Annotated in this window: 51 protein-coding genes (1 of these 51 running past the window's edge); 19 read left to right on the top strand and 32 right to left on the bottom strand. The window is 55.7% G+C overall.

The window, feature by feature from the left end; genetic code table 11:
- Positions 1-218, top strand: a 218-nt coding sequence (locus ACFO1S_RS16800) for a hypothetical protein (RefSeq protein WP_378127171.1), incomplete at its 5' end; no start/stop codon positions are given.
- Positions 219-287: 69 nt separating this feature from the next.
- On the opposite strand, the gene ACFO1S_RS16795 is transcribed toward ACFO1S_RS16800, so the two are convergent.
- Positions 288-3,218, bottom strand: coding sequence for a KAP family P-loop NTPase fold protein (locus ACFO1S_RS16795; protein ID WP_204603451.1), 2,931 nt, complete (start codon positions 3,216-3,218; stop codon positions 288-290).
- 167 nt (positions 3,219-3,385) lie between these two features.
- Between ACFO1S_RS16795 and ACFO1S_RS16790 the strand changes: the two genes are divergently transcribed.
- A complete protein-coding gene (locus ACFO1S_RS16790) occupies positions 3,386-3,790 on the top strand; it encodes a hypothetical protein (RefSeq protein ID WP_204603452.1) in 405 nt (134 codons plus the stop codon).
- 334 nt (positions 3,791-4,124) lie between these two features.
- A complete protein-coding gene (locus tag ACFO1S_RS16785) occupies positions 4,125-5,582 on the top strand; it encodes an alpha-L-fucosidase (protein WP_204603453.1) in 1,458 nt (485 codons plus the stop codon).
- Between the two features lie 83 nt (positions 5,583-5,665).
- Here the strand turns inward: ACFO1S_RS16785 and ACFO1S_RS16780 are convergent, their stop codons facing one another.
- From ACFO1S_RS16780 to ACFO1S_RS16745, 8 genes are all read right to left on the bottom strand, one after another.
- The gene (locus ACFO1S_RS16780) at positions 5,666-8,683 is read right to left on the bottom strand and encodes a glycosyl hydrolase (protein ID WP_204603454.1); all 3,018 of its coding nucleotides are present in this window, start codon (positions 8,681-8,683) and stop codon (positions 5,666-5,668) included.
- Between the two features lie 280 nt (positions 8,684-8,963).
- Entirely contained in the window at positions 8,964-10,505 is a 1,542-nt protein-coding gene (gntK, locus tag ACFO1S_RS16775; protein WP_204603455.1) for a gluconokinase, read from the bottom strand.
- A gap of 79 nt (positions 10,506-10,584) precedes the next feature.
- Complete coding sequence (locus tag ACFO1S_RS16770) at positions 10,585-11,268, bottom strand: GntR family transcriptional regulator (protein WP_204603456.1); 684 nt, start codon at positions 11,266-11,268, stop codon at positions 10,585-10,587.
- A gap of 264 nt (positions 11,269-11,532) precedes the next feature.
- Positions 11,533-11,772 (bottom strand): hypothetical protein, encoded by a 240-nt coding sequence (locus ACFO1S_RS16765; RefSeq protein WP_204603457.1) that lies wholly within the window; start codon positions 11,770-11,772, stop codon positions 11,533-11,535.
- Between the two features lie 63 nt (positions 11,773-11,835).
- Positions 11,836-12,327, bottom strand: a complete 492-nt coding sequence (locus ACFO1S_RS16760; protein ID WP_204603458.1) for a hypothetical protein — start codon at positions 12,325-12,327, stop codon at positions 11,836-11,838.
- Between the two features lie 69 nt (positions 12,328-12,396).
- Complete coding sequence (locus tag ACFO1S_RS16755; protein WP_204603459.1) at positions 12,397-12,939, bottom strand: hypothetical protein; 543 nt, start codon at positions 12,937-12,939, stop codon at positions 12,397-12,399.
- A gap of 267 nt (positions 12,940-13,206) precedes the next feature.
- The gene (locus ACFO1S_RS16750) at positions 13,207-14,589 is read right to left on the bottom strand and encodes a (Fe-S)-binding protein (RefSeq protein WP_378127167.1); all 1,383 of its coding nucleotides are present in this window, start codon (positions 14,587-14,589) and stop codon (positions 13,207-13,209) included.
- Entirely contained in the window at positions 14,582-15,997 is a 1,416-nt protein-coding gene (locus ACFO1S_RS16745) for an FAD-binding oxidoreductase (RefSeq protein WP_204603460.1), read from the bottom strand. The genes ACFO1S_RS16750 and ACFO1S_RS16745 overlap by 8 nt, the downstream gene beginning before the upstream one ends.
- 120 nt (positions 15,998-16,117) lie before the next feature.
- Here ACFO1S_RS16745 and ACFO1S_RS16740 point away from each other — a divergent pair, with 120 nt between their 5' ends.
- The gene (locus ACFO1S_RS16740; protein WP_204603461.1) at positions 16,118-16,858 is read left to right on the top strand and encodes a FadR/GntR family transcriptional regulator; all 741 of its coding nucleotides are present in this window, start codon (positions 16,118-16,120) and stop codon (positions 16,856-16,858) included.
- A 349-nt stretch (positions 16,859-17,207) separates the two neighbouring features.
- Positions 17,208-17,756 carry a sugar O-acetyltransferase gene (locus tag ACFO1S_RS16735; RefSeq protein ID WP_204603462.1) on the top strand — a complete coding sequence of 183 codons (549 nt, stop codon included), beginning with the start codon at positions 17,208-17,210 and terminating at the stop codon, positions 17,754-17,756.
- Positions 17,757-17,959: 203 nt separating this feature from the next.
- Here ACFO1S_RS16735 and map read toward each other — a convergent pair whose 3' ends face one another.
- From map to ACFO1S_RS16720, 3 genes are all read right to left on the bottom strand, one after another.
- Positions 17,960-18,706: a type I methionyl aminopeptidase gene (gene map, locus ACFO1S_RS16730; protein WP_204603463.1), complete on the bottom strand. Its 747-nt coding sequence runs from the start codon at positions 18,704-18,706 to the stop codon at positions 17,960-17,962.
- Between the two features lie 7 nt (positions 18,707-18,713).
- Complete coding sequence (locus ACFO1S_RS16725; protein WP_204603464.1) at positions 18,714-19,298, bottom strand: TetR/AcrR family transcriptional regulator; 585 nt, start codon at positions 19,296-19,298, stop codon at positions 18,714-18,716.
- Positions 19,299-19,409: 111 nt separating this feature from the next.
- Positions 19,410-20,897: a vWA domain-containing protein gene (locus ACFO1S_RS16720; protein WP_204603465.1), complete on the bottom strand. Its 1,488-nt coding sequence runs from the start codon at positions 20,895-20,897 to the stop codon at positions 19,410-19,412.
- Between the two features lie 190 nt (positions 20,898-21,087).
- On the opposite strand from ACFO1S_RS16720, the gene ACFO1S_RS16715 reads away from it, so the two are divergent.
- Together ACFO1S_RS16715 and ACFO1S_RS16710 are read left to right on the top strand one after the other, a co-directional pair.
- Positions 21,088-22,110: a stalk domain-containing protein gene (locus ACFO1S_RS16715; protein ID WP_204603466.1), complete on the top strand. Its 1,023-nt coding sequence runs from the start codon at positions 21,088-21,090 to the stop codon at positions 22,108-22,110.
- A gap of 113 nt (positions 22,111-22,223) precedes the next feature.
- Positions 22,224-22,688 (top strand): hypothetical protein, encoded by a 465-nt coding sequence (locus tag ACFO1S_RS16710; RefSeq protein ID WP_204603467.1) that lies wholly within the window; start codon positions 22,224-22,226, stop codon positions 22,686-22,688.
- A gap of 94 nt (positions 22,689-22,782) precedes the next feature.
- Here ACFO1S_RS16710 and ACFO1S_RS16705 read toward each other — a convergent pair whose 3' ends face one another.
- A complete protein-coding gene (locus ACFO1S_RS16705; protein ID WP_378127164.1) occupies positions 22,783-23,274 on the bottom strand; it encodes a tellurite resistance TerB family protein in 492 nt (163 codons plus the stop codon).
- Between the two features lie 165 nt (positions 23,275-23,439).
- Here ACFO1S_RS16705 and yyaC point away from each other — a divergent pair, with 165 nt between their 5' ends.
- From yyaC to ACFO1S_RS16680, 5 genes are all read left to right on the top strand, one after another.
- A complete protein-coding gene (gene yyaC / locus ACFO1S_RS16700; RefSeq protein ID WP_378127163.1) occupies positions 23,440-24,078 on the top strand; it encodes a spore protease YyaC in 639 nt (212 codons plus the stop codon).
- A 139-nt stretch (positions 24,079-24,217) separates the two neighbouring features.
- The gene (locus ACFO1S_RS16695) at positions 24,218-24,736 is read left to right on the top strand and encodes a phage tail protein (protein WP_204603468.1); all 519 of its coding nucleotides are present in this window, start codon (positions 24,218-24,220) and stop codon (positions 24,734-24,736) included.
- 20 nt (positions 24,737-24,756) lie between these two features.
- Positions 24,757-25,263 carry a phage tail protein gene (locus ACFO1S_RS16690; protein ID WP_204603469.1) on the top strand — a complete coding sequence of 169 codons (507 nt, stop codon included), beginning with the start codon at positions 24,757-24,759 and terminating at the stop codon, positions 25,261-25,263.
- 13 nt (positions 25,264-25,276) lie between these two features.
- Complete coding sequence (locus ACFO1S_RS16685) at positions 25,277-25,795, top strand: phage tail protein (protein ID WP_204603470.1); 519 nt, start codon at positions 25,277-25,279, stop codon at positions 25,793-25,795.
- Positions 25,796-25,869: 74 nt separating this feature from the next.
- The gene (locus ACFO1S_RS16680; RefSeq protein ID WP_204603471.1) at positions 25,870-31,812 is read left to right on the top strand and encodes an S-layer homology domain-containing protein; all 5,943 of its coding nucleotides are present in this window, start codon (positions 25,870-25,872) and stop codon (positions 31,810-31,812) included.
- A 635-nt stretch (positions 31,813-32,447) separates the two neighbouring features.
- Here ACFO1S_RS16680 and ACFO1S_RS16675 read toward each other — a convergent pair.
- From ACFO1S_RS16675 to ACFO1S_RS16625, 11 genes are all read right to left on the bottom strand, one after another.
- Positions 32,448-33,392, bottom strand: a complete 945-nt coding sequence (locus tag ACFO1S_RS16675; protein WP_204603472.1) for a DMT family transporter — start codon at positions 33,390-33,392, stop codon at positions 32,448-32,450.
- Between the two features lie 161 nt (positions 33,393-33,553).
- A complete protein-coding gene (locus tag ACFO1S_RS16670; RefSeq protein ID WP_204603473.1) occupies positions 33,554-34,882 on the bottom strand; it encodes an LLM class flavin-dependent oxidoreductase in 1,329 nt (442 codons plus the stop codon).
- A gap of 38 nt (positions 34,883-34,920) precedes the next feature.
- Entirely contained in the window at positions 34,921-35,454 is a 534-nt protein-coding gene (locus ACFO1S_RS16665; protein ID WP_204603474.1) for a GNAT family N-acetyltransferase, read from the bottom strand.
- 42 nt (positions 35,455-35,496) lie between these two features.
- Positions 35,497-35,994 carry a DinB family protein gene (locus ACFO1S_RS16660; protein WP_204603475.1) on the bottom strand — a complete coding sequence of 166 codons (498 nt, stop codon included), beginning with the start codon at positions 35,992-35,994 and terminating at the stop codon, positions 35,497-35,499.
- Between the two features lie 24 nt (positions 35,995-36,018).
- The gene (gene solA, locus ACFO1S_RS16655) at positions 36,019-37,164 is read right to left on the bottom strand and encodes an N-methyl-L-tryptophan oxidase (protein ID WP_465251300.1); all 1,146 of its coding nucleotides are present in this window, start codon (positions 37,162-37,164) and stop codon (positions 36,019-36,021) included.
- A gap of 13 nt (positions 37,165-37,177) precedes the next feature.
- Positions 37,178-38,341 carry an amidohydrolase gene (locus ACFO1S_RS16650; protein ID WP_204603476.1) on the bottom strand — a complete coding sequence of 388 codons (1,164 nt, stop codon included), beginning with the start codon at positions 38,339-38,341 and terminating at the stop codon, positions 37,178-37,180.
- Positions 38,342-38,380: 39 nt separating this feature from the next.
- Complete coding sequence (locus tag ACFO1S_RS16645; RefSeq protein WP_204603477.1) at positions 38,381-39,391, bottom strand: LLM class flavin-dependent oxidoreductase; 1,011 nt, start codon at positions 39,389-39,391, stop codon at positions 38,381-38,383.
- A gap of 24 nt (positions 39,392-39,415) precedes the next feature.
- A complete protein-coding gene (locus ACFO1S_RS16640) occupies positions 39,416-40,168 on the bottom strand; it encodes an amino acid ABC transporter ATP-binding protein (protein WP_204603478.1) in 753 nt (250 codons plus the stop codon).
- The gene (locus tag ACFO1S_RS16635) at positions 40,165-40,875 is read right to left on the bottom strand and encodes an amino acid ABC transporter permease (protein WP_204603479.1); all 711 of its coding nucleotides are present in this window, start codon (positions 40,873-40,875) and stop codon (positions 40,165-40,167) included. The genes ACFO1S_RS16640 and ACFO1S_RS16635 overlap by 4 nt, the downstream gene beginning before the upstream one ends.
- Complete coding sequence (locus ACFO1S_RS16630) at positions 40,872-41,654, bottom strand: amino acid ABC transporter permease (RefSeq protein ID WP_204603480.1); 783 nt, start codon at positions 41,652-41,654, stop codon at positions 40,872-40,874. Before ACFO1S_RS16630 ends, ACFO1S_RS16635 begins: the two co-directional genes overlap by 4 nt.
- A 51-nt stretch (positions 41,655-41,705) precedes the next feature.
- Positions 41,706-42,557, bottom strand: coding sequence for a transporter substrate-binding domain-containing protein (locus tag ACFO1S_RS16625; RefSeq protein ID WP_204603481.1), 852 nt, complete (start codon positions 42,555-42,557; stop codon positions 41,706-41,708).
- A 134-nt stretch (positions 42,558-42,691) separates the two neighbouring features.
- Here ACFO1S_RS16625 and ACFO1S_RS16620 point away from each other — a divergent pair, with 134 nt between their 5' ends.
- Entirely contained in the window at positions 42,692-42,823 is a 132-nt protein-coding gene (locus ACFO1S_RS16620) for a hypothetical protein (protein ID WP_378127161.1), read from the top strand.
- A gap of 143 nt (positions 42,824-42,966) precedes the next feature.
- Here the strand turns inward: ACFO1S_RS16620 and ssuE are convergent, their stop codons facing one another.
- The 3 genes from ssuE to ACFO1S_RS16605 form a co-directional block, all read right to left on the bottom strand.
- Positions 42,967-43,533, bottom strand: a complete 567-nt coding sequence (gene ssuE, locus ACFO1S_RS16615) for an NADPH-dependent FMN reductase (RefSeq protein ID WP_204603482.1) — start codon at positions 43,531-43,533, stop codon at positions 42,967-42,969.
- Complete coding sequence (locus ACFO1S_RS16610; protein ID WP_204603483.1) at positions 43,530-44,438, bottom strand: LysR family transcriptional regulator; 909 nt, start codon at positions 44,436-44,438, stop codon at positions 43,530-43,532. The genes ssuE and ACFO1S_RS16610 overlap by 4 nt, the downstream gene beginning before the upstream one ends.
- Positions 44,439-44,579: 141 nt before the next feature.
- Positions 44,580-45,389 (bottom strand): lipase family protein, encoded by an 810-nt coding sequence (locus tag ACFO1S_RS16605; RefSeq protein WP_204603484.1) that lies wholly within the window; start codon positions 45,387-45,389, stop codon positions 44,580-44,582.
- Positions 45,390-45,569: 180 nt separating this feature from the next.
- On the opposite strand from ACFO1S_RS16605, the gene ACFO1S_RS16600 reads away from it, so the two are divergent.
- On the top strand, positions 45,570-46,625 hold the full coding sequence (locus ACFO1S_RS16600; RefSeq protein WP_204603485.1) for a class I SAM-dependent methyltransferase: 1,056 nt from the start codon (positions 45,570-45,572) through the stop codon (positions 46,623-46,625).
- A 67-nt stretch (positions 46,626-46,692) separates the two neighbouring features.
- Here ACFO1S_RS16600 and ACFO1S_RS16595 read toward each other — a convergent pair whose 3' ends face one another.
- The gene (locus ACFO1S_RS16595; protein WP_204603486.1) at positions 46,693-48,012 is read right to left on the bottom strand and encodes an alpha-L-fucosidase; all 1,320 of its coding nucleotides are present in this window, start codon (positions 48,010-48,012) and stop codon (positions 46,693-46,695) included.
- Between the two features lie 119 nt (positions 48,013-48,131).
- Between ACFO1S_RS16595 and ACFO1S_RS16590 the strand changes: the two genes are divergently transcribed.
- The gene (locus tag ACFO1S_RS16590) at positions 48,132-48,965 is read left to right on the top strand and encodes an AraC family transcriptional regulator (protein ID WP_204603487.1); all 834 of its coding nucleotides are present in this window, start codon (positions 48,132-48,134) and stop codon (positions 48,963-48,965) included.
- 134 nt (positions 48,966-49,099) lie between these two features.
- Here ACFO1S_RS16590 and ACFO1S_RS16585 read toward each other — a convergent pair whose 3' ends face one another.
- Positions 49,100-49,741, bottom strand: coding sequence for a hypothetical protein (locus tag ACFO1S_RS16585; RefSeq protein WP_204603488.1), 642 nt, complete (start codon positions 49,739-49,741; stop codon positions 49,100-49,102).
- Positions 49,742-49,923: 182 nt separating this feature from the next.
- Here ACFO1S_RS16585 and uraA point away from each other — a divergent pair, with 182 nt between their 5' ends.
- The 3 genes from uraA (at position 49,924) to ACFO1S_RS16570 (ending at position 53,262) form a co-directional block, all read left to right on the top strand.
- Entirely contained in the window at positions 49,924-51,228 is a 1,305-nt protein-coding gene (gene uraA / locus ACFO1S_RS16580; RefSeq protein WP_204603489.1) for a uracil permease, read from the top strand.
- A 151-nt stretch (positions 51,229-51,379) separates the two neighbouring features.
- On the top strand, positions 51,380-52,477 hold the full coding sequence (locus ACFO1S_RS16575; protein WP_204603490.1) for a PRK06851 family protein: 1,098 nt from the start codon (positions 51,380-51,382) through the stop codon (positions 52,475-52,477).
- Between the two features lie 176 nt (positions 52,478-52,653).
- The gene (locus tag ACFO1S_RS16570; RefSeq protein ID WP_204603491.1) at positions 52,654-53,262 is read left to right on the top strand and encodes a 3'-5' exonuclease; all 609 of its coding nucleotides are present in this window, start codon (positions 52,654-52,656) and stop codon (positions 53,260-53,262) included.
- A gap of 28 nt (positions 53,263-53,290) precedes the next feature.
- Here ACFO1S_RS16570 and ACFO1S_RS16565 read toward each other — a convergent pair whose 3' ends face one another.
- The gene (locus ACFO1S_RS16565) at positions 53,291-53,431 is read right to left on the bottom strand and encodes a hypothetical protein (protein WP_378127158.1); all 141 of its coding nucleotides are present in this window, start codon (positions 53,429-53,431) and stop codon (positions 53,291-53,293) included.
- Positions 53,432-53,678: 247 nt separating this feature from the next.
- On the opposite strand from ACFO1S_RS16565, the gene ACFO1S_RS16560 reads away from it, so the two are divergent.
- Positions 53,679-54,929: an RICIN domain-containing protein gene (locus ACFO1S_RS16560; protein ID WP_204603628.1), complete on the top strand. Its 1,251-nt coding sequence runs from the start codon at positions 53,679-53,681 to the stop codon at positions 54,927-54,929.
- Between the two features lie 118 nt (positions 54,930-55,047).
- Here the strand turns inward: ACFO1S_RS16560 and recQ are convergent, their stop codons facing one another.
- Positions 55,048-56,850, bottom strand: coding sequence for a DNA helicase RecQ (recQ, locus tag ACFO1S_RS16555; RefSeq protein ID WP_204603492.1), 1,803 nt, complete (start codon positions 56,848-56,850; stop codon positions 55,048-55,050).
- A protein-coding gene (gene helD / locus ACFO1S_RS16550) for an RNA polymerase recycling motor HelD (protein ID WP_204603493.1) crosses the window boundary here: on the bottom strand, positions 56,847-57,087 show its 3' portion. 2,117 nt of this gene lie beyond the right edge of the window; the window shows 241 of its 2,358 coding nt (coding positions 2,118-2,358); its start codon lies beyond the right edge, outside the window; the stop codon is at positions 56,847-56,849. Before helD ends, recQ begins: the two co-directional genes overlap by 4 nt.

Here is a 57,087-nt window from a genome sequence, read left to right as displayed (position 1 = left end):
GGGGGGGGGGGGGCAAGCCTGCGGGTCAGATCATCTTGAGGAAAAGTCACGAGCCCAATCTTCAGTTGCGCTCGTTATTTAATGCTTGGCGCCATATAACGGATGATAGTCGTATTAACGCTCCTACCTCTTCAGCCAACCTGGCCATCCACTTTTCAATCATCTTTAGCGCTATTTTCCGCTCCTTTTCATCATCAAACAAATTAAAAACCTCCTGACAACGAATTATCAGAAGGTATTACCGTTACTGGCTCTTTAATTATTTGTATCCCTAAAGGTATATGGCGTTATTCCGAATGATATCGCTCAATTTCACTAATTAATTCCAACGATTTATTCCAACCTGCTTCGAAGCCTTTTCGCTTGACGAGATCGACGTAATTAATTATTGCGTCCGTTTTAAATACGTTGGTGTTATTTACTTTTGCTTCCTCGTATAATTTTTGGAAATACCGGTGCAAATGAGTATCCAGATTGGAATAAACCTCGATGAATCTATTTATGTAATTTGACGACAGAGATTTGTCATGACTTCCGATAATGCGTTTCACGGAGCCCAAGGGCAGATGTTTCAAGGTCGGATATAGCGGATAAAGTATGGATTTTTCGTCCTGTTTCTCTATCGGGGTTGTTAAGTCATAATTAAATTCATACGTAAGATCGATCATCTGCTCAAGTTGATCTATATTTCCAAGCCATTTGTCCAAGATACGATCTTTACTAACAGGGTCGATTTGTGTCCATACTTCAAAGATCAGAAGCGAATCGTCGATAAAAATATTATCGATGAAATGCTCCAGGGTTTTGCAACCCTCGATACGATCTAAAAACATCTTTGCTAAATCCGGCATATCCTCTACTTCGTGATAGCGGTCATAAAGATTCGCAATGACTCCTAACGTCCCGTTTGCTGTTGTATCATAAAAGAGTAATGTTTCCGGGATTCTCTTTTTAACATATAGCGCAATATCCATAATCGCCTTAAGCGTAAAATATTTTTCGAGACTCGTTTCTTTTTCATTCCGTTTGTCGAACAGTGCGCTGTATCGGGAAATCAAAACATCCATATAGTTGATCTTTATTCTTACGCTATCGTCAGAGGCCACTCGCTCGAAGATCATTTGATTTAATTCAAATGCCGATGCCCTTTCCAGAAGACGTGAATAAGCCGAGATATGCGCTTTTTTATCGACGGAGCCAGAAAGGCTCGATACGTATTTCTCGATATCCTGCTTGGTGACAGAATCGTTAATCGCATAGGTGTAATATTCAGCGAAATGCTTATCGGAGCAAATTCTTCGTTGCTTTTCCCAATGCTCCTTATTTTGATCCGTACGCTTGCGATCGCTAAACATAGAAGTAGTTTGCGGAAATAATTCGACGAGGATGTTAGAGTAAGCTGCAATATCGGGAATCGCGTTAATCAAGCTATTGTACGCGTTTTGATCGCTATTCGGTTCCTTAAACTCATTAAAGAACAGGATCTTGTGATAATAAATATGTTCGTACAGGGAAGGTGAGGTAACTTTAATTAACAATAAATATAGCAAATCTCGGGCATTCACTTTGTCTTCCATCATCGGGACGAATACTTCGACCAAGTTCAAGTAACGTTTGACGTTCCGCGGAGTCAATTTCAGGAATGTGGCTTGGTAAACAAACTCCTCGGCCTTTGGAGCTCCCGTATCGTCTAAAATTTTAGAATTTACCTCCTCCAATGTCCGTTGCAATCCGTTCCAGCATAACTTCGCGACAGCTTGGTAGTCGGCTTTGGGCAAAAACAATGGAACTTGAATAAACTTCTCCAAATATTTCTGTCCCAATTTTCTCGACTCTTCTTTTCCAATGCTCAATTCTTTATAGAAAGAAGCACCAAGCGCATCGACGATAACTTGCTCGTCCATGGCTAATATATAGATGGTATTCGGAAAGTCCGCAACGAGGCGCACTACTTTAAACACCATTTGGATTTCCTGAGAATCCAATCTATCGATATCGTCTATAAACACGACGATTTTCTTATCCAGCTTTTTTAAGCATGCATCGATTTCTTTTTTTAACGAATTGACGCTTAACGAATCGACGTCCGCGAAGCTTTTATCCAAAAAATCTTTAACGGAAATTACAGCTCCCGGCGGCCTTAAGCTAACAGATGCCAAGGCATGGATATATTTGCGCAACAGCTTATTCAACTGAACGTTACGTTGCTTGTCGGCTTGAACCTCTTCCAGAAATTGAAGCAAAAATTTGTGGATGATATCGTGCGTATTTACTCCGAAATACCATGGCTTAAATTCGAAAGCGATCGTATTCTTCTCTGGAATTAACCCCTTCGTCATATTAAAAATGGAGCTTTTCCCTGACCCCCACTCCCCAAAAAGCCCTACCGTAAGACTGTCTTCTCCTCGTCTGCAAATAAAACGGGCGATATGCTCGGCAAACTCTCTTCTCGATAATAAATCTTCCGTCCAATCGCTGATCGGCCGATCGGAATTGATCGCCGCAGGTACAGGATCTTTTCCTTCATTGCCCCTAACGAAAGCAATCGCGATTGCGACAAATAAATAAACTAGCGCAAATACGGAAGCGTAAAATGAAAAAAGCGCCATCCATGAACCGATATGCGGGTTTTCTGAAATCGTCCATAAGTCAACCAACCTTCGATCCAATCCATGGCTTCCGATAATCGAGATCGATACGATAAGAACCAGACGATCGCTGGATAGCTCAAATAAAGGCGGATTATTCCCCTTTTTTCTTACTCCTAGTGCACAGTAGAACAAAATAACGATAATTGCCAATAACAAATAACCTATCCATGCCACATAGGTAAATGCTTTATATGCAGTCAACCAATCGGCTACTGGACTTGTGTAAAACCTAAGCGCCAGCAACCCGGTCGTTAGCGACACAACAAAAACAAGCACGAATAATATCTCTTTCATGTAATAGAAAAAAGGCTTTCGATCGGCACTGCCGTCTTTCCCAAGTTGATCGATTGCCATTTTAAGAGGTCCGTTTTCTTCCTCGTCCAGCTTACTGGCCTGCTGCTCTAAGAAAAACGATTTGCTTTCTTTTTCCTCTTTTAATTTCTGTTGCTTGACGTTCTCCCATGCCTGAAGCTCTTCGTCCAGCAAAAATCGCTTTTCATTGTATTCCTTTTGCCTTTCAAGCGATCTCGCATATTTTTCCTCTAATTTCCCGTCCGCGGCTCTCATTGCTTCATCTCCGTGCATAGGTAAGATTTGGTTTTTCTATCGTATCACATTATCAAACAACAAATCCCGTTATGATTGCATGATATTTGCAGGTTGCAACATTCGTGAGGATTTCCTCGTCTTAATTTCAATTGATGAATTTGAAAAAGGGGGGGGGGGGGCAATTTGTGAGAGAGATGATTATTTATGTTGTAATATGTAGTTTTGCTTTGTTGATTGGTTGCAGTAAAGGACCCACAAGGCAGATTTCAGAACAGCAGAGTGAGACTAATACAATTGGAAATCCAACTGCACAAGAAGTTTTAAGAATGGATTCGAATGCTAATATTTTCATGTATAAAGATACCATTTATAATGCAGGAGTTCCTTGGGTAGACGAGTTAAAATTAACCAAAGACATACAAGTAACTGAAATCAGTCACCAAAGTAATGATGATAAAGATTTTAAAAACGGAACGGCAAATAAACTGGAAGGGGGAACAAAGATATTCCGTGTCAAAGAGCGAAATGACATACTGATAGCTGAAACAGAAAAAGGTGACATTAGATTTTATAAATTAGTTGAAGGATAACTAATTGATTAAGCTAACGGCGAACGATAGCTCAATTAACCGCCTTTTCACAAAGGCGGTTTTCCTATGGTCACAAATCAACATTAGAATTTAACATAGCCTTTAGAAAAAGAGAAGCCATCGGCTAACCGCGCCGTTGCGCCCCAAGGACCGTTGGCACGATAATAAGCCCGCCATTTTCGGATAACGGGATAGGCGGGCTGCTTTCCCCTGCGGACGAGGGCGCCTCTACTCAGGTTAGTTATATCCATATAGAAGTTAATGTCCTACGGTTCATTCCATTCGAACTATCGCTACAATAAATGTAGATGGAATGAAAGGAGCGACGCCGGCCATGGACAAGCAGCAATACTTAGCCCGCATCGACAGTACGATCGCCAACGGGCGCTTTAAGGAGGACTGGAGCTCGCTGAGCGAGTATCGGGTTCCGGATTGGTATCGCCAAGCGAAATTCGGCATTTTCATTCATTGGGGCGTTTACTCCGTTCCGGCTTTCGGCAATGAGTGGTATCCGCGAAACATGTACATGCAGGGCAGCAAAGAGTATGAGCATCACCTCGCGGTCTACGGTCCCCATAAAGAGTTCGGCTACAAGGATTTCATACCGCTGTTCAAAGCGGAAAGCTTCAACGCGGAGGAATGGGCCGAGCTGTTCACGCAATCGGGCGCCAAATATGTCATGCCGGTCGCAGAGCATCATGACGGATTCCAGATGTATCGCAGCGATATCTCCCGGTATAACGCCTTCGAGATGGGGCCGAAGCGGGATCTCCTCGCCGAGATGCAAGCCGCGTTTGAGAAACGGAACCTGGTCTTCAGCGTATCCTCCCACCGGGCGGAGCACTGGTTCTTCATGTCTCACGGCAAGGCATTCGATTCCGACATTCAGGAGCCGCTTGCTTGCGGGGACCTCTACTGGCCGGCCATGCCGGAGCCCGAGCACCAGAGCCTTCACGAATCGCCTCCAAGCCGGGAGTACCTGGAGGATTGGCTGATCAGATGCTGCGAGCTGGTAGACCGGTATCAGCCGAAAATCTTTTATTTCGACTGGTGGATTCAGAACGCCGCCTTCAAGCCGTATCTCCAGAAGTTCGCAGCCTACTACTATAATAAAGCGGAAGAATGGGGCTGCTCCGTCGCGATTAACTACAAGCACGACGCCTTCGTATTCGGCAGCGCCGTGCTTGATATTGAACGGGGACAGTTTGCCGGTCTGATGCCCTTCTTCTGGCAGACCGATACGGCCGTCGCCAGAAATTCGTGGTGCTACACTGACAACAACGATTACAAAACAGCCGCCGAGCTGATCAGAGACCTCGTCGATATCGTAAGCAAGAACGGAAATCTGCTGCTTAACATCGGTCCTAAAGCCGATGGAACGATACCGGAAGAGGACAAGCGAATATTGCTCCAGATCGGAGACTGGCTAAAGATCAACGGGGAAGCCATCTATGACGCCACCTTCTGGCGAACGTTCGGAGAAGGGCCCACGGAAGTGGCCGAAGGCCAATTCACGGACGGCCAGAAGAAGAGCTTCACCAGCGAGGACATCCGGTTCACTTTTAAGGGGAGCACCCTCTACGCAACCGTGCTGCAGTATCCCGATAACGGGATCGTTCGCATCCGATCGCTGAGAGAGAAGTCTCCGTATTTTCACGGCCTCATCCGCGAGATCAGCGTTCTCGGTTTCGACGAGCAGCCGACCTGGACACGAACGGAAGAGGGGCTGGTCGTCTCCACGACCAATGTTGCCAGCTCCGAGCCGGTCGTCCTGAAAATCGAGATCGAGTAGCCGAGCGCAACAAAACAAGAAGAGACCGTCCGGGCAGATTCGGCTATGCGCCTCCTGCGGACAGTCTCTTCTTGGCTTAAGTCTTATTGCGTATGCGTGTAATGCGGGGAATCGTATTGCGGCCCCGCCTTCTCATAGGTGAACCAGTATTCGATCGAGGCTCCCGAGGAGAGAGCTCCGACCGTTTGCTCCCACGTTCCGGCGTTATTCGTCATCCGGTAATTCAACTGAGCCCCTCCGTTCACTTTGTAGTGAACGTCCACGTACAGCGAGGAATACCCGTTGGGCGTAAAATAAACTTTCGCTTCGCTGGAGGAGGGCTTCGTCGAGCCTGCCGTATAATCGGCCGTCACAAACGGTCCCGAGCCGGTCGAACCTCCGCCTCCCCCGCCCGTACTCACCTCGACAAATTGCCACTTCTGAGCGGCTGATCCGTTATCCGTCCAAATCTGAACGTTCGTGCCGTCCGCCGTACCCGAGTTGCTTATATCCAGAGCTTTGCCGCTGTTCGGATTAATGAGCTTATAGGTGCCGTCCGTGTTTTGCGTGATTTGCCATTTCTGCGCGCCGGAGCCGTTATCCGTCCAGATTTGCACGTTGGTGCCGTTCGCAGTGCCTGATCCGTTCACGTCCAGCGCCTTGCCGCTGTTCGGATTAACGAGTTTAAAGGTGCCGTCCCCGTTCTGGGTGGCCGTCCACTTCTGAGCCCCCGACGCATTATCCGTCCAGATTTGCACGTTGGTGCCGTCGGCGGTGCCCGAGTTGCTCACGTCCAGCGCCTTGCCGCTGTTCGGATTGATCAGCTTGTAGGTTTTGCCGGACACAATGCCGGAAGGCGGATTGCCGCCTCCGCCGCCGGAGCCGTTGCCCGTATTGAAGCTGTTGGCGGCGACCGTAACGACCTGCCCATCGGAGAACGTGACGGTCTTGCTAGCATTCGTCATGTTGTAGACGATATACGTTTTGACGTTGCCTTTCTTGAATACCGCAGCAATCGGATAGTCCGCCGTTACCGTCGGGTCCGCGTTGCCCATGCCATCCAGATTGTAGATCCAATGATAAGCCATCGCCTTGGAGTTGCCGGCCTCAGGCGTCAACGCAGCGCCGCGCGAGCTCCAGAAGCTTTTGGCCTCTCCGATGTTCGAGATGGCGCGATATTGATAGATCAGGTCCTCCCAGGGACTAAAGCTCGTGCCTCCGTTCTCCGCCACTAGCGCATTGTAGTTCTCAGCCGTGTATGCCGGATGATGCGTCAAGTAGAGGGACGCGCCCGTTATCGGCAGCCAGTTGATGCCGTGCACCTCCTCCGGATTGGCCGTCCACCAGGTGCCGTCGCCTACCGTCTTGCCGCCCCAGACCATGCTGGCCGTCGAGCGGGTGAAGCCCGAAGGAAAGTTGCTGCCGGAGACGTCAAACCAGTATTCGTTAATCGCGTTCATCTCCGTCGTATACAGGAAAATGCCGGCGTCGCGAATAGCCGTATTGCCCATCGCCTCGCCCCACAGAACCATAGCGGCCCACGCGTTCATTCCCTCTGACGAGGATTCGTTGTTGTTGCCGTCCCCGAACCGCGCATGACCGGAAGCCCAGGAGTGCCCGGCGTAAGGATCATAGTTCCGCAAGTACGGGAACATGGAATCGTTGCGGTCCCAATTCGCCATATCCCGAATGAGCAGATTCACCATCGGCCCCCATTGATTGGCCCAGGCTTTGTCCACTCGCGCCACTTCGGCCGCTGCCTTGATGAAATAACCGTAATGAAAATGATGATCGTTCAGCTCGGTCGACGAGCCGTAGCTGTCCGGATAGCCGATGACCGTACCCCAGTTGTTGTTGTAGTAAAAGACGCTGGTGGATTTCAAATTGCCGGAAGCATCGCTGGCCTTGAACCAATTGGACAAGATGCTCCGAATCTCGTTGCGGAATTTCACCGCTGCGGTCGAGTCCCCGAGCTGGTCGGCGATCGGAGCCAGAGAAGCCAGCTTGCCCAGCTGCTTGCCCACCCAGTACGTGTCAGAGGGGCCGCTATACGATTCCGCCTCCGCTTCGTCGACGTACTGCTGGAGCGTCGCCCGGTTATACGTGCCCTTGTCGGGCAGGCTCGGCAGCACTCCGGTGAATTTCATCGCCGTCTGGAACGAAGCTCCTTCTCCCACCTTCATCGTTCCGTTGATCGTGTTGTAGGTATAAGAAAGCAGCGCGTTCGAGGTGTTTTTCCATTGGTGCGGGTACAGGGCGAACAGCGTCCCCGTCTGGGAGCCTTGCTTGGCCTGGGTCGTGTAGGCAAAGGTTGTCGTCACGTTGCCGTTCGCGGCGTTGTAGTTATAGGAGATTTGCGTATCCGTCACGTGGGAATAAGCATATTGGGCAAATTTGTTCAAGGTGGATGCAGAATTGTCTGGAAGCGCAGCAACCGAGAAGTATGCGCTTCCATTATTGGTCAGCGTTTTGGTTCCGATACCCGACCAGGTGCTTCCGCTTGCGCCGAACAAGCCGTAGTGCGCGCCGGCGATCGTTACGCCCAGCACCGGCGTGGATGAATTGCCTGACCACACCGTCGGAATTTCCGCGAATGCAAGCTTTGGACTGCCGCCCGCATACGTAAAATAAACGTAAGGGGAGCCATGTCCATACGATACGCTCATCGTATTTCCGCCATTTTGATAAAGCGCTTTCACAAACCAATCGCTGAAGCCGTCTACCTTGGCGTCCGGGAAAGTCGCGCTCCCCGTATGGCCGACGACAAAATCGTGGATGTCGTTCATCCAGCCGCAAATACAGGCCGAGTTGGAGGTAATCCGATTGCCCGGGTAATAAATGCGAATGCCGCCGCTTTGATTTTTGACAGCCAGAGGATGAGGGTATTGGGCTTCCGAGAAGGTATCCCAGGCCAGATTGCTCCACCAGTCGTTGGTCGGCATCTTCCCGGTCACATTTGCCGTCTTGTAGATTTGGCTTTGCACATTGGCCGCCCCTGGCGGAAGAACGGTTGAATACGACCCGGAGCCAAGACTGACCTCCCCGGCAAATGCCGAGACCGAGGAAGGAAGCAGCAGCAAGGCAAGTCCGAGCAGCAGGAATGTTCTGAACGCTTTACGCATAAATAGGCCTCCTTGTTAATGTAATGAATGAATCCTTCGTTTCCTCCCGTTGCGTCTGGATTAGGTCTCATCCTCCTCTCCGTTTCGACAGATGATAAAATGGAAAATTCCTATTTATCTGACTAATTTTATTATTTGTATCCGCCCGGACAATCGTCAATTCTCATTTTTCAGGATGACTTCCCGTATTTTCAGGTAGGATAGCGAAAGCATAGCAAAAAGACGCGGGAATCCTCCCGCGCCTTCTTATCGTCAGCTTTCCTCTTATCGAGTTATTGAGTTATCGAGGCCGACTCTGGAAATCGGCAATCGCATCGTATTCCGATTCCAGCTTGAGTGAAATCCGATGAAAGATCGGCAGCAGCTCGCGATAGATATCGGCATTTGCCCGGATCGGCTCGTGTCTGTGCGTCGCTCCGACTTTCTCCGATACCGACTCCAGTCGATCGATTCTCCCCGTCGCGTACAATCCGAGCACAGCCGCTCCCAGGCAGGAGCTTTCATGGCTTTCGGGCACGATGACGTCCAGGTCGAAAATGTCGCTCATCATCTGCCGCCAGAGAGCAGAGCGCGCGAAGCCGCCCGTCGCGTGAATCTTAGCCGGTCGGCCGATCTGCTCCTCCATGGCCAGCAGCACCATACTCAGATTAAACAGGACGCCTTCCAGCACCGCACGCAGCATATGCTCCTTCTTATGGTGCAGGGTTAAGCCGAAAAAGGAGCCTCTTGCCTTCGGATTCCAGAGCGGAGCCCGCTCCCCCGTCAGGTACGGATGAAACAGCAGGCCCTCGGAGCCCGGCCGCACCCGTTCGACGATCCGCATCAGCAGGTCATAGGCTTCCACGCCCAGCCGCTTGGCCGTTTCGACCTCCGATGCAGCGAATTCGTCCCTCGCCCATCTGAGCAGCACGCCTCCATTGTTGACCGCACCGCCGATCACCCAATGCTTTTCCGTTAGCGCATAGCAGAATATTCTCCCCTGGGGATCGGTAATCGGCCGATCCACGACCGTCCGGACCGCACCGCTCGTGCCGATCGTCGCCGCGACGATGCCGGGCGCGATCGCATCCACGCCAAGGTTGGACAGCACGCCGTCGCTTGCTCCGACGACAAACGGAGTCTCAACCGCCAGCCCCATCTCCGATGCAAGCGAAGCATCTAAGCCTTGCAGCTTATGCGTCGTAGGCACGAGCGTCGATAAGTGGCCGCTTGTTATGCCGGCAAGCGCCAAGGCTTCGTCATCCCAGCTTAGCTTCTCCAGATTGAACAGCCCGGTGGCGGAGGCGACAGAGTAATCTACGACATACTCGCCGAACAGCTTGACGAAGACATACTCCTTGATCGAGATGAACTTGGCCGACTTCCGAAAAATCTCCCCGCAGTCGTGCCTGAGCCACATCAGCTTGGGCAGCGGGGACATCGGGTGAATCGGAGTTCCCGTCCTCCGGTAAATGTCCAAGCCGCCCAGCTCGCGTTTAAGACGCTCGGCCCATTCGGCGCTGCGGTTATCCGCCCATGTCAAACATCTCGTCAGCGGCTTTCCCTCGCCGTCCACGGCGATGACGCTATGCATAGCGGAGCTGAAGGAGACGAACATGATCTCGTCAGCGGCCGCTCGGCTTGCGCGCATCACGCTGCGAATCGTATGCACGACCGCCTGAAAAATGTGCTCCGGGTCCTGTTCGGCAACGGATGGAGCCGGCGTGTACAACGGATATTCTTCATTAGCCGTGGCGACGATTGCGCCGTTCTCTTCGAATAATACGGCTTTCGTGCTGGTTGTCCCGATATCAAGGCCGATCATATATTTCGCTTGGCTCATTAAGGCAGCTTCCTTTCAACAGGGAAATTTCATATTGGAACGGAGGGACAATCGCCGCGAATAGATCAGCCGCGATGCTTCAATCCTCGCGAAGGCTGCTGCGCAGCGTGCGAATCGAATCCGCAAAATAAGCTTCGACAGCCTTCCCGATGCGGTCGGCGTCTCCGGATTCGAGCCCTTCGATAAGGGTACGGTGCTTGTCGATGACAAGCCGCAGCCTCTCCTCCCCTTGCGAGAACACCTCTGCGGTCGTGATCAGCATCACCGTCAGCACAATCTGCCGAATACTGCTCCACAGATGCCATATGCGGGTATGATCGGTTGCGGCAATGATCGTTTCGTGGAAGGTAAAATCCAGCAAGGAAAATTCCGCCGCATCGCCGTATTTGGCCGCCACCTCCATCTTGTCGATGAACGGCCATAGCCGGGCATGCAATGAGGCGTGGCGCTGGCCGGCTAACCTTCTCTGTGCGAAGCTTTCGATCAGATAGCGGACGTCATACAGCTCTTCGATGGCTTGAGGGCTCAGCCCTAGAACAACCGCGCCCATTCGCTCCAGACGCAGAAGCCCTTCATTGGACAGCATTCTCAGCGCCTCGCGAACAGGGGATCGGCTCGCGCCGAAGTCGGCGGCAACCTTGTTCTCCGAGATCACCGCGCCGATCTCGACGGTGCCGTCAATGATGCGGAGTCTCAGCACCGAGGCGATCGCTTCCCCCCGAGATAGGCCCTGCAGCCACGCTGCAGGATATTCAAGCTTCATCGTCCGGCACGCTCCTGACTTGCTTATTTTTAGCGGTACAATTTTGTGATTGCGCGCGCGTGTACTTTACGTGCATTAGATTGCGGATGGCGGCTTGTCGCGATCGTTCGTTCGCGCCGCCCCCGTCCGCTCTCCCGTTCTCGCGCCTATTTGTACACTTGTATACAAGTTACTTTGTTATCTTACACTTTGTTCTCCTGCCCGTAAAGTCAAAGCTGTCTCGATCCGTTCCCCTACGTCTGTGGGTACGATCGCTGCCTACGCTCACCCGCCATCGTCGCATTCTGCTACCATGAGCACGGTCGCTTCCTTCACTCGACCGCTATCGTCGCATTCTGCTACCATGAGCGCAGTCGCTTCCTCCTCTCGCTCGCCTTCGTCGCATTCTGCGTCCATAAGCGCAGTCGCTTCCTCCTCTCGCCCACTATCGTCGCATTCTGCGTACATAGCCACGGTCGCCGCTTCCACTCGCCCGCTATCGTCGCATTCTACGTCCATGGTCACGGTCGCTCCCTCCTACCGCCCGCTATCGTCGCATTCTGCGTCCATGGGCACGGTCGCTCCCTCCTACCGCCCGCTATCCTCGCATTCTGCTACCATGAGCGCAGTCGCTTCCTCCTCTCGACCACTATCGTCGCATTCTGCGTCCATGGGCACGATCGCTCCCTCTGCTCGCCCGCTATCGTCGCATTCTGCATCCATGAGCGCAGTCGCTTCCTCCTCTCGACCGCTATCGTCGCATTCTGCTACCATAAGCGCAGTCGCTTCCTCCAACCGCCCGCTATCGTCGCATTCTGCTACCATGAGCGCAGTCGCTTCCTCCTCTCGACCACTATCGTCGCATTCTACGTCCATGAGCGCAGTCGCTTCCTCCAACCGCCCGCTATCGTCGCATTCTGCTACCATGAGCGCAGTCGCTTCCTTCACTCGCCCACCATCGTCGCATTCTGCGTCCATGAGCGCAGTCTCTTCCTCCTCTCGCCCACTATCGTCGCATTCTGCGTCCATGATCGCAGTCGCTTCCTCCTCTCGACCGCCTTCGTCGCATTCTGCTACCATGAGCGCAGTCGCTTCCTCCTACCGCCCGCCTTCGTCGCATTCTGCTACCATAAGCGCAGTCGCTCCCTCCTACCGCCCGCCTTCGTCGCATTCTGCGTCCATGGGCACGGTCGCCGCTTCCACTCGACCGCCATCGTCGCATTCTGCATCTATGAGCACGGTCGCTGCCTGCACCCACCCGCCTTCGTCGCATTCTGCTACCATGAGCGCAGTCGCTTCCTCCTCTCGACCACTATCGTCGCATTCTGCGTCCATGATCGCAGTCTCTTCCTCCTCTCGACCGCCTTCGTCGCATTCTGCGTCCATGGGCACGGTCGCCGCTTCCACTCGCCCGCCATCTTCGCATTCTGCGTCCATGAGCGCAGTCGCTTCCTCCTCTCGACCGCTATCGTCGCATTCTGCTACCATAAGCGCAGTCGCTTCCTCCTCTCGACCGCTATCGTCGCATTCTGCGTCCATGAGCGCAGTCTCTTCCTCCTCTCGACCGCTATCGTCGCATTCTGCTACCATGAGCGCAGTCGCTTCCTCCTCTCGACCACCATCGTCGCATTCTGCTACCATAAGCGCAGTCGCTTCCTCCTCTCGACCGCTATCGTCGCATTCTGCTACCATGAGCGCAGTCGCTTCCTCCTACCGCCCGCCTTCGTCGCATTCTGCGTCCATAAGCGCAGTCGCTCCCTCCTACCGCCCGCCTTCGTCGCATTCTGCTACCATAAGCGCAGTCGCTTCCTCCTCTCGCCCACTATCGTCGCATTCTGCTACCATGAACGCTCTGCTTCGCCCGCAGGCCGCACAGCAGCGCAAAGCAAAAGAGGCGATCGCGCTTACCGACCGCCTCTTCATGATTCCTGCTTTAATCCCCGCGAGCCCCCAGCCAACTCAAGCCTCCGGAGGCTTGGCGATCCTCTCGTAGAGGAAGTCGACGACGTGCTTCGCTTCCATTCTCCCCTGCGCGCCGTGCTTTTCCACCCCGAGCTTCATCTGCAGGAGACAGCCCGGATTGCTGGTCAGAATGTATCGGGCATTCGTCTCGTTGGCATGCTCCATTTTGTGCTCAAGGATCTGACCGGCCATCTCCGGCTGCGTAACATTGTAGATGCCCGCCGAGCCGCAGCAGCGGTCCGCATCCTTCATCTCGCAATATTTCGCGCCGGACACCTGATTCATCAGCGTTCTCGGAGCGTTGGAGCTTTTCATCACATTGCGAAGGTGGCACGAATCCTGATAAGTAATCGTCACCGGCTCCCCTTCGACCGCTTCCGGCTCAGCGAATGCAGGCACCCGGCCGCGCTCCACCAGCAGCTTGCTGACGTCAATGACGCGGGAGGCAAACCATTCGGCATGCTCGCGATATTGCTCGTCCTCGTGCAGCAGGTGGTCGTATTCCACGAGCAGCGCTCCGCATCCGCCCGCATTGGACACAATATACTCGACTCCGGCCTCGCGGAACGCGGCCAGATTCACGCGCGCCAGCTCTCTCGCCTGATCCATCTCCCCGCTGTGCGCATGCAGCGCCCCGCAGCATACTTGGCTTTCCGGAATAACCACCTCGAAGCCCGCTTCCGCCAGCAGCTTGACCGTATTCACGTTCGTATCCGCAAACATGACATCCATAATGCAGCCCCGGAACAATGCAACGCGCGCGATCCTCTCTCCTTTGGCCGGATAGACGCTGCCCAGCCGTTCGACGACCCCTTTGCCGGTTGCATCCGGCAAAATCTTCTCCATCTCGCGCAGATGCTTGGGGAAGAGCTTCATGATGCCAGTTCCTCTTACCACTGGACGCAAGCCCGACTTCTGATAGAAGGCGAGCGACCTTCCCAGCCATTTCAAGCGGCTCCGATGCGGAAACACGCCCTTGAACAACAGCTTGCGAAGTCCCGTAACCGGCACGCTATGCTGAGCATGATCTTCAATGGCATCGCGGGCTTGCTCGATCAATTGCCCATATTTGACATCGGCCGGACACGCCGGCTCGCATGCCCGGCAGCCCAGGCAATGATTCATTTGGTCCTGGAAAGCCTGATCGGGGTCCATCACGCCGTCGGCTACCGCCTTCATCAGCGCAATGCGGCCGCGCGGAGATTCCGGCTCCAGCCCGGTTTCCCGGAAGGTCGGGCAGGCGGGCAGACAAAACCCGCAGCGCATGCAATTCGTAAGCTGATCGTAGTCCAGCTTGCCGAGCAGCGTTCTTGCCAGAGGATTCTGATGCTCGATGGCCGGCTTTTTCTGGATCGTATCTGGTGCATTCGCGTTAGCCACGGCTTAAGACCACCCTTTTTCTCGTTTCTTTGGCAAAAATTTTACCCGGATTCAGCAGATTGTGGGGATCGAACGCGTTTTTGATCCCTTTCATCACTTCGATGCCCGCGCTGCCGATCTTCCATTCCAGGAACGGGGCCTTCACAAGCCCGACGCCGTGCTCCCCTGTTATCGTTCCGCCCAGCTCAATGGCCGCTTCGAATATTTCCTCGAACGCCTGCTCCACGCGATGAACCTCTTCGCGATCCCGCGCATCCGTCGTGGCGGTCGGGTGAAGATTGCCGTCTCCGGCATGGCCGAATGTCGCGATCGAGACGTTGTACTTCTGCGCGATTTCGTTAATTCTCAGCACCATATCCGCAATGCGTGAACGCGGAACCGTCGCATCCTCAAGTATCGTCGTCGGGCGCAGCCGGGCCAGCGCGGTGAAGGCGCTCCGGCGAGCGGTGAGCAGCTTCTCGGCCTCCTCGCGATTTGCGGCGACGGCGATTCGATCGGCTTTTTCCGCTTCGCATATTTCCCTGATCCGCTCGATGTCCCGCTCCACGGCCGCCAGATCCCCGTCCTGCTCGATCAGCAGAATCGCTTCCATATCGCGCGGCAGGCCAAGCTTGGCGAAGTCGTCAACGACCCGAATCGTCGGATTGTCCATGAATTCAAGCGTGGCCGGAATAATCTTCGCTTCGATAATCCGCGATACGGTCCGGGCTGCGCCGTACAGATCCTTGAACATCGCCAGCATCGTTTTTTTGCTTGTCGGCGGCGGGACCAGCTTAAGCGTCGCTTCCGTAATAATCGCCAGCGTCCCTTCGGAGCCGACCAGCAGCTTGGTCAGGTCGTAGCCCGCGACATCCTTCATCAGCTTGCCGCCGGTGCGGAGGATTTCCCCGTTCGCCAGCACCGCCTCCAGGCCGATAACGTAATCTTTGGTCGTGCCGTATTTAAGACCGCGCAGCCCTCCGGAGCATTCCGCGATGTTCCCTCCGATGGTAGAGATTTTCATGCTGCTCGGGTCGGGCGGGTAGAATAAGCCCAAAGCTTCGATATGCGCGGTGAATTCCGCCGTAATCAGACCGGTCTGCACCGTCGCCGTTAAATTTTCCATATCCACTTCGAGAATCCGGTTCATGCGATGCATGACCATGACGATGCCCCCCTGCACGGGAACCGTTCCCCCGCACAGATTCGAGCCCGATCCCCGCGATACGACCGGAATGCGGTGCGTCGACAGCACCTTCATAATTTCCGAAACTTGGCTTGTGCTCTCCGGGTATATCACGCCGTCAGGCAAGCTCTGCAGCATAGGAGTGCCGTCGTAAGAATGGGCGACAAGCGCTTCGGAATCCTCCCTGAAGTTCTGCTCCCCTACGATGCTCCTTAACTGCCGGGCTACGACCGCATCCACCATTTTGAAGATCCCCCTCGAATGTAATCAGGTCATCTGATGACTTTGGCTTCATTATATTTGATATTTGTAGTATTGTATAGACATCAAGCATGAAAAACGAGAATGCTGCGGAGGCTGGTTATGCGTCAACTCAAAATCGAACCTCCCAAGGGCCATGAGCTGGTTGCGGAGGACATCCTTCGGCGCATCCGGGAAGGCGAATGGCCGCCGGGCCGGCGGCTGCCGTCGGTCGTCGAGCTGGCCGAGGCCTACGGAGTGGGCCGTTCTACGATTCGGGAGGCGGCCAGCGCCTTGAAGGCGATGGGCTGGCTGGACGTTCGGCACGGCGGGGGAACGTTCGTCCGCCTGGAGCTGCCGAACGAGCGGCGGGACGGCGCCGACAAGCTTTTCCAGGGAGCAGACTCCTTAATCGAGCTGCTTGAAGTCCGCAAGACGCTGGAGATGGGAGCCGTGTCGCTTGCCGCCGAAAGACGCTCGGAGGAGCATCTGGCCAAGCTGCGCGATTTATTGGCCGATATGGAAGAAAGCCTGGATCGTCACGATACATCCGAAGGAGAACGAGCCGACGCCGAATTTCATATGACCATCGCTTACGCGTCCGGGAACTCCCTGCTCATTCAGCTGATGGAATCGATCTCCGGTCGCTTCGCGGGGTCCATTCGTCAGACGCGCGAGCTGTGGTTTTATCGGGAACAAGCTACCGCCGCGCGGCTGCTCGCCGAGCATCGGCTGATCTATGAAGCGATTGAAAATCGGGACAAATCCCGATCGGCGGCGTTGATCTCGGAGCATCTGAGCAAGGTCGAGCAAGTGCTGCGGGACGCCTTGGCCGACGGTATGGAGCCCGAGCTTGCTCCCTGAGCCCTGAAGAGGCCGAACAGAAGAAATGCCGCTGAGAAAATTCACGGCAAAAAACGCGCTTCCTCGTCCAAACAGACGTTGAGGCGCGTTCGATAAGTCCCCCTGTTTAAGCATTACATGCTACTCACGTACGTTCTATTGGAAATGGAATATAACGAGGAGGACGTATCCCAAGCGAAGACGCGGGAGCGTCCTTTTTATTTGAATGCTAACGGGGAACGTTAGTTCAGCAATCCATGGAGCAATTTGCCGCCGCGGCAATTGCTTCTTTTCAATTAAAGGGCTGGATTTTCAATGTTAATACGGTTTGGGATATACTTTAGCCAAGCCATTTAGCCTGGAGGAAACCATGTCAGAAAAAATAGAGAAGGTCTATTACGAACGGGGAACGAATGAACTGCGGGAAAAAAGCATGCGAGCGCAAAAGCTTGTTAAGGCCTTTAATGACTGCGATCCCGAGGAAGGACAAGAGAAAGAACGGTTGATTCGAGAACTGTTTGGCAGCGTAGGTGAAGGCAGTAGCATCGAGCATAATTTCCATTGTGATTTGGGTTACAACATTCATGTTGGTCGTAACTTCTATGCCGGTTACAATTGCACAATATTAGATATGGCAGAGGTCCGTATCGGTGACGATTGCATGATAGCGCCGAATGTCGGGATCTACACGGCAGGTCATAATATCGGACCCAAGGACCGAAATAAATCAGGTTATGGCATCCCCATTACGATTGGAAATAACGTTTGGATTGGTGGACACTGTGCAATTCTGCCGGGGATTTCGATAGGGGATAATTCCATATTGGCCGCTGGATCCATAGTAACAAAAGATGTGCCGGCAAACACAATAGTCGCAGGTAATCCGGCCAAAGTGCTCAAACACATTACAGAGGAATAAATGATGACTTCTACGGAGGAAATTAAGCTAACGAGGAGCTAATAAGACTCCTTGTGCATCATGCTGTCCGTGAACCTGCTTCGGCTTAATATCAGAGCCAGCCATTATCCGGAAAATGCCTTTGAGCCCTATATGAACGCATGTATCGGATGCCGAATACGAAAAAAGAAGTCGACCATCTCGTTGGTCGACTTCTAATTATTTTATTGCGCGGTCAGGATCTGTGGACCTTCAGCCGTGATGGCGATCGTATGCTCGTATTGGGCAGCGAGCTTGCGGTCCAGCGTCCGCGCGGTCCAGCCATCCGCATCGATTGACATGTGGTAGGAGCCTTCGGTGATCATGGGCTCGATCGTGAACACCATACCTTCCTTGATGCGGAGGCCCTTGCCAGGCTTCCCAACATGCATATAAGTCGGCTCCTCGTGCAGGTCTCTGCCGATTCCATGGGCGAGAAGGTCGCGCACGACCCCGAAGCCGTGCGATTCCGCATGCCGCTGAATCACGCTCGTCACATCGCCGAGCCGATTGCCTGGCTGCGCCTGCGCGATGCCGAGGTCTAGGCATTCCTTCGTGACGCGCATCAGCTTCTTGGCCGTCGGCGAGATATTCCCGACCGCATAGCTCCAAGCCGAATCGCCGAGCCAGCCATCGAGTTCCGCGACCGTATCGATCGTCACGATATCCCCTTCTTCAAGTGGCTTATCGCTAGGGAAGCCATGCGCGATCACGTCGTTGACGGAGGCACAGGTCGCATATTGATAGCCCTTGTAGCCCTTCTCGTAAGGCTTGGCGCCATGCTTCAAAATAATTTCCTCGAATATGCGCTCAATCTCGTTCGTCGTGATGCCCGGTTTGATGAGCGGGGCGATTGTACGATGGCATTCGGCCACCACTTGGCATGCTTTGCGGATGGCCTCGATTTCATGCTTGCTTTTTAAGATGACCATGTTCGTATCAGGACTCCTTCGAAATAGCTTGCATAGCGAGTTGGGCGATTCGATCGACGTCTAGCCCGGAATTACCCGCATAGTAGTGCAGCCCGCAACAGCCGACCAGCACGGCAAGCATATAGTCTACGCTGTCGTCTTCGCGCCGGGAGATCGATTGGAGTGGAACGTACAGCCGTTCCATGAATCGTCTCTTGACGTGGTGCCGCTCCTTCTCAGGCAAGCTTCCAAAATGCTCCGCCGCCATTTTATAGACGAGATACGCGCGGGCGTCCGACTGCCACAGCCGAAGTAGCGCCTTGCAATACGTCAACAGTTGCCTGACATCCGGGCTGCCGCCGCTGATGCTCACCCATTCTGCCAGAGCTTGCTCGCATCGCTCGAAGCCGCTGCCCAGTACATCTTCTATTAATAAATGCCGGTTGGGATAATAATGGTATACCGTGCCGTAACCGAGTCCGGCCTCGCGGGCGACGTCGCGAATATCAAAGCTGCCGCCCGTATGGAAGTAGGCGCGCGCGGCGACATCCAATATCTGTTCTCTGCGCTGCATGCGGATGAGTTCATTTTGTTCTTTGGTACGGGGGCACATGGGCGCGTTAACCTCCTTTTTTTAGACCTGCAATTATGTCGATATAAAGATGGTAACGCATGGGGTAGAGAAATGCAAGTTAACTTCGGGCTGCTTCGGTGTTAATCGAAGTTAATCGCGGCCGCGCTCCAGCTCGATCGCCCGATCCATCAGCTCGACGAAGTCTTTCTGCTCCTTCGTTCGGGCATTCTTGCTCGCCAGCTTTCGGATCGCTTGCAGCTCTGTCCCTTCTCTCGCTTCGCCGGTGCGCATCGTTATCGCAAATTCGGCCACTGCTGCCTGAAACCTCGCGCTTCCGGACAATTCTCCCGCTAGCCGGATAGACTGAACCATTTCTCTAACCTCGCGATGGTCCTCCTCCGCCCGGTAACGTATCGTTACGTGCCCGATATCGCCCGCATCCGCTCCCGGTTCGACCAGTCTCACTTGATAGAGCGCCGTTACGGAGTGGCCCGAGCCGACCTCCCCGCCGTCTGCCCGATTGTTGCGGAAATCCGCGTCAGAGAGCGCCCGGTTCTCGTAGCCCAGCAAGCGATAGCTGTCGATCTGACCCGGATCGAACTCCACCTGAATTTTCGCGTCTCTGGCGATCGTTTGCAGTGTTCCCGTCAAGTTGTCCCGAAACACTTTGATTGCTTCCTTCTTGTCGTCAATATAGGCGTATACGCCGTTGCCTCTGTCCGCAAGCTGCTCCATCATCACGTCATTGTAGTTGCCCATTCCGAATCCGAACGTGCTTAAATAAATCTCCCTTTCGGAGTACCCGCCGATCCGCTCCAGAATTCCGTCGTGCCGCGTCTCGCCGACGTTGGCCACCCCGTCGGAGCAAAGAATGACCCGATTGATTCGATTCGGCTCGAATGCCTCCTCGGCCATCCGATAGCCAAGCAGCAGACCTTCCTCCATGTTCGTCGCGCCTTCGATTTCAATTCCGCCAATCGCATCCATCAGAAGCTCGCGCTCTTCAGCCGATGTCATGCCGATCAGCTCGCGGGCCGTTGTCCCGTAGACGACGATGCCTATTCGATCCTCTTCCCTTAGCTGACCGAGAAGCAGCCTCAGACTCTCCTTGACCAGATCGATGCGATTGTCCCTGTCCATCGAATCGGACACGTCAATGACGAACACCAGATTCGCCGCCCGACGATCTTCCTCGGAAATCTCCTTTCCTTTAATGCCGATGCGAACAAGCAGCTCCTCCTCTCCCTCCCATGGAGAGGGTCCGGCTTCCACGTGAATGGCGAACGTATCGTTCTGCGGAGGCTTGTAGCCCGGATCGATAGCGTTCACGAACTCCTCCACCCGAATTGCTTCTTGGGGAGGCCATTGACCCCGTTCAATGTAGCTTCTGGCAATGGCGTAGGAGCCGGTGTCTACGTCTACCGCAAAGGTGGATAACGGAGCTTCGTCCGCAGAGACAAAGCTGTTCGTTCCGTAATCCTGAAAATACATCTTGTCAAACGGAGCTTCTTGCGCCGATTCCATCGGCTCCTTCACAGCGGCTCGTTCGCCGCTATAATTATCCTCGTCTGCCCCGCAGGCCGAGATCAATGTCCCGCCCAACAAAACAAGCGCCAGCATCCAACCCGATTTTTTCATTTGAACTCCCCCTTGTCGATTCCTCTGACGGGAACCTGTATACGCTCATCTTATGCCCCGCCTGCCGATCGAAATAGTACCAACTTTGCCTAGTACCTCCGCTCTCATCCACTATTTTCCGCACAACCAACTCCCCCCTTCCCTCGTCCAACTTAATAGACTTCATCATTGAAAGGATGTTCAGAACTACATGCGGTTGAAAATAGGTTCCATCGCCCTGCTGGGCTTGATGCTCGGACAAGCGCCTGCCGCCCATGCGGACAACGGCCTTTCGTCCGGCGTCTACGTTGACGGTCATGCCCTCGCTCTCCCCGCCGCTCCCGTCGTTGTTGCAGGTCGCACGCTTGTCCCGATGCGCGCCGTCTTCGAAGCTCAGAATGCCTCGGTGGAATGGAGCAATGCATCGCAGACCGTGAGCGCGGCCAAGGACGGGATTACTTTTACATACAAAATCGGGGAACAAATCGCGTACAGAAACGGAGAACGCCTTGAACTCAGCCAGCCCGGACAGTTGATCGACAGCACCGTGATGGTTCCGCTTCGTTTCGTCAGCGAAGCTCTCGGAAGCCTGGTTCAGTGGCATGCCTATTCCGGCGAGATCGCGATCTCAACCTCCGATAAGCTTCCAACAACGGTCACCTACGGCGTTAATCTCCGCTCCTCTCCGGAATCCGGCGGCGGCAGTCCGATTCCGCGCTTGCTGGCCAAGGACGAGAAAATCCAGGTGCTGCGAGAGATTGACGCACGCTGGCTTGAAGTGCGGACGCAGGATGACCGAATCGGCTTCATCTCGGCCAAGCCGCGATATACCGATTACAAGAGCGCAGCCCTGGCCAGTCTTCAGGGAGAAGCCTTGATTTCCTTCGGCAAGCAATACCTCGGCACGCCCTACGAATTCGGCGCTGAGTCCGGCCGCACCGCAACCTTTGATTGCTCTTCGTTCGTCCAGCATGTTTTCCGCGAGGTGCTGGATATCGAATTACCGCGTGTCTCTTACAATCAAGCCAAGGAAGGCAAGGAAATCGGGCTGAACGAGCTTCGCGTCGGAGATCTGCTGTTCTTCAAGGCGCGGGGACTGGACATCGGCCACGTGGGCATTTATGCGGGCGACAATCAAATCCTGCACACGTTCTCCAAGGAGAAAGGGGTTCATCTCGCCGAATTCGACGACAAATGGAAGAAGCGGTTCGTAACCGCGAGGCGGATATTCTGATTCCGACAAAACTCGTGCGGAACGTCCCCGACGTTCCAACACCCTTCTCGCCGCCGACTCTGTATGATGGAACGCGTATGATAAATCCACCTACAGAAGGAGCAAGAAATCGATTGATGAAAAGCATTCAACCGGAAAGCGCAACGTTAAGCGTAGTATTCGCCTTGCGCGTGAAGGCCGCAAGCAAAGCCCAGGCCTGCGAAAGCAGCATGTGCCAGCTCAGCGCCAAGAACCTTTGTCTCGATCGCATGCGGCTTACGAATGAGCACGGCCACGAAGCGTGGTTTGCCGTGGAACGAATCGAAGCGATTCGCTGGACGTCCGTCGAATCGACCGGCTTCAGCCATCAGTTCAAGATCGTCGGCCAGATTCGCCTGGCGATTCGCCCCGATTGGAGCTCGCGAAGACACGCCGTAGGCTCGTTCCCCTGCCATTACCGGCTGCCCGGCTCTCTGCATTCGGACAAAACCGTCTGGGTCATTCCTACAACGAATGAGCCCGCCTTCGCTCAGGTTCTCTGCCAATCCATAGAATTGCCGGCGCCGAGTCAATCGTTCTCTCTGATTAGCGCCGTATAATACGAGCAATCCCCGCAGCCTATGGCTGCGGGGATTGCTGTTTCGTAAGGCGACCGTTAAGCGCCCTCAAAGCATTGCGGTGAACTCTCGCGCTCTACGAAGGATTCAGAATCAGCTTCATTCCTTCGATTTTATGCTGATCATACTGGATCGCCCAGCTTTTGAACGTCTCGTAGGCTTCGTCTGAAATATTGAACTGTCGCTTCATATCCATAACGATTTCCTTTTCATCCTCGCTGTAATCTCCGTCGGCATAGGCCAGAATCAGAATTTCCACGAAGAAGAGATGGCGAAGCTGCGGCTCGCGAACCTCTTCGAGAATCTCCGCTAGCGTTCTCCTGGGAGCCACCTGTCTGACGTTCTCTTCCATTCCCATCTCGGCCATAACCGATCTCAGGTATCTCATCTCGCTTCCGCTGACAAAGCCGTCCGCATTAGCGACGGCATGCGCCAGTTCGAGAAAGGCTTGCTTGTGCGATCGGGTCTCCAAAAAATGCAAAAACAAGGCGGTCAGCTCCTCTGGTTGAATGTTGATCCGTTTCTGTAATAAAGCTTCTACGCTGCCCGTCGCATTCCTTCGAGCCATAAGGGATAGCCCGATTTTTTTTGTCCGTCCCAGAGCGATAAGCGCATGTCGAATTCTAGCTTTATTTTCTTCGCCCCAGCCAACAGAAACCGACACCCCTTTTATGATACATATTGTATCATCGTCTGAAACCATTTATTTTCATTCCTATAGGGGGGTTAGCCCTTGACCGCACGTTCATCCGCCTTCTACGTCGACCATGCCGCCCCCGGAGCGACGATGCGCCTGACGAAACGCTTCGGGGAAATCTTCAGGCACGGCGCGCTTAATCGCGATATCGTCATCGTCTGCGTCGGCACCGATCGATGCACCGGAGATTCGTTAGGCCCGCTCGCGGGCTCTTTGCTGGGCAAATATCGGTCTTCCTTGTTCGAAATATACGGCAACCTGGAAGCACCCGTCCATGCGCTTAATCTGGACGCTACGATAGATCGAATCTACCGTTCCCACGACAACCCGTTTGTCGTCGCGATCGACGCCTGTCTGGGGAACGCCCACAGCATCGGCTCGGTATTCATCGGAGAAGGTCCGCTGCGGCCGGGGGCCGGCGTGAACAAGCAGTTACCCGCCGTTGGAGACATTCACGTTTCCGGTATCGTAAGCATTGGCGGATTGCTGGGCTACTACTCGCTGCAGAATACGCGCCTTCATCTGGTCATGAGCATGGCCGAGCTAATCTCAAGAAGCCTGTTCGTTGCGATTAAAATGGCTTCGCTTGATGCGAGGAATCCCGTGACACACCGGATCGGCAGCAGCTCGCTTCCGACGGACGGAATACCTGATCTTTCCCCTTTATCACACTGACATCTTTTATTATGTTTTCATTTTCATTCCATTTTTTTATAGACAAAAACAGACAAGGATGTGTAATATTTTTTTATAAATGCTATACAGGACATCTCTTATAAGCTCTAATACCCGAGCTTTGAAAGGAGAATAGTACATGTCTACCCCTTATGCAGGTGAAATACGGATTTTCGGGGGAAAGTTCGCGCCTGTAGGATGGGCTTTCTGCGATGGAAGACTCCTGCCGATCCACGAGCACGAACTCTTATTCAACCTGATTGGCACGACTTATGGAGGAGACGGGGTCACTAACTTTGCTTTGCCGGATATGAGGGGGCGCACCGGGATCAGCATAGGATATCACCCCTCCCAACGACCGTACTCAATCGGTCAAGCAGGGGGGGCGGAGAACGTCCTTTTAACGCAGCAGCACTTGCCCTCGCATACGCACCCCGTAGCGGCGAATTCGGCAGCCAGCAATTCTACGACACCGGCGGCAAACGTATGGGGGCTGGAACCCGACTCCAAGCCCTATAGCCTTGCGGCGCCCAATGGGAGAATGAACGGCAACATTGTCAGCGCTGCGGGAGGCGGTCAATCCCATAGCAATATGATGCCGTTTATCACGCTCAACTATATCATTTCCTTGGAAGGCTTATTTCCCAGTCAAGCCTAATATCATGCAGGAGGACTCATATGGCCGAACCTTTTATTGGTGAAATCAGAGCATTTTCTTGGGGATTCACGCCCAGAGGCTGGATCCCATGCGATGGAAGAATCCTGCCGATAAATATTTATCAAGTTCTCTACTCCGTTGTCGGCAATGAATTTGGCGGGAACGCGGTAAATACGTTTGCCCTGCCCGATCTTCGCGGCCGAGCGGCCATGCATCCGGGAAACGGAATTGAGTTCGGAAAGTACGGCGGAGAGGAATCGCATCAGCTGTCCATCGACGAAATTCCCAACCATACACATATGGTGAAAGGCTACTACAACAGCAACACCGGCCCCAGCAGCAACAAGCCTACAGGCAATGTATGGGGACAGACCCCCACTAACGGCTACGCCGACACGTCGAATACTTCAATGAATGCTATGGCTATGACAAGCACGGGAAGCAGTCAACCCCATTCCAACATGCAGCCTTATCTTGCCTTGAATTACTGCATCGCCGCAAACGGAATTTACCCATCCCGGAATTAAAGGAGGCTGACTCATGGACCCTTTTGTTGGGGAAATTCGTTTGTTCGCCGGTAAATATGCACCGAAGAATTGGCTTCTCTGTGAAGGTCAGATTATGCCGATCAGGCAATACTCTGCATTGTTCAGCGTACTAGACACTCAATACGGGGGTGACGGCAAGTCGAACTTTGCCCTGCCGGACTTGCGAGGTCGCATTTCGCTCCACCAAGGGGAAGGTCCCGGGCTAACCTCAAGAGGGATTGGCGAGAAGGGCGGGGCCAGTTCAATACAGCTGGAAGCTGACCAAATGCCGGCGCATAACCATGTTCCCGCATGTCATAGCGCCCAAGGAGACGGCGATCCGACCAACGCGGTCTGGACCAATACGGTGGGGCTAAGCGGAGCGAAAATATACGGTCCTACACCCGAGGTGGACATGAGCCCATCCGCATTAGGCGCTGTTGGAGGTGGCCAGGCCCACAATAACAATCAACCGTATGTAGCGCTAAACTATATTATTTGTTTCGACGGAATTTATCCGCCAAGGACATAAACACTACTCTGACCTGACCCTTGTGGACAATCAGGTCATTTTTTTGTCAAATTTCTTGTTTATGGGGGCTTATCATGCTTAAAAGAAAATGGACGATTATGCTGATTATCGCGCTTGTTCTGGGGCTGCTCCCTGCCGGAGGATTCGCCGGAAAAGCCTATGCGGCTACTAACGAGCTCAGTCCGCTGGCGGACGTCATGCTTTTTCAGGGCCTAACCTACGATAATGATTTCGGCTCCAAGCTATATGTCGGCATCGGAGAGGGCGAGCAAGCAAATAGCTTAAGCATTGAAAGAGCGGCCCTGCGTTTTCAGATAGGCACCTACACCGGCATCGTAACGAAGTATGAGCTGGTGCTGCCTGTTTATTCTATTGAGGACAGCAGCAACCAGCTTCAACTGAACATATGGGGCTCCGACAACAACGACCTGCTGGACACTCATACCACACTTCCCGCGCATCACCTTGGTGTGGCCCCCGTAATTGTGCCAAGAAGCAGCCTTAACGCTAACGCTCTCCTCACGGTAGATGTAACTTCCATCGTCAATGCATTTACAGACGCGTCGGATAAGGATATTACATTCGTGCTTACCGGCAACGAGAGCGCAACCTCCTACGCCCGGATGCTCATCTGGTCGAAGGAGCACCTGGATGCGGCGCGGCGTCCCAAGCTCATCGTCACCTATACCCCCAATCAACCGCCCACAGGTACGATTAACATTAACAATGGCGCAGCCTACGTGAACACGACCGCAGTTACGCTTAACTTGACCGCTGCGGACCCCGAAGGCCAAGCGCTCCAAATGAGATTCTCTAACGATAATCTCTCTTGGTCCAGTTGGGAGGCATATGCAGCGACCAAGTCTTGGAGTTTGGGCAGCGGGGATGGCCTGAAAACCGTTTATTACCAATTGCAAGACTCCGTGGGTTTAGCCTCCTCGGTCTTTTCCGACACGATTACGGTCGATACGGTAGTTCCCGTCATCTCTGGCGTCAGCCCCGGAGGCTTGTATAACATCAACAAGACGATCACGTTCAATAAAGGAACGGGCAAGCTTGACGGAGCCCCCTTCACGTCCGGCTCAATCGTCAGTGCGGAAGGAGCTCATACGCTGGTCGTAACCGACGATGCCGGCAACAGCGCCAGCGTTACGTTCACCATCGACAAGACCCCGCCGACTGTCACTGGCGTGGCCAACGGCTCGAGATACAACACGAACAGAAATCCCGCTTTTGTTGAAGGCACGGCTACGCTGAACGGCGCTCCCTACACTTCCGGCACGACGATCAGCGCCGAGGGCATGCACACGCTCGTCGTCACAGATGCGGCCGGCAACAGCGCCAGCATTACGTTCACCATCGACAAAACCCCGCCTATCGTCACCGGCGTAGACCACGGAGGAGTCTATAACACCAACAAAACGATCACGTTTAACGAAGGCTCCGCTACCTTGGGCGGCGCATCGTTCTCATCCGGTTCGACAGTCAGCGCCGAGGGCGTGCACACGCTCGTCGTCACAGATGCGGCCGGCAACAGCGCCAGCGTTACGTTCACTATCGACAAAACTCCGCCTGTCGTAACAGGCGTGACCAACGGCGCGAGCTACAATACGGACAAAGCCGCCACGTTCACTGAAGGCACGGCTACCCTGAACGGCGCTCCCTACACTTCCGGCACGGCGATCACCACCGAGGGCAGCTATGTGCTTGAAGTGACGGATACGGCGGGCAACAGAGCGACGATCTCCTTCTCTATCGATAAAACCCCTCCTGTCGTCACTGGCGTGGACGACGGCGGAGTCTATAATACCGACAAAACCGTTTCCTTTAACGAAGGCTCCGCTACCTTGGGCGGCGCATCGTTCTCATCCGGTTCGACAGTCAGCGCCGAGGGCGTGCACATGCTCGTCGTCACAGATGCGGCCGGCAACAGCGCCAGCGTTACGTTCACCATCGACAAAACTCCGCCTGTCGTCACTGGCGTGACCAACGGCGCGAGCTACAATACGGACAAAGCCGCCACGTTCACTGAAGGCACGGCTACCCTGAACAGTGCCCCCTACACTTCCGGCACGGCGATCACCGCCGAGGACAGCTATGTGCTTGAAGTGACGGATACGGCGGGCAACAAAACGACGATCTCCTTTTCTATCGACAAAACTCCGCCTGTCGTCACCGGGGTAGATGACGGCGAAGTCTATAACACCGACAAAACCGTTTCTTTTAACGAAGGCTACGCTACGCTAAACGGTTCGAATTTCATATCGGGAACAACGGTCAGCGCAGAAGACGATTACGAGCTCGTCGTCACCGATCCCGCAGGTAACAGCGCCAGCATTACGTTTACCATCGACAAAACCCCGCCGACCGTCACGGGAGTTACCGAAGGATCAAGCTACAATACAAATGTAAACGCCAATTTCACAGATGGCACGGCTACCCTGAACAGTGCCCCCTACACCTCCGGCACGGCGATCAGCGCCGAAGACAGCTATGTACTTGAAGTGACCGATACGGCGGGCAACAAAACGACGATCTCCTTTTCTATCGACAAAACTCCGCCTGTCGTCACCGGGGTAGATGACGGCGGAGTCTATAACACCGACAAAGCCCCTACCTTCAATGAAGGCACGGCTACGCTGAACGACGATCCCTACACTTCCGGCACCGCGATCACCGCCGAGGACAGCTATGTGCTTGAAGTGACGGATACGGCGGGCAACAAAACGACGATCTCCTTCTCTATCGACAAAACTCCGCCTGTCGTCACCGGCGTGGACGACGGCGAGAGCTACAACACGAACAGAGCCCCCGTTTACAATGAAGGCACAGCTACGCTGAACGACGATCCCTACACTTCCGGCACCGCGATCACCGCCGAGGACAGCTATGTGCTTGAAGTGACGGATGCGGCGGGCAACAAAACGACGGTCTCCTTCTCTATCGACAAAACTCCGCCTGTCGTCACCGGGGTAGATGATGGCGGAGTCTATAACACCGACAAAACCGTTTCTTTTAACGAAGGCTACGCTACGCTAAACGGTTCGAATTTCATATCGGGAACAACGGTCAGCGCAGAAGACGATTACACGCTCATCGTCACCGATCCCGCAGGCAACAGCGCCAGCGTTACGTTTACCATCGACAAAACCCCGCCGACCGTCACGGGAGTTACCGGAGGATCAAGCTACAATACAAATCTAAACGCCAATTTCACAGATGGCACGGCTACCCTGAACAGTGCCCCCTACACCTCCGGCACGGCGATCAGCGCCGAAGACAGCTATGTGCTTGAAGTGACGGATACGGCAGGCAATAAGACGACGGTCTCCTTCTCTATCGATAAAACCCCGCCTGTCGTCACCGGGGTAGATGACGGCGGAGTCTATAACACCGACAAAGCCCCTACCTTCAATGAAGGCACGGCTACGCTGAACGACGATCTCTACACTTCCGGCACCGCGATCACCGCCGAGGACAGCTATGTGCTTGAAGTGACGGATACGGCAGGCAATAAGACGACAGTCTCCTTCTCTATCGATAAAACCCCGCCTGTCGTAACAGGCGTGACCAACGGCGCGAGCTACAATACGGACAAAGCCGCCGTTTACAATGAAGGCACGGCTACCCTGAACAGTGCCCCCTACACTTCCAGCACGGCGATCACCGCCGAGGACAGCTATGTGCTTGAAGTGACGGATGCGGCGGGCAATAAGACGACGATCTCTTTCTCCATCGACAAAACTCCGCCTATCGTCACCGGCGTAGATGACGGCGGAGTCTATAACACCGACATAACCGTTTCCTTTAACGAAGGCTCCGCTACGCTAAACGGTTCGAATTTCACATCGGGAACAACGGTCAGCGCAGAAGACGATTACGTGCTCGTCGTCACCGATACCGCCGGCAACAGCACCACCGTTACGTTCACCATCGACAAAACTCCGCCGACCGTCACGGGAGTTACCGAAGGCTCAAGCTACAATACAAATGTAACCGCCACGTTCACAGATGGCACAGCTACACTGAACGGCGCTCCCTACACTTCCGGCACGGCGATCAGCACCGAGGACAGCTATGTGCTTGAAGTGACCGATACGGCGGGTAACAAAGCGACGATCTCCTTCTCCATCGACAAAACTCCGCCTATCGTCACCGGCGTAGATGACGGCGGAGTCTATAACGCCGACATAACCGTTTCCTTTAACGAAGGCTCCGCTACGCTAAACGGTTCGAATTTCACATCGGGAACAACGGTCAGCGCAGAAGACGATTACGTGCTCGTCGTCACCGATACCGCCGGCAACAGCACCACCGTTACGTTCACCATCGACAAAACTCCGCCAACCGTCACGGGAGTTACCGAAGGCTCAAGCTACAATACAAATGTAACCGCCACGTTCACAGATGGCACAGCTACGCTGAACGACGATCCATACACTTCCGGCACAGCGATCAGCGCCGAGGGCAGCTATGTGCTTGAAGTGACGGATACGGCGGGCAACAAAACGACAATCGCCTTCCAGCTCGACAAGACCGCGCCAATCGTTACCGGGGTCGCTGACGGTATGCCGGCTTATACAGCCCCTGTCACCATTGCTTTTAACGAGGGTACAGCTACGCTTAACAATGCGCCTTTTTCTTCCGGCACCAAGATTCTTGTCTCGGGCACTTATACCTTGATCGTAGCGGACGCCGCCGGCAATCAAACGACAATTTCCTTCCAGCTCGCGATTCCTTCTTCGGGAGGAGGAGGAAACGTCCCGGGAAGCTACCTGCCGATTACGGTGAACGGAATCGTGCTCGATAACGTCGCAAAGCTATCCATTGTTCAAACCGACGGCAAACAAACGACTACGCTTCGCTTTGACGAACAAGCTTTTGTCCGACAGCTCAGCGCCTTGAGCAGCCATCCCAAGATTGTCATTCCGGTGAACAATGGCTCCGATCAAGTCATAACCGTGCTTAGCGGCCAATTGCTTCAAGCTCTGGAGGACAAGAGCGCGGCCATTCAAATTCAGGCAGGCAACGCCGCTTACACCCTTAGTGCCGGACAGCTTGACTTGAAGCGGCTGGCAGCAAGCTTCGGAGCCCAGGCTTCGCTGAAGGACATCGAGCTCAGCATTCGCGTCGCGAATGTGCCGGATACGGAGATCGAATCTATCCGCAACGGATTGAAAGGAATCTCCCTGATCTCACCGGCGATCGAATTTTCCATTACGGCTTCATCTGCGGGAAAAACCGTCGAGCTCAAACAATTTCTCGCTTACGTAGAACGGACGATTGCAATTCCTGGCGGCGTTAATTCGGACAGAGGGATAACGGGCGTTCTCCTGACGAAGGACGGCAAGCTTGTCCCGGTGCCAACCCGCATCGTGAAGGACAATGGCAAAGCCTATGCGACCCTTTACAGTCTGACGAACAGCGTCTACGCCGTCATACGCAACGAAAAAACGTTCACCGACATTACGAGTCACTGGGCTAAAGCCGGGATTGAGGACATGGCGTCCAAGCTGATCATTCAAGGCGTGAACGAGCAGCTCTTCCAGCCGAACAAATCGGTGTCACGCGCCGAATTCAGCGCAATTCTCGTAAGAGCTTTAGGGCTGCAAGCCTCCAGTGACTCTTCCTTGTCATTCGCCGACGTACAGAAGAAAGACTGGTTCTACGAGCCGATCGGAACGGCAGTTGCTTACGGATTGTTCGAAGATCATGACGGACGCTTCAATCCGAACGAGCCCTTGACTCGCGAGGAAGCGATGGTCATTCTGTTCAAGGGGATGCAAGCGGCCGGGATGAACGTTGCCATTACGAATCAGATGACGAACGAGCAATTAAATGCCTTCAAGGATCAGAACGAGCTTCAATTCGTGTCGCGCAGCGCCGCGGCTTTGAGCATTCAGTACGGCATCATTAACGGAAACAAGGGCTTGATCCTTCCCGACAAGCCGATTACCCGGGCGGAATCCGCCCTTATCGTTCAACGCTTCCTGAAAGCGGCGAAGCTGAACGACTAAGGAAGTATAACTTTGGGCTAGTCGAACTAACTGCCCGCAGAGAGTCGGTACGGAGAGCAGTAGTGCTGATTCGCATAACTAATTGCTTGCCGAGAGTCGGTATGGAGAGCAGTAGTGCTGATTCGCATAACTAATTGTCTGCCGGGAGTCGGTATGGAGAGCAATAGTGCTGATTCGCATAACTAATTGTCTGCCGGGAGTCGGTACGGGGAGCAGTAGTGCGGATTCGCATAACTAATTGTCTGCCGGGAGACGGTGCGGAGAGCAGTAGTGCGGATTCGCATAACTAATTGCCTGCCGGGGGCGGTATGGAGAGCAGTAGTGCGGATTCGCATAACTAATTGCCTGCCGGGGGCGGTATGGAGAGCAGCAGTGCGGATTCACATAACTAATTGTCTGCCGGGAGACGGTACGGAGAGCAGTAGTGAGCATTAGTCGAACTAACAGCCTTCAGGGAGTCGGTTCGAAGACCCAGAGTAAACTTTAGGCTACGTAAGCAATAACGATGTAGCTAAACGATTAGCAAGCTTGGACAAGAAAAAACCAACTCCCGCCGGAATCGCTGACGCGACCCCGACGGGAGTTGGTTCGTTTCGGGCGCCAATGTCCGGCAACGGGACTTGCCCTCCGACGATTCATCCCCCGGAAGCTCCGGCTTTCCTTACCCTTCTTCCATTCACGATAACAATTCCGCCGACCACCAAGCCCAGCGCGAGCCAGACGGACAGCTGCAAGGGCTCCGACAGCAGCCATGCCGACAGAAATACGCCGAATACCGGAATCAGGAACAGATACATCGAGATTCTTCCGACCTGGTTGTACTTCATGACCGTATTCCACATCACGAAGCCAAGCGCCGATAATACGGCAAGATAGAACAGCATACCAAGCGCATTCCAAGTGAAGGCGAACGGCATAAGCCCTGCGCCGGCCGCTCCGATCGCGATTAACACAACGCCACCGAGCAGCATCTGATAAGCGGTCATATACAGGATGTCCATTCGCTCGGCTTCCTTCTTGGACAAGACGTTGCCGAGTCCGCCGAAGAACATGGCCAGAAGCAGACAGATTTCGGCCCATCCGAAGCGAACGTCCACCGCGCCTTTCGCCATGCCTACGACGACTACTCCGGCAAAGCCGACAATCAGCCCGAGCAGCTTTCGCGAGTTTAACCGATCGTTCGCATACATGTAGTGGGCGATGACAATTTGGAAGAAGGAGGTCGTCCCTGCGATAATCGAGCCTTGCATCCCCGTAGAACCGCTCAAGCCATAGTAGAAAAATACATATTGCAGCAGCGTCTGGAACAAGCCGATTCGTCCGACGCCTCGCCACGTTCCGCTCTGATAGGCCACGCTGCGGCCCATCAGCTTCATGATGAACAGGATAAGCAATGCCGCCAACGTAAACCGATAGCCCGCAAACAGAATCTGCTCGTAGAGATGAGCTTTCTCGATCCCCAGCTCGGCATAGCTAAGCTTGATGACCGGGAACGCGCTCCCCCATAGGAAGGTCGCGCCTCCCGCCACAGCCATAATCCCTAGCGGACGCGTTACGATTCTCTCGATTGTTAGCTTCATTTTGCGAGTCTCCCACCGTTCGGTCATGTTCGTAAGCTCTCATCATATTACATATTTCCGTAACAGGCGAGAGGGAAAATGAAGAAGGGGGAGCCGCAACCCGGCCCAAATTGCTCCTGCATATGGAGAAAATGGACCGGCAGGCTTCGTTATTTCCGGCCTCAGCTCTGGACTTTCTCCGCCGTATAGCGGTTAACCGGAACCTTCAGCCCGAGGTTGCCGCGAAGCGTATCGGATTCGTACTCCGTGCGATAGATGCCGCGTTCCTGAAGAATAGGGATCACCAGCTCGACGAAATCGCGCAAGCCGCTCGGAAGCGAGGAATGGATAATGAATCCGTCGGCGCCCTTCTCTTCATGCCATTGCTGAATCAGATCCGCGATGTGCTCGGGCGTTCCGATGAACTGCCCCCGAGGCGTTGCCGACCGCAAGGCGACCTGGCGAAGCGTAAGCCCCTGCTCCTTGGCGGTTTGCTTGATTTTGTCCGTGCCGCTGCGGAAGCTGTTGCTCCCTAAATCTCCGATGTCCGGGAACGGTTCATCCAGCGGATACTGCGAGAAATCGTGGTGCTCGAAGAAACGGCCCAAATAGTCAAGCGCATTCTCGATGCTTACAAGGCTCGCGATCTCCTCGTATTTGCGTTCCGCCTCCTCGAAGGTTCTCCCGATAATCGGGGAAATTCCCGGCAAGATAACGATATCGTCCTCCGATCTGCCATAGGCTACGGCGCGCTCCTTGACCTCCCTGTAGAAAAGCTTCGCTTCCTCCAACGTCTCATGGCCGGTAAACACGGCGTCGGCGCCTTTGGCCGCAAGGTTCTTGCCGCTTTCCGAAGAACCGGCCTGGAACACGACGGGCTGACCCTGCCGCGATCTTCCGATATTAAGCGGTCCCTGCACGCTGAAATACTCGCCCTTATGATCGAGCCGATGCAGCTTCTCAGGGTCGAAGAACACCCCTGTAGCCTTGTCGCGCACGAAGGCGTCATCCTCCCAGGAATCCCATAGGCCCCGGGTGACCTCCAGATGCTCCTCCGCGATTTTGTAGCGCTCGTCATGCGTAGGGTGCTCTGGTTTGCCGTAATTTTTGGCCGAGCCTTCAAGCGGCGAGGTAACCAGATTCCAGCCCGCGCGTCCTCCGCTCAGATGATCGAGCGAGCCGAACTGGCGCGCCACCGTGAAGGGCTCGCTATAGGAGGTCGACAAGGTGCCGACGAGACCTATCCGGCTCGTAACCGATGCCAGCGCGGAGAGCAGCGTCAACGGCTCGAAGCGGTTGAGGAAGTGAGGAATCGATTTTTCCGTAATGTACAAGCCGTCGGCGATGAAGACAAGGTCGATTTTGCCCGCTTCGGCGAGCTGGGCTTGCTCCTTATAGAAGGAGAAGCTTACGCTGGCGTCTGCCGGCACCTCCGGGTGCCTCCAGCCGGATATGTTGCCGCCTACGCCGTGAATAATTGCTCCGAGCTTAACAGGTTTACGTTTTGCCATTTTCGCTTCCTCCTTGGGATTGGGTTTGCGAGCGGCCTTCAGGCGTTCAACAGCGCAGAGTCGGCCAGCCGCAGCAAATAGCTCTTGACGAGAATTGTCCCGTTGTGAAATTCCTTGTCATACGCCCTTTCGAATCCCAGCCGCTCATACAGCCGTACGGCGGAGTCCATCATATCCGAGGTGTGCAGATGAATCCTGTCGGCCTGCCACTCTTGCGTTAACCGCACGCTGGCGCGAATAAGCTCCGTGGCGATCCCATGTCCGCGAGCCTCGGGCACAACCCCCAGCAAACGAATAATCGGGTTGTGGATCTCCAGCTGCGGCGATCCGTAGGCCGAAACCGACGAATCGTAGAGAAACACGCTCCCGACCAACGCGCCGTCCAGCTCGGCGACGAGTCTGGCCTTCGTAGTCGGCGAATCCACCGCCTGCTCGATGCTTTCCTTGTATTGCGTCCAGCGCTCCGTCGACAGCAGCGCCTCGTATTGTCCGTAAGCCGCCAGCAGAATCCGAAGCACCGCTTCGCCATCCTCCGCCGTCGCATGCCGTACGGTTACTTGATGTTTCGCCACTTTCACCACCCGCTTTCTTCGTGATCCTTCGGCTCCTGCATCCTATCCGACCGCGCTGCTCGATTTATCCGAGCGGCGCTCTTCGCTCTTGATTCGGTCGATCTGCCCGAGATGGAGCTGGACGTGATCGATGAACGCCTGAACGATAGCGGCTACCGTTACGGTCTGTCCTTTGAAGTTGATTGCCGATCGGCTCCAGTCCTCCGGCGATAGACGCTGGAACAGCTGGCTATTGTAAAGCAGCAGCCCCCAGAAGGCGCTCAGCGCATCTTCCGCTTTTCCCTCGTTCGCCCTCTGACCGGCTACCCAGAAGTCCTGACTGAATCCGGGAAGACGAGCCTCCGAGCCCGCCAGCACCTCCCGAATGCGAAAAGAAACGACGATGCTATGATCCACCAGGTGTGTCAGCACCTCCGTTACGCTCCATTGCGATTCTGTCGCTTTCCAGACGAGCTGGGGCTCGGACAAGCCCTCCACCGCTTCCCGCAGTTGATCGTAGGTGTGCAAATAAGCCTCGATGGATATTGTCGATTCACTCATAGGCTAGGCCTCCTAAAAAATGAATTATTGCGCAGTGGGTTCGGAAAAGCGCGTTGCGGCAAACAATCCGAGATCCTGTCCCCATCTGCCCCGTTCAATCCGATCCGCCAGAAGCTCGCCGACCGCGCTGGCAAACTTGAACCCGTGGCCGGAGAATCCTCCCGCCAGAAGCACGTTGGGATGCTCGGGGTGATCGTCGATAATGAAATGCTCGTCGGGCGTGTTCTCGTATTTGCAGACGGCGCTACTCAGCAGCTTGCCCGCCGCGCCCGGCAAGAAAGCCTCCAATGCCCGCCTCAGTTCTCCTTCGTCCTCCGGGTAGGCTCCGAACGGGGCAAGCGGTTCGCCGGGCTGCCATTCAACGCCGCCGTCATGCCTCCCGATCTTCACGCCGGCGCCGCCAATGCTCGGGAAGCCGTAGTAGCCGCCCGTACTGTCGCCGAACGTAAAGCCGGGCAGGCTCCCCGCATCCAGTGAAGGCGCGTCCGATTCGAACCAGCCGACCACCTTGCGCACGGCTCGGATCGGCAGCCGGACGAAAGGCGCCAGCGTCCGGAACCACGCTCCGGCGGTCAGAATCACCTGATTGGCAATCCACTCTTCCTTCTCTGTGCGTACGGTGACGAAGGCGCCAGCCGGTTCGACACCCGTGACGAAAGCGTCGGTCAGCAGCCTGGCGCCGGCTTGCAGAGCCAGCCTCCTGTACGCCGCAATGCATTTCTCGCTATAGAGGTAGCCCGCATTCGGTTCATACATTGCGCGGTACCCTTCGGGCGGGCGCACAGCCGGCCAACGGCTGCGGATTTGCTCCGCATCCAGCTCCTCGAATGCAATCCCGTGAGCCGCGGCATGCTCGAATCGGTCACGGTAGGTGTACGCCGCGGGATCGTACAGATTCAGCACGCCCGATCTCTCCAGCAGCTTCTCGCCCGAGGCGGCCTCCAGTTCCCGCCATCGTTCGTCCGCGCGCAGGGCGAGCTTGATGTAGGTCGGTCCGCCGCTGTATACATGCCGGATCAGACGCGGCTCGCCGTGATGGCTGCCTTGAGCGTGGGGCGGATCAAAGGCATCGATAAGGAGCGTCTTGAAGCCCCTGCGAGCCAGCTCGTAACCGGCGCTCATGCCCATCGATCCTGCGCCGACAACGATAACATCGTACAATTGGCGAATGGTCGTTCCTCCTTTACTTCAATGCGGAATCCGCTAATCGGGATAAAGCGTCTGCAGCCAGAGAGGCGAAGAACGAGGCCCCGACGGGCAACGCCCGTTCATCGACGTCAAAAGCCGGATGATGCCATTCCTGCGGGCCCGCTGTGCCGAGGAAAAAGAAAATGCCCGGCGTTCGCTGCAGGTAGAAAGAGAAATCTTCTCCCGCCGGGCTCGGAGCCGGCTCGACGACGTTCAGCCCGAGGGCGCGAGCCGTCTCGGCCGACCATTCGGCCCACTTCGCGTCGTTCACGACGGCTGGCGGGCCGTCCAGCCAGCGAACGCGGGTTTCCGCGCCAAGCGCTGCGCCCACGCCGGTCGCAATCTGCTCGAACCGCTCCCGCACCTTCGCTCGCACACCCTCGTCGAACGTCCGCAGCGTGCCGTCGAACACAGCCTGGTCGGCGATCACGTTCCAGGCCGTTCCGCTGTGCAGCCGCGTCACGCTGACCACCGCCCCGTCCAGCGCGCTGACGTTGCGGCTGACGATCGATTGCAACGCGGTAATGATGTGCGCGGAGACGACGATCGGATCAATGCCCGCTTCGGGGACTGCCGCGTGTGTTCCCAAACCTTTCACTTCCACGATAAAACCGTCGGCGGCCGCCATGATCGGTCCGGCCTTGATGCCGATCGTTCCGACCGGCAGGTTCGGCTTGTTGTGCAAGCCGAAGATTGCCCGCACCCCTTCCAGCGCACCGCTCGCGATGACCTCGGAGGCGCCTTTGGCCTTCTCTTCGGCCGGCTGGAACAGGAAACGAACCGTCCCCTCCAACTCGCTCTCCCGCTTCTTGAGCAGAATCGCGGCTCCAATCGCAGCTGCCGTATGAAAATCATGTCCGCACGCGTGCATCTTGCCCGCCGCTTTGGACGCGAATGGCAGCCCCGTCTCTTCTTGCACCGGAAGCGCGTCGATATCGGCGCGAATGGCAATAGTCGGGCCTCCGCGGAGGCCTCCGACCTCTGCGACTACGCCGGTGCGCAGCGGGTAATCCGCGATTCGGATGCCTTCTTCGCGGAGCCAGCCCCGAATCGCCGCCGTCGTCTCGTGTTCCTCATGCGACAGCTCCGGATGTGCATGCAGATGGCGCCGGATGGCAACCAGTCGCTCGGTCAGCGAATCCGTCCTGTTCGCGCTCATCGGTTTTCCCTCCTTGTCATTCTGAATCTTTGCTTTTGCTCAGACCGGTTGCTCCTCGAACGCTTCCTTGAGCAGTCGGAACGAGCGGACGCGTTTCTCGAAATCGGCTACGATCGTCGTAAAGATCAACTCGTCTACGCCATAGGTCTCTCGCAGCTCCAGCAGCCTTCGGCGAACCGTCGCCTTCGTGCCCTTCGTGATGTCTGCATCCCGCACTTCGGTCGTGTAAGTCTCGCCCGCCTGTCTCGCGAACTCCTCGGCTTGCTCCAGCGAGCCCACGTTCACCGTTTTGCCGCTGGCCAGCGTCACGCGAACGCTCTTGAAGCTGCCGGCCAGCTCTGCGGCCTCCTCCTCCGAATCGGCCGCGATGACGGACAGGGCGAGCAGGGCTTTCGGCTCTCTCCCCTTGTCCCGGTTAAAGTGCGTCCGATAAGCCTCGAAGGCTTGGCGCGCCGCTTCCGGGTCATTGTTGATAAACAGGGCGAACGCGTACGGATACCCTCTCTCGGCGGCTAATCTTGCACTGGAAACGCTTGTTCCGAGCAAGTAGACATCCGCCGCTTGAGCCGGCAGCGGATTCGCCTGCAATCCCGCAAGAGGTTCGCCTTCGGGGAGCGGCCCGCGCAAATAGCGCTCCAGCTGGGACAGCTTGTCTTCGAGCGATTCAGGCTCCGCAATCCCTTTCTGCAACGCCCTCGTCGATCGAGGCAACCCCCCGGGCGCTCGGCCGATTCCCAGGTCGACCCTGCCGGGCGCAAGCGAAGCCAGGACGTTAAAGTTTTCCGCAACCTTGTACGGGCTGTAGTGCTGGAGCATCACGCCGCCGGAGCCGATGCGGATGCTCTCCGTGCGAGCCAGCAGATGGGAGATGAGCACTTCCGGGGAAGCGCCGGCCATCTGGGAGGAATCATGGTGCTCCGACACCCAGAAGCGCGCATAGCCGAGCTCCTCTGCGAGCTGTGCGAGGCGAATCGTATTGGCCAGCGCTTCTGACGGCGTCTGTCCGGGGAAAACGATGCTTTGATCCAAAATGCCGAGCTGCAAGGTCATCCGTCTCTCCTCCTGATTTTCATTCTATATGGAATAGGCGCTTTCCGCAGTGAATCGCGCCAGAAACTGCCGGGTTCTCTCCTCCTTGGGCGATTGGAACAGAGCTCGGGGCGGGCCCTCCTCGACGACGGCTCCCCCTTCCATAAACACGATGTGGCTGGCCACATCCTGGGCGAAGCCCATCTCGTGGGTCACGATGATCATCGTGATGCCTTCCTTCGCGATCTTGCGAATGACGGCGAGCACCTCCCCGACAAGCTCGGGGTCGAGCGCCGAAGTCGGCTCGTCGAACAGGATCACCTCCGGATTCAGCGCCAGGGCGCGGGCAATTCCGACCCGCTGCTGCTGTCCTCCGGACAAATGGCTCGGGTAAGCGTCCAGCTTGTCGCCCAGTCCGACCTTCTCCAGCAGCTCGACGCTTCGCTTGCGCGCCTCCTGCTTCGGCAGCCTCTGAACGACGATCAGGCCTTCCATGACATTCTCCAGAGCGGTTTTGTGCCGGAACAGATTGTACTGCTGGAACACCATCGCCGTTTTTCGCCGCAAGGCCTGAATGTCCTTCTTCGCGGGCTTCTTGCACTGGACGCGGAATTCGCCGATGGAAATCTCACCTGCGCTGGGCTTCTCCAAATAATTAATGCATCTGAGCAAGGTCGTTTTGCCCGAACCGCTCGGGCCGAGAATCGCCACGACCTCCCCCTTCTCCACCGTCAGGTCGATCCCTTTCAGCACTGCGTTGCGACCGAAGGCTTTCGTTATTCCTCTGAGCTTGATCATGCGACACCTCCGCGATTGTATCGGGTTACCCGCTTCTCCAGCAGCGCCGACAGCCGTTCGATCGCAATCGTTAATCCCCAGAACAGCAGGGCGGCGGCCAAATAAGCTTCGAAAAATTTCCAGTTGCCGGTTGCCACGATCTCCGCCTGCGCGTTGATGTCGACGACAGATACGGTGAAGGCAAGCGTGGAACCGTGCAGCATTCCGATGATGCTGTTGGACAGGTTCGGCAGCGCCGCCGCGAACGCCTGCGGGAAGACAATCCTTCTTAAGGCTTGCGGCGTCGTCATCCCGACCGCATGCGCGGCCTCCAACTGGCCCTTGTTCACCGAGAGCAGGCCGGAACGGACGACTTCCGAGAAATAAGCGCCTGCCGTAATCGAGAAGGAAAGATATGCGAAGCCGATCATCGGGATTTGCACCGATCGGAACGACCAGCCGAAATGCTCCGCCAGACCGTCCACGATAAGCGGCAAACCTACGTAAATGATCATGAGATGGGTAAGCATCGGCGTTCCGCGAATAACGGTGACGTAGGCGGCGGCGATCCGATGAAGCACGGGCACGCGATACATGCGGCATAGCGCTATTGACGTGCCGATGGCGAATCCGCACAGCACGGACACGGCCGTGATCTTGAGCGTCGTCGGCACCGCGGGGAGCAAGCTCACGAAAGCCGTCCAGATAAACGACAAATCCAGCTTCATGCCCTCGTGCCCCCTTTACCGAGCGTAATCTCCATTTTCGCCTGACGTTTCAGCCATTTCTTGCCCAGCGACACCGGCTTGGCGTCGGAGGCGGCTGTCTCATGCTTCAACAGACGGCGCTCCGCCAGAAGGAACAGCTTCTCCAGCGCAAAGCTGAGAATGAAGTATACCGCTGCCAGAGCGATGTAAGTCTCGATAAAGTGCCGCGACATCGTGGCCAGCGTCTGCGATTTCCCGGTCAATTCCATAACTCCGAGCGTGAACGCAAGGGAAGTGTCCTTCAGCGTCGCAATGACGAGATTGGCCAGCACCGGCACCGAGATCGCGAACGCCTGAGGAAGCACGATCCGGGTGAACGCCTTGAAGCCCGTCATCCCTACCGCATAAGCGGCTTCGACCTGTCCCCGGTCTACCGCGGACACCGCCGCCCGGATGGCTTCCGAGACGTAGGCGCCGCTGTGCAGGCCATAGACGAGAATCACGAAGACTAGCACCGGAAGCCTTGTGATATCTATATTCGCCAGCTTCAATATTTCCGGCAGACCGTAGTACAGCAGGAACAGCTGAATCAATATCGGCGTTCCGCGAAAGAAGGAAGCATAGAGCTGGGAAAGCCGCTGCAGCACGGGAACGCGGTAGAGACGGGGAAGCGCGGCGAGCAGTCCGAAGACCAGGCCCAGCACGATCGACGCCGCCACGATCAGCAGCGATATGTGAATGTACGGCAGCAGCTTCACGAAATATTCGAGCACGTATTGGATATCGAATTGTGCGCCCATATTGCGCGTTCACCCTCTCGCTGGGATATTCGTCGTAAGAAGGGAGCTCGATTACTCCTCGCTCGTAAAGTCGTTGCCCAGCCATTCCGTGCTCAGCTTCGCGAGCGTTCCGTCCGCCTTCAGCTCCCGGATTGCGCCGTCAATGGCGTCCGACAGCTTCTGTCCTTCCTCGTCGTTCTTCCGGAACATGAACAGGATATCCGCTTCGGAGAGCGCCGCGCCCGCCGTTTGCAATTTGCCTTCCGGATCGATCAGGGAGAGCGCGAAGTCCGCCGCCAGCGTCGCATCCACCCGCCCGCTGACGATCTGCTGCACGGTATCGTTGGCGGCGCCGCTGGTGAAGACGGCCTGGATGGCGTTGTCGTTCTCCTTGTTGTAGTTCTCGATAATTTGCGCTTGAGCGCTGGTCGCGCCGACGAGCACCTTCTTGCCCTTCAGGTCGTCCAGCGACTGTATCGTATCGTTGCCTTTGGCTACCACGATCTTATTTCTCCAATGCGCGTATGGCTCCTTATTGAACAAGTACTTCTCTTCGCGCTCGGGATTTTTCTCCATCTCGTGAGCCACGAAATCGATCTTTTTCGTTTCGAGGCTGAGCAGCAGGCTTTTGAACTCCTGCGTTTGCAGCTCGAATTCGTATTGGGGCAGCCGCTTGTCGATTTCCCTGACCAGCTCCACATCGAAGCCGGTCAGCTTGCCGTTCTCGTCGATGAAGCATACCTTCGGGAATTGGGTTCCGGTTCCGACGATAATCTTCGTTACCTTCGCCGGCGCTTCTCCTTGCGCGCCTTCGCTCGGTGCGGCGTTAGGAGCCGAACCGGGGGCGTTGTTGTCCTTGCCGCCGCATGCGGCCAGCGAGAGTGACAGGGTGAGCAGGATGACGGCAATAGCTGTTTTTTTCATACGATGAATCCCTCCGCTTTTCTACGATTATTAAACTCATAATTCCTAGCGGTTAAGTAAGAATTATTGTTGCGATTAACAATAGCACCATCCCCTTTTGACCGTCAATGGATTCTGTAATAGAGATCTTCTATATGTCGATTCAAAAGTCCGATCGTTCGCCAAGCAACAACGCCTTCGGCGTCCTCCGACAGCCGGAGAAGCTTTGCGGAGACGATTCAGAGAAGGATAAGCTTGAAACTTATAGAGCCTGTATCGCCAAGTAAAAACGGCTTCGCCGTCCTTGGGTACGGCGGCAGACGTTTTGTATCGAGCTATCAGATGGGATAAGAAGTCCAAGTTTTATACTTTCTGATATGTAAAAAAAGGATGGAGCTCCCGCTCCATCCCCGATTCCTTGTTCCTGCCCTTAGGCTTGTGAGCCGTTGCCGTTCGCCCGCACGCCCAGCCAGGCGACCTCCTCGGCCAGCTCGTCCGCCGAGCGATCCAGACGCTCGCGCAGCTCATCGGACAGCTCGAAGCCGCCGTTGTCCAGACGCTGCACCCATTGGTCGATCGCGAATACGCCCCCGAGAATGTTGCGGCTGCCGAGTACGGATAGCACCGGCTTCAGCGCATAGTCCAAGCTGAGCAAGTGCGCGATGGTTCCGCCGATGAACAGCGGCAAGGTGGCCTTGCCCTTCAGCCCAGTCTGCGGCAGCAGATCAAGAAAGGCTTTCAGAATGCCCGTATAGGAAGCCTTGTACACCGGGCTGGCGATCACGACGCCGCTGGCGGCTTCCACCTGCGCGAGAGCCGCTAGAATGCTCTCGTCCTTGAAGTTCGCGTGAAGCAGCGCCTCGGCGGGAAGATCGGCCACCCGAATATGGCCGACTTCGATCCCCTTCTCCTTCCAATTGCTTTCGACTCGCTCGATAATCCCGTTCAGCCGAGAGCCCGGCGTAGGGCTTCCGGAAATAATGACGATTTGACTCATGCGCGATTCCTCCGATTCAGTAGGTTTAAGGTATTAAGCTGCTTGCCGATATCGATGATTTCGCTGATAAAAGAAGCATGGTCTCCCAGATGCGCAATGACGTTCGTCTGCAGGGAGATGCCTTCCGTCTCCGGGATGCGGATCGGAATCAGCTTGCCCTCCGCGACCTCCTGCTTCGCGCAGAGCTCCGGCAGGAAGGAGATGCCCGCCTCGCGGACGACCAGCTTCTTGGCCATCTCCGAATTGTCGGTCTGGATCAGAATGTTGGGCGGCCGGTCAAGATGCTCGAACAACCGATGAATGCGCAGCCAATCGAGCGCCCCGCACTCGAAGAACACGAGCGGCTGCCGGGCGATCTGCTCTACCGCGAGCCGCTCGGCTCCGATAAAAGGGTGCTTCTCGTAGACATACAGCGTGATCGGGTCCTCGTAAAATTTGACCGAATCCAGGCTCGGATGATTGACGCCTCGGACGAAGCCGATGTCGACCTCCCTGCCCAGCACCTTGCCTACGATCTCGTCGGTTCTTCCCGTTACGAATTTGTAATGGGTATTGGGAAAAGCAAGCTTCAACCGGGGCAGAAGCTCCGGGATGATGTAGTTCGACACGGACACGGTGCAGCCGATCCTGATTTCCTCCGGCACCGATTTCTTGCGATTCACATGCAGCTTGCCCTTCTGGTAGGTAAGCAATAGCTGCTGCGCATAAGGCAGAAATCGCCGCCCTTCCTCCGTGATCTGCACCTGCTTGCCCTGACGATCGAACAGCCTGCAATCCAGCTCCCGTTCAAGCGACTGAATCCGCGCCGTTACCGACGGTTGGGATAAGTATAACGCTTCCGCCGCTTTATTGAAACTCCCGCAATGGATCACATAGACGAAGGCTTCGATGTTCTCGATGTTCACGCGGCACCCCCTCCCGATGTGCGGATCACTCTTTATTTTACTTAACCAATAAGATAACTCGGATTTAAAGTAATGTAAAGCGAAACCTTCGTCCCTCTTCCGGAAGTCCGAAGGCCGTCTCTCTGCGCTTCCCTATTCCGACTAGAAAGTACTCATGCCATAAGCGTATTGACGCCAATCCGGGCAAAGCCCGGGATTCATCGCGCTGAGCCGCTCGGCGAACAGCGGATCGGCCCCGGCCAGCTCGGCGTAATAGCTGCCGATGACGTGGTTGCCCGGCACGGAGCCATTATGGAAGCTAAGCTGCTTCGAATGCTGAACATGGTCATAGTAGAACGTTCTGCCCCGCTTCGGCAGCTGGTAGGTCACCGGAGGCAGATGGGTCACTACGTCGAAGCGATTATGAACCCTGAAGCTCCGGCCGACCTTCTGATCGTAGGCCTTAGCGAAAGCCGGATCGCCGACGCGAGGCGAGCCGAACGTGTAAGTCACGGGAAAACGAAACCGGGTGTTGGCCGCAACGTCGATCGCGCACAGGGTTGCAAGCGCTCCCCCGAGGCTGTGCCCGGTCACGTAAAGCGTTTTGTTCGGGGAAATCTCCTCCAGAAGCGCCATAACGCCAGTTCTCGCCGAATGATAGATATTGGAGAAGCCGCGATGCGCCATCCCGGCGTTTTTGACCCATTTATACCTCGTCTGGCTTGCCATTGCATCGGAAGCCCAATCCGACGTCGAGCTGGTGCCGCGAAAAGCAAGGAGTCCATGGGTATCCGATTGCAGCACGAAGCCGAACTTCTCCGGTCTGCCGACAAGCGAGCTCGCGCGGAACTCTCCGACAAGCTCGAAGCCGGCCGGAATTACGAAAGACCCGTTTGGATCGTTAAAATGCGCATAGGTCTGACTGCATACCGCCGCCAGGAAAATCGCCGTCCGATTGTCGTAGCCCTTCATAGGCGTCCCGCTCCTCTGCTGAACCTCTTCCATTACTTTATTGAAACAGCGCCCCGCAGGTGCCTATCCCATGCGCAAGCTGTCGGGCTGCAGACGCTCTTGCCCTCCGGGAAGCGACATAAACCATCCGGCGCTAATCATAAGCTAGTCATATGATTCTTGAAGGAGGCGCTTCTGTTCATGCTGCACTCCAATGCGACCTTTAACGTCCGATTCGGACAGGGCCATCGGGAAATCCGCCTGCGCAACGGCTTCGGCGAGGTCTATCCCGCTCTGCACGACGAGCTGCTTGCCCAGGTGCTCGCCATCGGCGATCAGGACAGGGTGCTGGATATCGGCGGAGGCTCCCAGCCCTTCGCCAGGGCGGATACCGTCACCGAGCCTTATTTGGACTTCTCCGGACATCGCTCGGGAAATCATGTTCGCAGCGATATCTCCTATGTGCAGTGCTTTGCGGAGGAGCTGCCGTTTGCCGACAAGGCGTTCGATCTGGCGATCGCAAGACAGGTGTTCGAGCATACGCAAGCTCCCGATCGCGCCTGCGAGGAGATGATGCGCGTCGCCAAACGCGGCTTCATCGAGACGCCCAGAAGAAATTACGAGCTGCTCTTCGGCCCCAATCCCTCGCACAACTGGTTCGTCTACCTGGAGGGGGACGAAATCGTATTCGAGCGGAGGCGGTTTATCCGCCATCCCTTCCGTCATATTGGACTCAGCGGGGTGCCCAGCAGCGAGGAAGGCCAGCTTCTGCTCCACTGGGAATACAAAAACCTGACCAACACGCAATTTTACTGGGAGAATTCCTTTCGCTACCGCATCCTCGACGACGGAGAGGGCTTCGACTACGCCAACCCGGAGCACGCGGCGCAGGCGCATCTCGATACGGCCATCTGCAGCTTGCTTCACGGCGGCTACTATTTGGCGCATCGCGAGAGCGACGCCCGCGAAGCGATTAGGCTGCGTCCGGATTGGGCTCTGGCGCACAATACGCTGGGCGTTATTCTCCGCAAGCAAGGCCGCCATGCCGAAGCGCTGGCCGAGTTCCGGGAAGCAAGCTCGCTGGAGGACAGGGAGGCTTACCGGCACAACGCCCGATTGTCGGACGGGGAACACGCGGTCGTCGTGGATTTCGAGGATTCGCTGCCGATGGACGAACGTTTTTTTCGGGAATACGGACGTCCGGCTTCGATCGATCTGCATCAGCTGCTGAAGCTTCCCGAGCTCCCCTCCCTCTGACGCGCATAGTCTCGAAAAAAAAGCCGCCCGTTGCCCGCCTGAAGGCGGGAGAACGGGCGGCTGCGAGTTATTCGTTGTTCAGCACAATCTCGACGACCGTGTCGCGCTCGTCCGGGAGCGGATAGGTGAAGTGCTCCGGCCGGGCAAAGTTGAAGTAAGCGTCGTCCGGATACATCGCCGCATTCCAAGGCCGCGAGACGAACACTTCGGAGCCGTCGGCCAGCAATCTTGCGTGCTTGATCTTCCCGGCCAGTCCGGCTAGGTTAACCGGGCCGATGCTTTCCTCGAACAGATGGGCGTACAGCTTATTGCCGTTGCGCGTGTAACGTCCCCATTCCGGCTTCGGCAGCTCCGCTTGCCCGCATCCGTAGATGCTGTCCCCGTTTTGCCGCATCCAATGGCCGACCTCCTCCAGAATGCGCAGCGATTCCGGAGGAATTTCCCCTTGCGCGTCCGGGCCGACGTTAAGCAGCAGGTTGCCGTTTTTGCTGACGCATTCAACCAGCTTGCGAATGACGGTTTTCGCCGTCTTGTACGTTTTGTCGGCTGCCGCGTATCCCCAGTTGTTGTTCAGCGTAATGCACGCTTCCCACGGAATGGAATTACCGTTGTCGTCGACGACTCCGCTTGGCGGAATGATCTGTTCCGGCGAAGCAAAATCTCCCGAGTAGAAGGAAGGCTCCTTCGAATAGATCGAGCCGCCCTCTTCCCCGCTTGCGTCCAGTCGGTTATCCACGATAATGTGCGGCTGAAGGGAGCGGATCGTCTCCATCAGCTCGGTGGCGCGCCACTTCTCCCCGATCATTTCATCATAGGAATAATCGAACCACATCAAGTCCAGCTTCCCGTAATTCGTCAGCAGCTCGCGAACCTGTCCGTGCATGTAATCGAGATAGCGGTCAAAGGTAGCGGGATCGCGGCGGAAAGCCTCATCGTCTCTCATCGGATGTATTCTGTCCCCGTAGGCCGGATAGTCGGGATGATACCAATCGATCAGGGAGAAATAAAGCCCTACCTTCAGCCCTTCCTCGCGAAAGGCATCCACGAATTCGCGAACGAGATCGCGCCCCGCCTTCGTATTGGTTGCCTTGTAATCCGTCAACTTGCTGTCGAACAGACAGAAGCCGTCGTGATGCTTCGCCGTCAGAACGGCGTATTTCATGCCCGCGGCCTTGGCCTTCTTCGCCCATTCGCGCGGGTTGTACCTTACGGGATTGAACTCGTCGAAGTAAGGCTGGTAATCTTCGATGCTAAGCCTCTCCGTGCTTCTTACCCACTCGCCTCTCGCCGGAATCGCGTACAAGCCCCAGTGGATGAACATGCCGAATCGGTCGTTCAGAAACCATCTCGTTCTGTCGGTTCTTTGCTCGATGTACGTGTGTCCCATCGTGTCAACGCTCCCTCTTGTTTTGCTTATCCCCAGTCTAGCAACCATTTGTTATAATCTAAAGGTTAGCAATTAGCCAATATGGGGACAGGATTAACTTATAGAGAGGTGAACCGACGGTGCCGCTTCAGAATAGCTCGGCCTTCCTTGCCGAGCTGCTTCATAACCTGAAGGTCCAGCCGGTGGAGGCGCACTTCACCCACTGCCTGCCGGAGTGGCGGGAGCTGGATTATATTCCGGGGTACAACAAGCTCTACTATATTCGCGACGGCGAGGGCTGGATCAGAATCGGCGGTAAGGAGTATTATCCGAAGCCGGGCCAGCTCGTGTTCATGCCCGCCAATGTGGAGCAGTCCTATTCTGTCGTGAACGACAACACGTATCGGAAATACTGGTGTCATTTCACGGCCTCCATCGGAGAGCTCGATCTGTTTCAGTGGTTCGACGTCCCTCATTGCGTGGATATCCGCAACGAATCGCGCATGCTGTCGTTGTTCGAGGAGCTGGCCTCCTTGCACGCGAACGAGGCTTTACTGTCGCGCATTCGGGAAAAAGCCGTGCTGCTGGAAATCATTGCTTTGTTCCTTGAGGAAGCGGGAACCGGCACTCGGGTGCTGCCGGGGCGCGCCGGGGATATGCAGCGGCTCGACCGGATCGAGCGATTCATCGAAGCCCGCTTGGCGGAGCCCGTCACGCTGGAGCAGCTCGCCAGGCACGTGCACCTTCATCCCAACTATCTCGTTCGTTACTTCAACAAGCACTTTGCGGTATCCCCGCTCAAGTATTTGAATCGCAAGCGGATGCAGAAGGCCCGCGAGCTGCTGCGCTCCACCTCGCTTACGGTCAAGGAAGTGGCCGATCGAGTCGGATATCCCGATACGAATCACTTCGCCAAGGCGTTTCGGCGGGAAAGCAGCTGCAGCCCGACCGAGTACCGCCGCCAGAACGGGTAACGGCATCGTCATGGACACAAACGAAGGGATGCTCCGCCATGGAGCATCCCTTCGCTGCAGCGACGGCCGATGCGGCGGGAATGCCCCGTCGCATCGCCGTATGTAAGGCTTTGAAGGGGCATGGCCCCTCGCCCTTACTTCTTCTCCGTTGCTTTTCTGCGCTTCAAGTGATTCTGGTACGAAGCATCCAGCAGCCGCTTCATCCCTTCTTCGAATTCCTGATCCGAAGGGGAACGGTCGATCTTGGCATCGGGAAACCGGATATCCTTGATCTCCCAATTGTTCGTCGCCAGGTTGTGCCTGAAGCCGCTCGCCAGCAGAAACTTGCGCCGATTGTCCTTGTACTCCGGCGCTTTGGGCGTCTCCGCGACCGGAACCGACTCTTCCTCCGGCTCCTCAGGCGGTTTCTGGGCAGGCAGAATGCCGCGCGCCGCGTCGGCCTTCATCTTCTCATGCTCGGCCAGCGATATCGGTCTCTCCTTCTTCTTTCCCTTCAGCCAGTCCAGGTCGTAGCGCATCTTGGAATTGATCACGTAATAAGCTTTGCCGCCGACCATTTCCTTCGGAATCTCGTCGTAAAGCTCCTTGCGCTTCTTGAAGCCTTCCACGATGCGGCGGATCTGCTCCTTCTCGACGTCAATCGGAACCGCTTCATTGCTTGGCATGTAGACGTCGCACATAACCTGCTTAAACAAAAAATCCCCCAGCTCGGAATCGAAATAATGGGTGAAGGAAACGGAAATTTCTTTTTTGTTAATCGTAACTCGATGGTTCAAAGTAATCCTCCTTATAACATCAACAGACACACTTCTTTTTATTATAGCCGAATTTACGACAAAGAGCATGAAAACTTCGTATAAGCTCGCAGAAAACGCTTGCCACCGAACACGGTTGTAGGTAGAATCAACAAAGAAAATCTCGAACGACACAACCCTTGCATTGGGAGGCAAAAAAAGGTATGAAACGCGAAATCGGGGTCCATGAGAGGCCCCCCATCGGACAAAGCCTGACGCTGAGTCTGCAGCACTTATTCGCCATGTTCGGCTCGACGGTGCTCGTTCCGAACCTGCTGGGCGTCGATCCGGCAATCTGTTTGCTTATGAACGGCATCGGCACGCTCTTCTACTTGTGGGTGTGCAAAGGGAAAATTCCCGCTTACCTCGGATCGAGCTTTGCCTTTATCGCGCCCGCCGGCGCGGTCATCGGCAAGTTCGCGTCGGATGGCGACGGCTACGCCGCCGCGTTGGGCGGCTTTATCATCGCGGGTCTCGTATTTACGCTGATCTCAATCGTGATTCAATTCGCCGGAACGAGCTGGATTAACGTCGTGTTTCCTCCGGCGGCCATGGGGGCCATCGTCGCCGTCATAGGATTGGAGCTTATTCCGGTCGCCGCGCGAATGGCCGGATGGATCGCACCGCTCGGCGCTTCCCCCGACTGGACGATGGATGCGAATACGGTCATCATCTCGGTGTCGACCATCCTTGTAACGGTGCTCGGCAACGTGCTGTTCCGGGGCTTCATGCGTATTATTCCGATTCTGATCGGAATCGTTTTCGGCTACGTGCTGGCGTATGCGATGGGCGAAATCAAATTCGGCTTCCTTGACGGAGTCCGTTGGTTCGACACTCCGACGTTCACGACCCCCATATTCCATTGGACGGCCATCTTGACGATCGTACCGGCCGCGCTGGTCGTCGTCGCCGAGCATATCGGCCACTTGATCGTGACCGGCAACATCGTGGACAAGGATCTATCGAAGGACCCCGGCCTGCATCGCTCGATGCTCGGCAACGGACTTTCGACGATGCTGTCCGGCTTCGTCGGCGCAACGCCGAACACAACGTACGGGGAAAACATCGGCGTGCTCGCGATGACGCGCGTCTACTCCACGTTCGTCATCGGCGGGGCCGCGGTAATCGCGATCGCGCTTAGTTTCCTCGGCAAGTTCTCGGCGCTCGTCGCCAACATTCCGATAGCCGTTATGGGAGGCATCTCTTTGCTGCTGTTCGGGATCATCGCGGCATCCGGCCTGCGGATGCTCGTCGAATCGAAGATCGACTACGGAAAGCCGATCAATCTGTTTCTGACCACGGTCGTGCTGGTCACCGGGCTGAGCGGCCTTAAGATCAAGTCGGGAGACTTCGAGCTGACCGGCATGGCGCTCGCCACGGTCGTCGCCATCGTGTTCAGCTTGCTGTTCAAGCTGTTCGAGGTGACCAGGCTGTCTAACGAGAACGAAGGCGTAAACCTCGATAAATAGGCTTTGACCGAACAGGGTCGAGCGGCGCACGCGCCCGCTCGGCCCTTTTGATATTGCCCGACGGGCCTGAGAACCGCCGGCGCACCTTTTCGACTCTTGAGCAATAGGATGGGTATATGCCCTGATATTAGCCCAAGAAGGTGTGACGGATATGGCGAGTACGGCTTATCATTTCTACGCGGGAGGCAACACGGCGCGAGGCTTCGTCAGCTTGTTTCCTTCGTCCTTGCAGAAGCTGGAGCGTCTCTACGTTGTGCGAGGTGGAGCAGGCTTGGGAAAATTGTGCGGCCTGCGCTCCCTCGGAGAGCGCTTGGCGGCGACAGGCCTTGAGGTATGGTTCATTCATAGTCCCTCCGATGCGGCCGCATTGGACGGACTAATCGTCCCCGAGCTGAGAGCGGGGATTCTCGACGATACGACTCCTTCTGCGCATGCGCCTGAGCTCGCTGGAATCGCGGTGCATGACGTCAATCTGGGAGAGGCCTGCGAGCAGGAACGACTCCTCGCCTGCGAAGCCGCAGTCGAATCCCTCAAAAACGAAATCTCGCAGCGCTTCGAGAGCGCTTATGCCGGCTTCGCCGAGGCGCTTCGCGTTCATGACGATTGGGAAAAAATCTACATCGGGAACATGGACTTTGCGGCCGCGGACCGATTGACGCAGCGCTGCGAGCAGGAGCTCTTCGGAGAGCGCCGGAAGGAGGGCGAAGGGCGTGCGAAGCATCGCTTTCTTGGAGCGGCAACGCCGCAAGGGGCGATAGATTGCGTCCCCAATCTGACCGAGGGGCTGCGGCGGTATCTGATCAAGGGCAGACCCGGCTCGGGGAAATCCACGATGCTGAAGAAGCTGGCGCTTACTGCGGCCGAAAGGGGATTCGACGCCGAGATCTATCACTGCGGCTTCGATCCGAACAGTCTGGACATGATCATCGTTCGCGAGCTCGGCTTCGCCATTTTCGACAGCACGGCGCCGCACGAGTATTTTCCCGATCGTCCCGGCGATCAGGTCGTGGATATGTACTCTGGCTGCATTCAACCGGGAACGGACGAAGCCCATTCCGCTCCATTGACCGCGCTGAAGGAACAGTATGGCGCGAAAATGAAACAATCGATTCAGCTGCTTGCCGAAGCGAGGTCCCTTCAAGATCGACTGGAGGAGCTGTACGCCGAATCTCTCGATTCTGCCCGACTGGATCGGATTCTGGCAGAGTTCGAGCAGGAAATCGCGCGCCTTGCAGCCGTTCGGAGCTAAGCGGCACAACGCCGCAAGCAATGTCGGCCGGGTTTTCCCGGCTGGCTTTGCTGCGCATGCCGGGACCTGCAGGTCCCCTCACCCTATTAGAATTCGATAGGAAACTTGTGGTAATGTAGAGGTATCAAGGGCGTATTGCCTATAGACTACTGTAATCCGCTAAAGGAGACCTCGACATGAAGCTGGATAACATCACCGTGCTGGACTTCGAAACCAGCGGCCTTGACCCGGCGCGCGACCGCGTGATCGAAATGGCGGCTATCCGCTGCTACGGAGGGGAGATCGTCAGCCAGTTCCAGACGCTGATTCGCTTCGACGGCAAGCTTGCCCCGAAAATCACGGAGATTACCGGGATCACCGACGGCGACCTCGTGAACGGAATGGAAGAAGAGACCTCCTTCCGCATCCTGAACCGAATCATCGGAGACAGCGTGATCGTCGCCCACAACGCTTTATTCGATCTCGGGTTTCTGCATCACGCGCTGATGAGGTTCGCGAAACGATCGTTCAGGAACGACTTTCTGGACACTTTGACGATCGCCCGCGAGCGGCATACATACCCTCATAACCTGAAAGACATGTGCGAACGTTACGGCATCGTCCTGGAAGGCGCGCACCGGTCGCTCAACGACATTATCGCTTGCTGGAAGCTGCTGGAGAAGATGAATGAGGAAAGAAGCGTGGAAACGCATCTGAACACGCTCGGCTACATGACGAAGTACGGCGTGCCGAAGTGGAGCCCTCTGCAGGCGAATCTGGTGCCAATCGAGATCAAGTACGCGTGAGGCAGATCTGTAATCTTGACGGTCAATTCTAGGATACGGTAAGCCGGTAAGTCGCATATCCGCGGCCCGGCTTTTCGTTGCGCTCCCATTCTCCCTGCACGTCGGCATAGCTTCCGAACGGTCGGCCTCGCCTTCCGGGATCACAGCTCTCCCCTAATAGAACCGCCACTCTCCGTTCAGGCGCACAGCACCGCCAGCGCGGCGACCCGGACACTCCGCTTCTTCATCCACACCGCGCCGTCACCGCCGATGCGACGGGAACCGACAAGACTTCTCTCGAAACGCCCTTGAAAAATGTTTAAATCAGTAATTTATAACTATTTTTAGAAAAACAACTTCGTGTTAGACTGTTCTTGTAAGCGCTTTATTTACTGAAATTCTTTTGTACCACCCCAAATTACCGAGGAGGGATCATGATGAATCGATTGTTCACCGGCAAGAAGTCGTACGTTATTCTTCTGGTTGCGGCGCTCGCCGCGGCATTGTTCCCCGCGCCGAAAGCGAACGCAGCCTACTCGCTCGTCTGGAGCGACGAATTCGGCGGAAGCTCGATCAACTCGAACAATTGGGTGTTCGACATCGGCACCGGCAGCGGCGGTTGGGGAAACAACGAATTGCAGTATTACACGAGCCGATCGGAGAACGCCCGGATCGAGAACGGCAACCTCGTGATCGAAGCGAAGCGGGAAGCCTACGGAGGTATGAATTACACTTCGGCCCGTCTGAAAACCCAAGGTAAAAAAAGCTTTAAATACGGAAAAATCGAAGCGAGAATCAAGCTGCCGAAGGGACAAGGCATTTGGCCCGCGTTCTGGATGCTGGGAGCGGACATCGGTACAGTAGGCTGGCCAAAAAGCGGCGAGATCGATATTATGGAGCACATCAACAACGAAAACAACACGTACGGGTATATCCATTGGGACGTCAACGGCGGCCATGCCTCGTACGGCGGACCCAGCCACACCTTTGATGTGACCCAGTACCACGTTTACTCCATCGAATGGACGGCCAGCGCGATCAAGTGGTTGGTCGACGGCGTCCAGTTCTGGGAAGCCAATATCGCGAACAACGTCAACTCGACGGAAGAGTTCCACAAGGAGCATTTTTTGCTGCTCAACATGGCGGTGGGCGGAAATTGGCCAGGCTCCCCGAACTCCTCGACCGAATTCCCGGCTAAAATGTATGTGGACTACGTCCGGGTCTATCAAGACGGCGCTGCTCCATCAACCGGTATCGTTTCCGGAGGAACGTACAAGTTGATCAATACGAACAGCGGCAAAGCTTTAGATGTCTCGGGATCCGGAACGGCGCCCGGCACGAACGTGCAAATCTGGACGGATAACAATACCGGCGCGCAGAAGTGGACAATTTACCGTAACGCGAACGGCACCTACAAGCTGATTAATACGAACAGCGCCCTTGCGCTCGACGTGGCGGGAACCGGGACGGCCGACGGGACGAACGTTCAGGTATGGACCGATCTGGGAAATGCCGCGCAGACTTGGAACATCGTCCTGAATGCGGACGGCACTTACAAGCTCGTTAACCCGAACAGCGGCAAAGCGCTGGACGTCTCCTCTTCCGGAACGGCCAACGGGACGAACGTGCAAATCTGGACCGATAACGGCACCGGCGCGCAGAAGTGGAATTTAGTACGATTGCAATAAGGAAGCGAAGCAGAAATATCGAGCAGGCCCATGCTCAGTTGCATGGGCCTCTCACATATCCGGACGCTCAAGTTCTCGTTCATGCCTGTCCCTCGTGACGAGAGAAGGCTCGATACGATTATCGGTATTCCCGAATCAGCTTCAGGAACGCCTGGCCGTACTTCTCGTACTTGGCGGCGCCGACGCCCTTGACCCCGCGCATCTCGCGCTCGGTCTCAGGCATCGCCTCGCACATCTCCCGCAGCGTCGCATCATGGAAGATGACGAACGGCGGAAGCCCCTCTTCATCCGCAATCCGCTTGCGCAGCTGACGCAGCGCGTTGAACAGCTCCGCGTTCGCGACCGGGGCTGTCGTCCCGTCGGCGCGAGAACGGCTGCGGGACACAGGAGGCGCCTCCGGCTCGACCTTCTGATAGACGCGCGCTTCGCCGCGCATCACCTCAAGCACAGGTTCCATGAGCTGCACGACCGGATAGGCGGTATCCGACATGCGCAGGTAACCGTCCGCTACGAGCGTATGAATGAGCTGCACGAGCGGCTTCTCCCCCATATGCTTCAATCGGCCGTATGACCGAAGACGGTCGAAATTGAACTGCCTGATCTTCGCGTCGTTCGCGCCCCGCAGCACCTTCGCCGTCAGCGTTACGCCGAAACGCTGCTTCATCTCGGAGACGCAGGCGAAAATAAACCTGGCTTCCTCGGTCACGTCTTTGCTCTCCCGCGTATCCGTGCAGTTGCCGCACGTTCCGCAAGGCTGGCCGTTTTCCTCCCCGAAGTAACGGACAATAGCAAGCTGCAAGCAGTCCCCGGTATGCGCATACTGCACCATGTCGTTCAACAGCCGGTAATCGTTGCGCTTGCGCTCCTCGTCGGCTTCGCTCTGCTCGATAAAAAACTTCTGCGTCACGACGTCCTGGGCCGAGAACAGCAGCACGCACTCTCCCGGATCTCCGTCCCTTCCCGCGCGCCCGGCTTCCTGGTAGTAGGCTTCGAGATTTTTTGGCATGTTGTTGTGAAGGACGTAGCGGACGTTGGATTTGTCGATGCCCATACCGAAGGCGTTCGTTGCCACGATGATCTGCAGGTCGTCCCGCTGGAAAGCTTCCTGCGTCTCGGCGCGCTCTTCTTCGCTTAAGCCCGCGTGATATTTGCCAGCGGGAACGCCAAGGCTCCGCAAGAACGAATGGACGCTCTCCACTTCGCGGCGCGTGGAGGCGTAGATGATGCCCGCTTGATCGGGATGCTCTCTAATGTATCTTTCTACGAAATCCCGCTTGTCCGCGCCGCGGACGACCGACATCGCCAGATTGCTTCTAGCATAGCCGGTCGTCACCCGCGCCGGATCGCGAAGCTTCAGCCGCACTGCGATGTCGTCCTTGACGACATCCGTCGCGGTCGCGGTAAACGCGGCCATCACCGGACGAGGCTCGATGTCCTGCAGCAGCCGAACGATCGTCATGTAGCTCGGGCGGAAATCATGTCCCCATTGAGAGACGCAATGCGCTTCGTCCACCGCGATCAGCGGCACCTCCAGCCTGCGCACCAACGCGCGGAACTGCTCCGACTCAAGCCGTTCGGGAGCGATGTAGAGCAGCTTGTAATGGCCGGCGGCCACGGCGCGCATTCTGTCGGCGGTTTCCCTGGCGGACAGCGAGCTGTTCACGTAGGTCGCTTCGATGCCCGCTGAATTCAGCGCGTCGACCTGATCCTTCATCAGGGAGATCAGCGGCGAGACGACCAGCGTAACGCCGGGAAGCAGCAAGGCGGGAATCTGGTAGCAGATCGACTTGCCCGCTCCTGTCGGCATGATGCCGAGCACGTCTCGACCGTCCAGAATCGCGTCGATCAGCTTTTCCTGGCCTGCCCGAAATCTATCGTAGCCATAATAAGTCTGCAGCGCCTCTATCGCTTGCGGGTTCATCTCGGTCCTCCTGACCCGGGAAGCCAAGGAGAGGCTTCGCCGATGGAATAGACGTGCAGCACGTGCAGGGCGCGCGTGCATACCGTATAAAGCAGCTTTCGATCCTTCTCCTGGCCATAACGCCGGGAGGAAGCATCCCAGACAAGCACCGCATCGAACTCGATGCCCTTGGCCAGGTAAGAAGGAAGTACGGACACGCCCTTCGGCAGCTCGGCCGCGCCTCCGGTAACCAGCGTC

The sequence above is a fragment of the Cohnella boryungensis genome (genome assembly GCF_042651945.1).
GTDB classification, from domain to species: domain Bacteria; phylum Bacillota; class Bacilli; order Paenibacillales; family Paenibacillaceae; genus Cohnella; species Cohnella boryungensis.
Note: the sequence above shows the minus strand (reverse complement) of the source record. Positions and strands in the feature narration are given on the sequence as shown.

Excerpts from the sequence above, each read along its gene's own strand:
- ACFO1S_RS16600 (WP_204603485.1), top strand. The coding sequence starts at position 45,570 with ATGCTGCACTCCAATGCGACCTTTAACGTCCGATTCGGACAGGGCCAT.
- ACFO1S_RS16695 (WP_204603468.1), top strand. The coding sequence starts at position 24,218 with ATGTCTACCCCTTATGCAGGTGAAATACGGATTTTCGGGGGAAAGTTC.
- ACFO1S_RS16560 (WP_204603628.1), top strand. The coding sequence starts at position 53,679 with ATGAATCGATTGTTCACCGGCAAGAAGTCGTACGTTATTCTTCTGGTT.
- ACFO1S_RS16755 (WP_204603459.1), bottom strand. The coding sequence starts at position 12,939 with ATGGTAGCAGAATGCGACGATAGCGGTCGAGAGGAGGAAGCGACTGCG.
- ACFO1S_RS16675 (WP_204603472.1), bottom strand. The coding sequence starts at position 33,392 with ATGAAGCTAACAATCGAGAGAATCGTAACGCGTCCGCTAGGGATTATG.
- recQ (WP_204603492.1), bottom strand. The coding sequence starts at position 56,850 with ATGAACCCGCAAGCGATAGAGGCGCTGCAGACTTATTATGGCTACGAT.
- ACFO1S_RS16620 (WP_378127161.1), top strand. The coding sequence starts at position 42,692 with ATGTCGATTCAAAAGTCCGATCGTTCGCCAAGCAACAACGCCTTCGGC.
- ACFO1S_RS16725 (WP_204603464.1), bottom strand. The coding sequence starts at position 19,298 with ATGTGCCCCCGTACCAAAGAACAAAATGAACTCATCCGCATGCAGCGC.
- ACFO1S_RS16595 (WP_204603486.1), bottom strand. The coding sequence starts at position 48,012 with ATGGGACACACGTACATCGAGCAAAGAACCGACAGAACGAGATGGTTT.
- ssuE (WP_204603482.1), bottom strand. The coding sequence starts at position 43,533 with ATGAGTCAAATCGTCATTATTTCCGGAAGCCCTACGCCGGGCTCTCGG.
- map (WP_204603463.1), bottom strand. The coding sequence starts at position 18,706 with ATGGTCATCTTAAAAAGCAAGCATGAAATCGAGGCCATCCGCAAAGCA.
- ACFO1S_RS16640 (WP_204603478.1), bottom strand. The coding sequence starts at position 40,168 with ATGATCAAGCTCAGAGGAATAACGAAAGCCTTCGGTCGCAACGCAGTG.
- ACFO1S_RS16650 (WP_204603476.1), bottom strand. The coding sequence starts at position 38,341 with ATGAGCGCGAACAGGACGGATTCGCTGACCGAGCGACTGGTTGCCATC.
- ACFO1S_RS16635 (WP_204603479.1), bottom strand. The coding sequence starts at position 40,875 with ATGAAGCTGGATTTGTCGTTTATCTGGACGGCTTTCGTGAGCTTGCTC.
- ACFO1S_RS16740 (WP_204603461.1), top strand. The coding sequence starts at position 16,118 with ATGCGTCAACTCAAAATCGAACCTCCCAAGGGCCATGAGCTGGTTGCG.
- ACFO1S_RS16690 (WP_204603469.1), top strand. The coding sequence starts at position 24,757 with ATGGCCGAACCTTTTATTGGTGAAATCAGAGCATTTTCTTGGGGATTC.
- ACFO1S_RS16785 (WP_204603453.1), top strand. The coding sequence starts at position 4,125 with ATGGACAAGCAGCAATACTTAGCCCGCATCGACAGTACGATCGCCAAC.
- ACFO1S_RS16745 (WP_204603460.1), bottom strand. The coding sequence starts at position 15,997 with ATGGTGGATGCGGTCGTAGCCCGGCAGTTAAGGAGCATCGTAGGGGAG.
- ACFO1S_RS16705 (WP_378127164.1), bottom strand. The coding sequence starts at position 23,274 with ATGGCTCGAAGGAATGCGACGGGCAGCGTAGAAGCTTTATTACAGAAA.
- ACFO1S_RS16670 (WP_204603473.1), bottom strand. The coding sequence starts at position 34,882 with ATGGCAAAACGTAAACCTGTTAAGCTCGGAGCAATTATTCACGGCGTA.
- ACFO1S_RS16715 (WP_204603466.1), top strand. The coding sequence starts at position 21,088 with ATGCGGTTGAAAATAGGTTCCATCGCCCTGCTGGGCTTGATGCTCGGA.
- ACFO1S_RS16735 (WP_204603462.1), top strand. The coding sequence starts at position 17,208 with ATGTCAGAAAAAATAGAGAAGGTCTATTACGAACGGGGAACGAATGAA.
- ACFO1S_RS16660 (WP_204603475.1), bottom strand. The coding sequence starts at position 35,994 with ATGAGTGAATCGACAATATCCATCGAGGCTTATTTGCACACCTACGAT.
- ACFO1S_RS16770 (WP_204603456.1), bottom strand. The coding sequence starts at position 11,268 with ATGAAGCTTGAATATCCTGCAGCGTGGCTGCAGGGCCTATCTCGGGGG.
- ACFO1S_RS16685 (WP_204603470.1), top strand. The coding sequence starts at position 25,277 with ATGGACCCTTTTGTTGGGGAAATTCGTTTGTTCGCCGGTAAATATGCA.
- ACFO1S_RS16720 (WP_204603465.1), bottom strand. The coding sequence starts at position 20,897 with ATGAAAAAATCGGGTTGGATGCTGGCGCTTGTTTTGTTGGGCGGGACA.
- ACFO1S_RS16680 (WP_204603471.1), top strand. The coding sequence starts at position 25,870 with ATGCTTAAAAGAAAATGGACGATTATGCTGATTATCGCGCTTGTTCTG.
- ACFO1S_RS16570 (WP_204603491.1), top strand. The coding sequence starts at position 52,654 with ATGAAGCTGGATAACATCACCGTGCTGGACTTCGAAACCAGCGGCCTT.
- ACFO1S_RS16795 (WP_204603451.1), bottom strand. The coding sequence starts at position 3,218 with ATGAGAGCCGCGGACGGGAAATTAGAGGAAAAATATGCGAGATCGCTT.
- ACFO1S_RS16780 (WP_204603454.1), bottom strand. The coding sequence starts at position 8,683 with ATGCGTAAAGCGTTCAGAACATTCCTGCTGCTCGGACTTGCCTTGCTG.
- ACFO1S_RS16625 (WP_204603481.1), bottom strand. The coding sequence starts at position 42,557 with ATGAAAAAAACAGCTATTGCCGTCATCCTGCTCACCCTGTCACTCTCG.
- ACFO1S_RS16645 (WP_204603477.1), bottom strand. The coding sequence starts at position 39,391 with ATGACCTTGCAGCTCGGCATTTTGGATCAAAGCATCGTTTTCCCCGGA.
- gntK (WP_204603455.1), bottom strand. The coding sequence starts at position 10,505 with ATGAGCCAAGCGAAATATATGATCGGCCTTGATATCGGGACAACCAGC.
- ACFO1S_RS16760 (WP_204603458.1), bottom strand. The coding sequence starts at position 12,327 with ATGGTAGCAGAATGCGACGAAGGCGGTCGAGAGGAGGAAGCGACTGCG.
- ACFO1S_RS16630 (WP_204603480.1), bottom strand. The coding sequence starts at position 41,654 with ATGGGCGCACAATTCGATATCCAATACGTGCTCGAATATTTCGTGAAG.
- ACFO1S_RS16605 (WP_204603484.1), bottom strand. The coding sequence starts at position 45,389 with ATGAAGGGCTACGACAATCGGACGGCGATTTTCCTGGCGGCGGTATGC.
- ACFO1S_RS16575 (WP_204603490.1), top strand. The coding sequence starts at position 51,380 with ATGGCGAGTACGGCTTATCATTTCTACGCGGGAGGCAACACGGCGCGA.
- uraA (WP_204603489.1), top strand. The coding sequence starts at position 49,924 with ATGAAACGCGAAATCGGGGTCCATGAGAGGCCCCCCATCGGACAAAGC.